Below are 57,671 nucleotides of genomic sequence, written 5' to 3'. Positions count from 1 at the left end.
TGTCATTATCCAATCTCCCCTCTTCTAATATTGAAGAATTTGGATACCAGTTCTGTTCTTGCTTCATAATTAATTTTCCCATTAATCACTTTAAACGAGTTTTCGAACCTATTTCTTCCTATGTTATCACGCTCGCATTTATCAGTAATGACTAACCATTGCTCCAACATTTGACGGTTATACTTATTCGGTTCCTTTAAAATTGATGTAACCGTTCTGGCGTCAATTTCTAAAGAGAAGATAACATTACGGATCACTCCTTCAAAACCCTTAACCTCAATGTTTTTTAAATAGGGATAAAAGAGCACAAACGGCTTAAATCGCGGATATAAAAATCCTGGAACATTCTCTACACCTTTAGGTAATTCGAGTTTTGCTTCAATCTTCACTTTTTCCTGTTCGAAGTTACCGTCGGGTAAAACCGTAACGGACGCATCAATGGCAGAAGATCGGAAGAATTTACACAGAGGTTCAAACCAACTGAATTCTGCAGCAAAAATGTTTTCTTCAAAATTTATATAATAATCCTCATCTTGAGCTATCCCAGAAACCCCTTCTCCATAAACAAGGGCATAGGGATGATTCTTTTTTGGACTATACTTAAATTGTAGTGATTCTATATTTAAACTTTTGTCTTTCATTTCTGATATTAGTTCTTCAATTCCCGATTCATTTAAAAGCATATCGATCACCTCATTATCTAATAGTTGGAATTGTAGCACTTGTCGTAGTAAATTATCATCTTATGTAACTATTTAGGACAAAATTACTACAAATACATTATGTTAAGATAGTGTCTCCACTTATCGTACTATAAAAATGCCGTTTTTTTGTCGAAACATGTAGGTTATCGGCAAAAGATGAAAAATAATGTTAATTTTTGAAGGGGTTCAGTAGATTTAGTAGTAAAAAAGTTTAGCATTTTACAAAAGTGTATTATGCTAAATTTTTCTGTAAAGAACGAATGACACCACCCTAATAGAGTGATGTCATTCTTACATAGACTTAGTATCTTATTTAGTTGCCAATCCCGCCACCTGGGTCCATATACATGAAGCTTGGTCCTGAATCACGAGCTGCAAATTCTTTAGTTGTGTCTGTCTGGATACCAATGAAAGGTATAGCCAACACAGCAGCGATTACTAAACTAGCGGTTGCTTTTTTAATCTTTGACATACTGTCCCTCCTAATAGTCATTCTTAAAAAGTGTATCATAATGAAGTCATAAATTCGGTATCTTGGCCCCTTCTTTCTAACTCAAGGAGCGGAAGTTGAGAATAAAACTTATTTCCTTGTCTTCTAAATTCTCTAACCGAATCCTTTAAAATAGTCTCATCTCCCAGGGATAAACCTTTATAATAAATTTGGAAAGGAGTTAGCGACCCATTCTGTTCTTTCAGATTATCTAGTAGTTGGATAGACTCGTATAAACTTCCTGTTCTTGCTTTAAAATGGGCCAACTCACTAGGGTTATCTATCTCTTCTTCACTTTGTACTTTCTTCCAATAAACCTTGGCAAAGCTTAACGTTTTCGTTAATTCCTTCTTTCGGATTCTAATCCGTTCTGTGTCTAACTCATTGAGAACGGAAATCCCTTCAAGTAAGAATTGTTCTACCTTAGCGTAACTTTCAAACATGTATGATTGGGCTAGCACATGATAAGCAGCCGCTACACACATCGGAAACATATTAGGATTATAGTTATTAATTAATTCCCATGATATATCCCTGGATGCTTGAATATCATTTTGAAAAAGATATCCATTCGCATAGATTTCCAAGATCCTAACTGTAAAAGCTTCTTTTATGTAAGGATTCTTTATCGAATCTGTCTCCAATGGAAGCTCTTTTGTTAGCTTAAACATACTACTGTGTTCTTTCTCTTCAAAATACGCATACATTTTTATAATACTATTTAGTATTTGCATTTCTTTTGTCTTTAAGTTACGTTTCTCCGTCAGCTTTTCAGTAGCTTGTAAAAGCCTTCTCCCTTGAAAATACCCCTTACTTCTAGATACCATAACTTCATACACGTCAGCCCATTCATTGTTAGGTCTGTTTCCATTTTTCTCTTGTTTAACTAGAAATTCGAGAAAATCTGTCTCACCGATCATATGGGAATACTCCATCGCAAGCCTTAAGTTCTCTGGTCTTTCTGTAGTCTTACAAAATTCATAGAACTTTTCTTGCCTTTTCGATGGTGAGTCACTGTAAACTAGGGTGATTAGCTGCATGAAGTGTGGTAAGCCAATCCTATAGATACCCTTAAAATATTGAGAGACAGCTCCAGGGGATATCCCTAGATACTCAGCAACCTGTTTATTGGTAATCTTTCTTTCTCTTTTATCCTCGAAAATTTGGTTCAAAAGATGTATACTCAAAAACAAATCACCACCTCATGTAAGATAAAAGGCTCTATGTTGTATATCAGATTTTTACGTACTTAATTAACCGCTAATTAGTTAATATACTAATTTTACCAAAAAACGACTGATTTCGGTATTGGGAAAGTCGTAGGTAAAAATACCCGATTATCACACTTCTAGGGTGCCAACTTTCCTAATATGAGGAAAGTTAGTTCTAACAGCCTTATCAATGGATACTAGATTTCCTACCATCCATTGATAAGGAGGCGACAATTTCATGTCGCTCCCTAAATTTTTTAAATAGCAATTCTTCTATCGCTTCTTTCGCTATCTAAATATATTTCTTCATCTGGTATTACATAATCGTCTGACACACTTGTTTCTAACGTGATAAAACGATCAACTTGAATACCATTTTCTTCTCTCCTAATATCAAGAAGTAAGACATCACCTTTTGATACCTTCCTTGCTTCATCTATTCCTATGTTAATCCATGCTCTTTCACCATCAGATACGTGTAGGTAAGATACTTCTTTCCCAATAACAGAAACAATCCATTGCTGACTCCCATATAATTTTTCTTTAATTTTAGCTGTTTTATAATCATATTTAGTTTCTGGAATTGTTACATGTTCCTCAACATTTATATCATTTATGGATAAACAGTCGTCATCCTCAACTATCAATCCATCTATTTCATGTTCTATCCATAACGGAGGACAATCAGCATCTGAATGTTCCATATATTCACCATGATAACCTACTTCATTCGTAGACTTATCCATAGAAAACTCAGATTCCAAAGTGGTCAGAAGGTCCATAGCACCATCATCTAATTCTGATACTTGAGCAACTTTCACATCCTCTTCCTCACTGTTGATAGGAACAAGAGGATGAACCTCTTGTTCACTTTTACAATCTTCTACATCCAACTGTTCAACCATCTCAAAAAATGAATGTTTAGATTCGCTGTTAGTTTGATAAGATTGGATACTTTCAAATACATATTGTTCAATTAGTAAATAAAACACTATGAAAAACTCAACTAATGAGATATACACTTAAATTCCTCCCGCTGTTTTATTAATCAAAAAGGTTAAACGCAAGCTGACCATTTACTGGGGCTTTCTTCGTCCGTTTAGCTTTCTTTTCCTCAGACTTAACCTCAAATATTGCTGCATTATACGAAGTTGGTTCAGCTGGCTTTCTCTCTGTACTTACCAAATGGGAAAGCACAGCTCCGTCTGCTACCATATCGAAACCAAAGGCTTCTACCAAATCTATTTCTAGTACGCCATTGTCTCCTTTAAAACCAACAATTTCACCCTTCTCAATATTGGCAGTAATGCTATCAGCTTTTCTGATAAGAACATTTTTGGTTGATTCTGATTGGATTTGTTGACGTACCCAAGCAATAAATTGGTCTTTAATGGATTTAGGCTTCTTCTTTCCAACTCCAGCCAACAATTCTCTTGCACGATCTGAAGTTTCAGCAACCCATTCCTCAGTTGAACCTTTAAGGTTTTCTCCCTTTTTAATCGATTTGATTAACATGCTTTGAAGATCACCTTCATCGCCAAGCATAGCACTCAAACCATCTGTTGACACGTCACCGTTAATCGCACTTGCTGCTTTATTCTTCATTGCAATGAGTTGGGCCATTTGCTCCTGGTAACAATCTCTATACGCAATATAATAAAGTCGGCATTCTTCCGTCTGGCCAATTCTCCATGCACGACGGGAAGCTTGGTTTATTGTGAAAAGACTCCAGCTAAATTGATAAAAAATCAATGTTGGAGTAGAAATGAGATCTAATCCCACTTTCACAAGTTCTTGCGAAACGATAACCACATCGTATCCTTCTCTTTCAATTTTCTTTTTTAACCATTCGCTACGTCTATTTGTCTGTGTAGAAGAAGTATCGAGTATAGCTACTTTTGCACCTATATCTTCAAGTACCTTTTGAATTCTCGGTCTTACATCTCTACCTTCTACAGAAGAACCAGTGTCGCGAACATAAATGATTGACTTACGCCCTTCTTCCATTTCTCCCCGAACAAGTTCTTGCAATTTCTTCTCCTTATTCAGCAACCTATCTGCTGAAAAGTGATTAGGACTCCAAATAAGTTCTCTCTCTCCTTCGTCATTCTTATAAAGAACGTCTGGGAAAGTAAACGGATAGGGTAAGCGCCCAGCGCCTTGCCATATTTCTATGTTAGGTTTCCAAACGCTCCCCTCCGAACCGGACTTACACGTCTCCGCGTATCCGGCTCTCCACTTTTCTTTGGCTATTAATCTAGTCTTCCGGCATGTAAATCAACGTGGCATTGCTCACAAAGAACAAGAGTCTTTCTTTTTCTTGCAATCATGAGTTTTTCCCAACGTTTTTTGCCTTTTAGATTTTTTAGTTTCCTAACGTGGTGAACTTCAACCTTGCCCTTCTTACCGCAATGTTCACATTCTTCTGCATTAAGGCGCTCAATGAGACTGTTCCGGGTTCCGTAGGTATTGTTTGGAATTTCATCCATTGCAATAGCTTTCGAGTCCAATTCACGTACTCTTTTGAAACCTTTATTGTAGAAGAAAGAAGTTCTTTCACCTTTTTTTGTTTGGTACTTAACCGCGATATCTTTTCCAATGGCAAATTTCTCTATTACCCTCACTACAGAGATTTGGTACTTGGAAGCCAACGTTTTGAGAAGGCTGTACTTCATCATGTGGTGGAAAGTATCCATTTGCATTGGCACATTGAAGGCTAGCTTGTAATAGTTGTATAAACCTCTGATTTCGGCATTGTAAATATTGAAAATTTCAAGGTCATCTAGATTTGTTAACTCCTTGCGATGAATGAATTCCCATTTGTTTCCTTTCATCTTAATGGCGTTTAGCTTGAGGAGCTTATCTCTTACAACATTAGCTGGCACTGATAGTTTGACGGTATAACTCCATACTCTTTTAGTCATCCCATTTGCAACTTTCTTAAATGATTCATCTCTTCTTACCGAGACTTCATATCCAAGAAATTTTGCCGGCTTTTCGCTGTGGGTGATGAGAGTCTTCTCATCGGACAGTTCGATTTGTAGAGTGCTTTGTAGCCATTCCTTTATCTCATGTTTGACTTTTTGGGCATCTTCTTTGCTTCCGTTAATACCAATAAGAAAATCGTCTGCATATCTCACATAGCTTAATCGCTTAAAATTTGGGTCCATTTCATTGTATGGACTATGTTTTCTCATTTCTGCTGAGAGTTTCTTATAGTCTTTTATGAGTTGTTCCCTTTCTGGTGATTCTTTGTCGAGGGTTTCAATTTTCTTTTTTAGGGTCTGTTTTTTCCATTCGACTGCACGATACTCTTTGTTACGAGTCCTGCCTTTGCCATGGTTAAAACGGGTTTGTAATTCATTCATGAATTTGTCCAGTTCATTGAGGTATATATTAGAAAGAACAGGGCTGATTATCCCGCCTTGTGGTGTTCCACTATAGGTTTTATGGAATTGCCAGTCTTTCATATATCCAGCTTTAAGAAATTTCCAGATAAGGTCTATGAATCTTTCATCTTGGATTTTTTTCCTAAGCAACGAAACTAGTACATGGTGGTCGATATTATCAAAGAAACCTTTGATATCACCTTCAACAAACCATCTAACTCCATGAAATTTTTTCTCGACTTGTTTTAATGCTGTGTGAGTGCTTCTTCTTGGTCTAAAGCTGTGTGAGTTGTCGGAAAAGTGATTTTCGAAAATAGCTTCAAGAATCATCCTTATAACTTCCTGTAACAACTTATCCTGAAAAGAAGGTATGCCCAATGGTCTTTTAGAGCCATTTTTCTTCGGGATTTCTACTCTCCGAGCTGGGTTGGGTTGATAACTGAAGTCTTTTAGCTTTTCAATAAGTTTTTGTACTTTATCTAAGCTGAATCCATCAATTGTTTCCCCGTCGGTTCCTTCCGTCATATTTCCTTCTTTGTGATAGATATTGCTATACGCAAGAAGGTAAAACTCTTCGTTAAACAGTTGTCGGTAAATTCTAGTATGTTTATAGTTCTCGTTAGTTTTATTAGCCAAATTGCTTAAAACTACTTTTGGATTTTGCATAGTGCTGTCAGCACCTCCCCAATTTTGTTTGATAAGCTGAAAAGCTGCATTCCTTCGCCATGTACTAGGCTTTCCCTAGCTCGGACTACTACGAATGCTCTGTTACCGTATAGGATTTTCAGTCTCTTTAGCATGACATAGCCAAATTTTTGGCTCTCCTACTTAGGTAATCCCTGCTTAGCTTATATTAGACACGCTTGTCGCGATGTCGGATTCCACTTTCATCATTTTATGCGTACGCATATGGACACTCATTTTCAAACCTATCAGACATTCGATAATCCAAAACCTCCGACAAATGAGTGCTTACCGTTTCAGTGACTTTCGGTAAGGTCTTCCCACTGACTTCCTCTGATTATGGTTCAAGCAGTATAGCTTTAATCCTCGTTCGCATCTTTTCACCTTGCCCTTACCCACTAGACCATATATCACTAAATCCTGGTTAGGGCTTTACCGCCATGCTATGTTCAGCCTTGTTGGTTTCCCTCATGCCTTTGGAGACTATAAATTGCTACTTTATAGCCTAACTTCGGTTGGTGATAGGAGTTGAAGCTTTTAGTTTTTGGTTTGATTTCTCCTAGTGGTTGCGTTACTTTCCACTATCTTAATAAAGCCGTTACAGGCGCACATTATCCGGATATGCAATACCTGTTTGCGTCAACGGAAGGTATAATTTATGTCCATCTTCTCGTGAGTCAATTTGACGTTCAAACTCAAACACCATTTCGTCGTATGACCTTTTTAAATCAGTATCCATATCGACAAGGATAGTCGGAACATTGACTAATTCAACTGGATCTGGCCATACATCCACCAAACGAACCAACAATGTGTTTTGTACCAAGAATTTACCAAACACAAATGGTGAGATACCAGGTAGTACTTTTTCTGTTCGTTTTGTTCCGCCTCTACTTTGTTTATTGGAGTATTCTCCTTTGTCATCAAAGTTAACGGTAGTGGTTTCAATATTGCCATATTCTTCATTCCATTTACGCACCTCTGAATATTTAAAGCCATTCTGTACCATAACATGTGGGAACAGTCTCCATAGCAGATAATAGACATCCTCTGCTTTTCCGCCGAATAAAGTACCAGTACCACCAACTACTTTCTTACTAGAAGCAACAAGGCTACCTAAAGAATTTCCTTGAGCTGACATACCAGACTTCAGTTCATGGATTTCATCAACCAAGGCTATATCGAAGAAATTTTTCATCTTTCTCCGGATATATTCAATAGTTGCGATCCTTCTCGGCTTTCCTTTCGCTTTAGGAATTTCCTGTTGAGTGTTTTGGATATTCTTTGCAAGACGTGTATTTCCATCTTTTAAGGCATGTACCAGTTTGTTCTCGTATTCAGCCCATTCTTTGAAAGAACCATATCGAGTTGGTACACGTTTTGTCCAAAGGCTAGATCCACACTCAGAACAAAAAGCATTCGCTGGATTTTGGCTGTTATGGAGTCTTCTTGAAGAACCAAATTCTTCAGGACCCATGGCACGTTTATTTTTGGTTGTTTCTTCCTCACCGTTCTCATTCATTTGCACATCTGTAGACTCAACAACTTGGTGAGCTTCTCCGCAATCTGGACAGTAATATCCATAACGGTACGGCAGCAAATTATTTTGAATTTGAACATCAGTTTTCTTTCTAGTAAATTCCACTACCGGTTCAATAGCACAATCCCCTCTCATAGTTGTAAAACTAATGACAAAGTAGGTTGGTCTATTCGGTTTCTTCCGGCCTGCTTTTGTCCATTCAGCATGGTAATTAATTAATTGTTCCGTCTTGCTGATAACATGAACATTCGCTTCAGGAATTATCTCTTTTATTTCCTCTGGCCATTTCTTAGTTAAAGATGGCGGTACCATCACACAAGCAAAATAGCCTTTTTTACCCTGCTCTTTATGATAAGCATCGGTTAACCCTACAAGCATTGTGGTTTTACCGGTAGACATTTCCCCTTGGATAATTAGACTCTTTTGTTCCCTTAGCCGTTTAGACACCGCGGTTGAAACATGAGCTTGTACAGGGAACAGCGGACGCTTATATGAATCAAAGTGCGAAAAGCTGTTGTCTGTCATTGGATTATGGGTTGGTTGGACTTGCTCAGATACTTTTCCAACCATATCGTTGACATAGTCACCCATATAGCTAGTTAGGTCATTTACTTCCTCGAGCGCCTTTCCATTTCCCTCATTTGGAAACTTCAGCTCACCCTGTTTTATCAATTCTGATATCAGATCATCCGCTTGTTCTTCCTCAATATTCAATTTCAACAAAGAGAAGCCATTTGGAAATAATCCTTTATCATAATAGAAGTCTATGTCTTCCAAGTATCCTCGGTTCGACAATTCGTTAAATACGGTTTCTTTCCATTCTGGTAAGATGTGTAACCCGTATTTACCTCCACCTAAAACTTGACGTATATCTTCAGCAGGATCTCCTTCAAAGGAAAGGATATATTCGTCATTACCTAGCAGTTTGTCATGGACAATTGCTAAGGCTTTGCGGTTTTGGCTAATAGTAATTGGGAATTTTTCATAAGAACCTTTTTCTGATACGATTTGGAATTCACTTTTAAACTCATAATCAGTAAGTTGCTTTTCCCCATAGCCAAAGTGAAGACCGTTACTTCCAATATCAATCGCTGCTTTCATTGCGTGTTGAGTCATTTCCGGAAATTATAGCGACTAAAAGCTTAGGATTCATCCAGTCTTTTTCCGGCTCTTCTACAGCCAGGGCATAACAGAAAGCATCTTGCCAAGCCTGTTCTAGGTAAACCTCTAACATTTTAGGATTCTCTGGTGTTTCTTTAACTTTGTTCCATTGAATTACGCTCATTTATGCTCCCTACCTAAAAGTATAGATAGGGGCTATGTGCACCCCTATCTATACTCAAAAGATAGGGATACACCTCCCTTATTCATGTTTATTATACGAACAAATGTTCCTATTTACAATGTAATTTTGTAAATATTTTTTCACCTCTTAAAGATTTAAGCTGTTTTTAGATCTTCATCCTGTTCTTCTTCTTTTAATGCTTCAAATTGTTGAATGATCTTTGCAGCTGTATCACATATTTTAGTACCGAATTTCATAACAGCTTCATCATCTTCCTTACTCCAGGATTTAACATATTGAAACGAATAATCCGAAGTATCGAGTCCGAAATAGGAGCATACAACAAATGCTGTTCCTTCCGCTACAACCTCTTGCTCTTTTTTAGAGCTTTTGAGATTAAAGCGATCAACAATACTGTGAACTAACTCATGAACCAATGTTTTACAACGATGGTTTATGGAAAGTTCGGATGAAACAGTGATTGAATGTTCCATTGGACTGTAGAAACCATTTGCAACTCCGGTATCACCATATGTGATGGGACAATTATCTGCTTCAGCTACCTTTTCCGCTAAAGAGATGATTTCTCGTGCTTCAGGACAATCTCCCTCAAGTGCAATCTTTACTTTATCAATGGGAAGTGGGTCTCCTTCTGTTTGTGTATAATCAAAAACAGGAACAGTTATAAACCCAATTAATTTGTAATCTTCACCATTGCTTTTTTCCTCATCCTTCGCTTTCACAAATCGAGGAGCAAAGATTCTTAGTGCTTTTTGTCCTTTTTTAACCTTACGTCCCAGTTCATTCCACCGTTTAAAACTTGCTATGAAACTAGCATGTGGCAGTTGGGCCTTAGCAACTATTAGGTTACGAAAGGAATATGATGGCATAAGAGCCTTCATTTCCAAAATAGCCTTTAATTGCTCTGGAGATCGCATAAAGTTTAGGACGCCTTCTTCCAGTGTTTCTAACAGTTCCTCAACCCGCTCCTTTTGTGTAGGTCGATTCCCCTTGTTCTTCCACCCTTTTTTACTCAATAAAAACACCCTTTCTGAAGAAAATTTTATATATAAAAACGAGAACAAGCTGGGAATAAGGAAATATCCCATTTGTTCTCGTTAATATCCACTCTCATTTTGCTTATAAAACACAAAAAAGCCTTTGAGTTTAATAGATGGCACAAAAATTGCGCTTATCCATCAACCTCAAAGGCTGCTTAGTTGTTTAATCATTACCCGCTAATCTCATAATGAGATTGCAAAAGAAAAAAATAGAAAATCAATATATATGTATTATATCGTTTATTAGGAGATTCGACAACAGATAGAAATAATTTAATAAACTAATTCATTTTTGTTTGCTTGTTATCAATTCGTAATAAATATAGTTGTGTTGCATATTATTGATAGTTCATATGATAAGTAATTCATTAGGTCAAATTATTTTACCACCCCTGCTCAAATCATTTTAGGAGTTGTACTCAAATGATTTGACTACCCCTACTCAAATCATTTGAGTGGCAAACATATATTCCCCTACTCAAATGATTTGACCACCTTTTTTACCAAAAATTAGGGTAAATACCCTGGTCAAATTATTTGAGTACCCCTAGTTAAACTATTTGAGGGGTGGGTGATTTATTTTACTACTATTTAAAGTGGATAAAATGTGGGTAAATTGGGGGATAAAAAAAGAACCCTGTCTTAAACAGGATTCTCCTTTTACCCACTTTTTATTCTGCGAAAATATCAAAAGTTAATTTTTCACATAATATACCTAGCTCTTCCATAACTTCTTTAATTAACGGTTCATAACGGTTCTCCACCCATTCATAAGCGAATTGATTAGGGAGACATATTAACCAATGATTCTCTTTATCTTTATACGCTACTGTTTTTTTGAACCAGGTATCAAAAGAAGGTTTACTGATCTTTGTCTCTATTCTCTCTAATATCGAATTCCATTGCTCTTCTTCTTTATGAGACATCTTCATTTTAGCATTTTCATATTCTTCCTGGTATTCATCCATTCGTTCAATTTCTTCTTTTAGGACCCCTGTTGGTTTTTTAACATCAATAACCTCAGCTCTTAGTTGCTCATAAACATCAGCATAATTATGAGAAAGGTCAAATTCAAATTGACTCTCCTTCTTAATCCTTCTTAAGAAGCGATCATGTTCTTTTCTTAAGGATTTTGGTAGCTGGTTATATTGCTCCCTTGAAAGAAAAGGAAGTGTTTGACGAACCTTGATAAGGATAGTGCCTTGCAGTCGTTCATCATCTTCCTGTTCTCTCCAGAAACGGATGATAAACCCTGATTTCTCTAAGATGTCTAAATATTTGCGAACTGTCTGTTTAGAGCTTGTAATTTGTTTGGCGATTGTATCTAAGCTAATCCAAGTATAATCCTTATCCCAACAATAACTTAATAAGATTATGTATGTATAAGCTACGTTGCCTCCGCATTTGGGATCAAACGTGGGACCCCAAAACCGTAAGAGATAATTATTAATAATTGTTTTATTTCCATTCATGTCAGGAAGGAGTTTGGTATGACTTTCTAATTGAAAGTTAGCAATAGACTCCTCGCTATAATACTCTTTCTTATGTTGTTTAACCTTTACTGTTTCTTCTTTAACTCCATGCTTTCGTCTAGTCTTTCGTTCAACTTCACTTACAACATCAGTTGGAACAAAACGGAAATACCGATACTTAGTATGTTCTCCGGTTGCCAAACTTGGCTGCAAGCCCTCTTCAAAGCTCTCCATTATTCATTTCCCCTTCTTCCCCACCTATAAATATTATAGAGATAACAAGGAGATTCTTCTTGGACTTTTTCGTACTATATGATAAACTAAGCATAGAAAAAGTCTTAAAGAATCCTACCTTATAGCTTTATATAATCTATCCAGCGGCCAAACTGAGAAAAGATTATATAAAGTGACCGGGTGGGTTTTTTTTTATGTGTTTTTGCAAATGAAACCTGTGGCTTTAGAATAAAGTTTGATAAAAAACACCTCACAAACCTTATTATTTGCGCAAATTCAAAAAAACCCGTTTTGAAAAAAGATTGATCAAAACAGGTTTTCTTTTTATGAATTGGTATACAATTTTTATAAAAAAGTTTGACCATTTTATGACCGCATTGTTACACAATTGCGCCCGATTGAAGCTTAACTCTTATTCAATTACTGTTACCGTTTCTGGAATAGGGATAAAACCCATATATTGGCTTTTATTATGTTTGTGGTTTTAAAGAAATGAGAATAAAACATTGAATGTACCGTTCTCAAACATAATATAAATACCCAATCCTATAAAAACAATTGGTACAATCCAACGTTCATATTTCTCAATTTTTTCCGATACAAAATTCAAGTGGGCTAAACGATAGCCGACATAGAGTAAAACACCAATCATAATTAAAATGACAATAATAGAAACAAGAATTTCAGTCGCATTTAACGTTGTGAAATACGGTACATAAATGGAAAAGTCATCCGCACTGGAAGCCAATACGATAAAAATGACTGACATCCATAACTGATTAAACCTACCTGAAGAAAATATGGACAAAATTTCGCTTTCATCTTCATCCTCTTCTCCTTTAATCCATATTTTTATACCTAAGTAAAGTGGTAAAAGTCCAAGTAATCCTATAACCCATTGTTGGGGAACTAAGTTCGAAACTCCTAGAGAAACTAAAAGACTTGCTCCTATAACAATTACCGTTCCAACATACTTTCCTATCCAAATATGTTTTTCCTGTCCTTTTTTTATTTGTGAAAACAAAAGAATTAATATAACGAGATAATCAATTCCTGTCGCTACATAAACCGCTGCTGCTGTTAGTATTGTTTCAATCATACTTTCACCTCTAATAAATACTGAATAAGATTAAACATTGACCGTCTCCTCTTTTTTATGTGCCAATGCAATCGTCATTATCTGCTTGATATGTTCATCATCTAACGAATAAAATGTAAGTTTCCATTCTTTCCGATACTTTACAACCCCTTGTTTATCAAGCTTTCTCAAATGATGGGAAGCATTTGCAACCGTTGAACCGATAATATTTGCTATATCACATACACATAGTTCATCTTCTTGGCACAAAGCATAGATAATTTTTGCTCTATTTTCATCAGCAAAAGCTTTTAACATCTGGGCAACACCAGATGTATTAGTTGCCTGTAAATCCTCTTGTACTCGATTTACTTTTTCTTCGTCGTAACAGTAAATTTCGCAAGTATCTTTCCTATCCATATTATCACCCCGTCTTCATTCAAATATTTGCTTGAATAAAGTATAACAATTTTTTATTAATCATTCAAACAAATACTTGAATGAAATAAAAAGAAAAGAAGAATCGGGATTACATACCCTGATTCTTCTTCAAATTAATATTAGTGTAAAAATTAATTCAACAATATGGCCCGTTTGCGGCACAATACTTTTCGTAAAATACCCTTTGGAATCATCATATCCAAAGGGATAAACCTTCGCAACATTTTTCTAAACGTTGCGACTTTATTTTAAACGTCGCATCTTTTTTACAAATGTCGTAACTTTATTTTAAAACCACAAAACCGAAATAAATTCAAAGTATTCTTGTTTATATACTATCAGAAAATATGACAAAATACTATATCAACAAGACGGCCATTAAGGAGAAAAAAAACCTAAACGAATAGACCTCTTCCAAGGCTAGTCATTTAGGGTTTTTCCCTGTTTATAAAGTTATCTTTATTTTATCATGTTTGTTTAAAAAATCAATGATGTGTATTTTCGCTGTTTGAAAACAGTTTATTAATCATTATCAGGTTCATTCTCTTCCCTGTAGGTACTGGTGTTGTAAAAGTGAGATTCTCTCATTTTAAAATCAACTCTTCTTTGCACCCAATCTTTTACTAATCCTTTCATGTTATTAATCTCTTTAACTGTTTCTAACATCTTCATAATAGTTTCGCTAAATATCTGATCATTAATATAAAAGTCATCGTCATAAGGAGCGTCAGGTTTGACGAAATCTTGTTGTATTTGATAAAGATACGCATCTTGCAAATCTAGTAAATTTTGAATTGATAAATGATTTAGCTGTTGATTTGCAATCTTAACCTTAATCTTATGTTTTAAATCTTTAGGGATCTCTATGTTCCATAATACATCATAGATATCTAGTTCTTTATTTTTAAGATTAGGATTAAGATTTTTATTTTGATAATCTTTGTATGTATTCTTTGTTATATTCTCTGTTGTATTCTTTGTTAAAGATTCGTTTGATTTAACCGAATTCATTTGGTTGATTTCACCATTTCCATTCGGTTGATTCCGCCGAATTGATTTGGTTGATTCAACCGAATCCAATGATGCCAATGGTTCTGCAGTTATCTCTTGGTCAAGATAGTCACTAAAGTCCTTTAAGTCATCTTCCAGATTATTTTCTTTTTCAATCATCAAATCATTAATTGATCTTAAAAATTCTGGAACATTTAACCGAACATGAGTAGTAGGCGCTCCAGCAAATTTAAATCTTTCTCTTACAACCAAATTCTTTTTCTCTAATTTTTTAATAGCTGTTTTATAATTAGCTTCACTAAAACGAATCTCTTCATACCATTCATCCCGCTTTTTAGCTATCCAGTAGTGGCCATCTTTTTTAACTCTTAATTTACTTTTTCCGTCTTTACTTGGTAAATACCAATAAACAATTTGGGAAAGTAGAACACCAGCCATAAAATCCCCCGCTATATCTATGTAGGTCTTTTTTACATCAATGGTGTCTAATGTTGATTTTTCCCATGTAATAAATTCTTTCCAACTAGAAAACACAAAAATACCTCCCTTACCTATTTAAAGAAAGAGAGGTTCGAAACGGTCATATACATAATTCCATTATATTTTCATAGGTATACACATAATATCCCTTGCATAAAAAGGAATGAATAGGGTATACTACTCATATAAATTAATAGAAAATGCAAAAACACATAGGGATTCCCGTCCCGAACCAAAATCACTTTTGTTCCCGCAAAAGTGATTTTTTCTTTCCTTGCTAAAATTCTACCACTGATTCTATCATTCGACAATAAAAAGAGAGCTAAACTAATTTTATTTAGTCTAGCTCTTTTTTAAAATCCCATAATCAAAAAACGTGTGTATCAGATCATTAATTCTAGTTGACCGTTTGTTGCAATATTAACTGAAGCAACTGTTTTATCCTTAATTTCTTTCACATGCTCTTTAATCGTATGGAAGGAGTGTTTCATAAGAACCATAGCAATGTTATTGGCTATTGCTCTAATTACATTACCGTCCACCGATTGACCAAGCATTTCATACCTTCGGGTTACAGGAGTATGATCACAAAACTCAAACCAGTCAGGTACATGTAAAATTTTCCGTATCTCTTTTTCAGTTAAGAAACGGAAAGATTCTCTATTCTCGCTAAGAACATAAGAATTCGAAGCACATTGACTACGGTATCTTGCTGGTATCGCATTTATTTGCTTTACCTCACCTGTTACAAAGGTTTTGTCTAAGGAACGGTTTTTCCATGAACTATCCCTTGATTGAAATGAATTCATCCATTTAGCTAAAGATTTCCATTCAAATTTACTTTTAGGGGACTCAAGATAATCCTTAAGTTTTTTTCGTCTTAGTTTTGGTGCTCGCGGAAACTCAAAGGATTGGAAAAGCTCGTAATCAGAAAAACCAACTGCATAGGTCCTATTTCGTGTAGCTATACTTCCATAATCCCAGGACTCGATATTTTTCTCCTGCCAATAGGGATAAATGTCTCCTAATAAATCCTTCAGAATAAACCAACTATCACTTTTATAAAACTGTGGTACATTCTCAAAGAATAGAATTTTACTCTTAGAACTTTTAATTAATTTAGACGCAGCTAAAACTAAGTTATTCATCACATTACCTTCTTGATATCCTAAACTACTATGCTGATCACAAGGTAAGCTGATAAAAGCCACATCTGATTTAACTGCCTCATTACAATCACGCAAGTCTCCATTAAAGAGGTAGGAGTTGGGATAATTGTGTTTTATTACTTCGCTAGAATCATCTTCCCATTCTATTTCCATTACAGGTGTAAAATAATTTGTGTCAACCATACAGGATGTTCCTATCCCAGCACCAGCGCACATAGATAGTAATCTAATACGTTCATCTGCTGGACTTTGAATAGTTTTGCTAGCCATTAGTTTGTATTGGAGCGGTCTTATGATAACTCGACCATAATCCCCCTCTGTAAATACACATATTTCAACCTTTTGCTTAATTGAGAGAATGGACGCATAGCGACTACCAGAAGAATCAACTAAAGGCCGACGTTTTTGGCTCGTTGGACTCTTCCTTCCGGAAACGTGCACAACATGAGAATCAACAGCTGCATGTTCTGTTTTATTTTCGATAATGATTTCCTGTTTGTCCTCTAACACTTGAACATACAGTGTTTCGCCCTCTTTCCATCCAGCCGCTTCACAAACTAACGATTGTAACCAAACTCTGGGCTGCTCCGCCTTTTTAGATATGGTATATACTTTTTTCATGATAGGTCTCATCATATTCTCCTCCTAATATTTAATAAAAAAAGAGCTAGGCTAAAATTAACCTAACTCTCTTCACCTTATAGCAGACGAACCTTACGCAACTCTGCTAAAAGTTCCTCGAATTTAGTGTTTATTAAAGAACGTTCTTCTCCGATTGGAAAAGCAGCACTATCATTGGTACCGCAAACCAAATAGTCATTTTTTCTTCCCTCATCCCGCAACTTATCTTCAACATATGCTTCAAAAGCACGGGCTGCGAGTTCCCTCGAGCTGCTCCAATATTTTCCCGTCTTTCCTCGATCCAAGGATATACTTGTTTCGAGGTATTGGGAGTTATCGGATGGATACGGAATTGATTCCACTCTTTCCCCTGTTTTCTGCTCATGATACCAAGCTATAGCCTGAGCGTATCTCTTTAAATCTCTGAATAGCTTTTTCTCAGCTTTTTCTCTTTCTTTGTCCAGATCTCCCCTTATGTGGGAAGTGAGAGAAAGTCGACGTTCCAGAGATTGGTTTAGAATAGTTTTTTGAGCTGTCATTAGACTAAGAAGATTACCTCCATGCCTATCGTAGCTTGACTTAACGCTTAACCCTATACGCCATTTATCTCCGCTTTTATTGGTATTTTCAAAATGAGAAATACTATTTCCCTTTTTAATGGCAGACATTAAATCATTAAATGCCTGGATGATAGACGGTGAAATATTATGCCCTTCACTTTCTAAGTGGGACATATAACCAATCTTGCCATTATTAAATCTATGGGAGACATTAAATAACCAGTTATCAAGTGCATGGAACCATTCATGTGCTGTAACACCGAGGCAACCTCTATCCCTTGTTAAATTGATAACCTGGGACTTTGGTTCAAAATGTGCTAAGGCAGCACCTCTCCCCCTACTGCCAAATGCCATTGCAAGAGTTCCATTTAAAGAAACTGTATAATAATGGTCCATTTCCAATACATCAGACAGGTCGTAATAAGCCTCAGAACAACGGAAAACATGATCTCCAGCAACTTCATCATTTAGATAGTGACCAAACTCTACACCGCGAAAACCAAAAGAGTTCATTAGTTCTTCAGGAGTACGGATACTAGAAGAAACACCACCAATCCTATCTGGTCTTTCTGGCAAAGTTCTCTCCCAAACGGGCTTAACCGGTCCACGTTTTTTCTTAGGAGTAGTCGAATTATTTAATAAATCATCCCAGGATTTAACTTTCTTTTGTACGTTATTGAGCGTATTGTTCGCACTGGTATGATTGGTGAAAAAGTTGATGAATTTTTTACCAAGACACTTAATAGGTAGTTCTCTTGACTCCATAATTGAGTCAAGTAACTCTTGGTAGTATTCCAAGTCCTTCTTATGAGCTTTATGCTCTGGAGTGCCTTCCTCAACTACTTGTAACTGTTCCTTTGCTTCCTCTATCCTTTTTTGAGGATAATCAGAAGGAATACCCTCATGATTAATTCTTTTACGCAATTGGTACACCGTATTTATAAGCTGATCCCAAGTTAAAACTGTATCCATTACCTCTTGGTAATAGTCGGCAGCAAGCAAAAAGGCTTTTCTACCTTTAGCGGAATCAGTCTTAGGCGAAGTATCAATACGTTGAATAATTAATTGTTTGGTTCTAGCGACTTCTGGTTCAGCACCTTTCTCTTTCTCATTTTCTAATGAAAAAGATTTAAACAACTCATGCTTTGTTACCATTTCAGCTGCTAGAACATTGCTACAATCCTCAAGTGTTTGAAGGTTATCCACACTTTGCGAGTTTTCAAACGCTTTTCTTATTGCAAATTCATCCTTTCTTGCACCGCCAATTTTTTGGCCAACATCGTATGCGACTTCTCGATTGCTTTGTGACTCAGTACGGATATCTTGAATATCTTTGTTGACTTCTGGCTGATTTGCAAATAAAGATAGTTGTGCTTCCATTAAAATCCCTCTCCCTGTTTTTTATAAATTAAAAAAGAGGTTCAAGACTGTGCTTGATACCTCTTTTAATACTTCCTCCAGATTAATTATTGAAGTTGGTTTATCTCTTGAAGATAAATGTCTTCCATTGCGGCATCCCCTAAAATATTAGAGTTAAAGATGACCTGCAGAGCATTTTCTTCTTCCAAACCCTTCTTCATTAAATCGTTAAAGACGAAAGAAAAATATCTGTCTTTATCAACTAAACTTTTCATAGCAATCAAATTAAACTGCGGTATGTTCTCACACATAATTATTTTGCTCCCCTCTTCATTCATAGCTACTCAGTTACCAACTTTAATGTCGCTAGTTACCAACATTATTTGTCAGTTACCAACTTTAATGTCGCTAGTTACCAACATTATTTGTCAGTTACCAACTTTAATGTCGCTGGTTACCAACATTTTTGTCACTCTCTGTTTCTTAAACGAGTTTCCGTACAAGTCCTTTTGGAGTAATAACTTTTACAGAAACATCCCTTTTTGTACGTTCTTTAGTAATGGTTGTTTTACTACCATTATCATGCCTTCTCTCTTCCTCTTCCGTGACTTTGGAGACAATCTCCAATCCCTGAACGAGGTGGTAATGGTCGTCTGTTCCTATTTCTCCATTGACTGCTCCACTAGCAAGCAAAAGAGCCATTTGCCCCTGGTTAATAGGTAAACAAGGATTACCACCTATCACTAATTGCTTAGGCTTGGATCGTTCCATAAAAGCAGAAAAGCCTTTAGAGTTTTTAATTCCTTCATAAAAGTTAGATTTATTCTCCAACTTGGTATAGAAGGTTTTTAACTCAGTCGGCCCCGTGGGAACATCCCATTGATGTTTACCAACCATGACATTAACAGGAGTGACCTGATTTCTTACAAAGTCTTCGCTTTCCATATTTAATAAAAAATCATAAAGTTTCTGATTGAATTCTTTATGTTTTCCGCTCTTTTTATTTCCGATAAAGATACATTGTTTAAAATCATCGTATTCTTCATCAGAAAAGCGAACAACTCCAATATTACTAAAGTGAGTTGCTAAATATCTAGCGATTTTTTTATCAGCAAAACGATAACTAGGAATGATATATATCATCAATCCCCGCTCCTTTAAGTAACGGACATTCCTTACGAGTTCAGTCCATTCTTTACGGTCTGTGTTATCGTCATCCATTCCCTTCATTGTGTGGTCATAAGGAGGATTAAGAAACAATAATGAAACAGCTTCATTAGAGATCACCATACTTTCAATAGGAGCATTGATACAATGATCTAAATTCTCCTGAGCTGTTTTTGCTCTTGTTTTATCTAGTTCAACCCCATATGTGGTAATCGTACAATCCTCAGATTGAAAAGAAGATGAAAGTTGTTTTAAAATTTCACCTTCCCCACATGTTGGATCTAGAAAGGCTCCTTCTCCCTTCACGTTTAACAGTTTTGTAATATATTCCCCTTGTTTAACTGGCGTAGCAAAGAAACCAGCACGAATTTTATTTCCTATATGTGACATTCACTATTCCTCCAGACAAATTAATATCTTTTCTTTATATTGATTAACGAAAGGACTCTTGAGAAGCTAAGATCATTCTCTCCAGTTGCTCAATCGATAATTGGTCGAAGTCAATTGGATAACATTTGCTGTAGAACCCTTTAGCCCGTTTAATAAGTTCTTTTCGTTTTACATCGGGATTTATCTCACGTATTGAGACATTAAGGAATTTACACAGCTCTTCAATGCAGTTATCCTCCGACAATCCAAGTTTCTCTAACCGTGCAAGTTGTACCTCATCAAGGTCTTCCTGGTTATCAGAATGCAAGAAAATCTCCAATTCATCATCATCACATTCCTGCAGCATAACGAAAAATTCAAGATTATCTTCTAATTCTTCTTCTAAACAGATACGAACCTCTTCAGCAGTATCAAAAGTAGCAACAGCACAGTTTTTAGTTAATACGTAATTTATTTCAGATTTTTCCACCGGAAACATAAATATTCCTCCCATTGTTTAGTAAAGAAAAAAGAGTGCTCAATCCATTTGGACTGAAAACACTCTTTTCCTCATCTTTAAAATTCAATTTTTCAAAATGGTAATCCGTCGTCACTAATATCAACAGGTACCCCATGACCATAGTACGGGTCATAATCTTGGGGATTTTGGTTATTAGGTCGTTGATTTCCATTTTGATTGTACCCTTGATTACCGGATTGATTAGAACCTTGGTTATCATTACCAGAACCTTTGGATTCTAAAAATTGAACGCTGTCGCAAACAACTTCGGTAACGAAAACTTTCTTACCATCCTGACCATCAAATGAACGGGTCTGTAATCTTCCATCAACACCAATTAAGTTACCTTTTTTCATGTAGTTTGCTAGATTTTCAGCTGGTCTTCTCCAAACAACACAATTAAGAAAGTCGGCTTCCCGCTTCCCTTCTTGGTTTGAGAACGGACGATTTACCGCAATGGTGAATTTTGCAACCGCAACACCATTCGGAGTAAAGCGAAGTTCCGGATCACGTGTAAGTCTGCCTACTAATACAACTCTATTTAACATATAATTTATCTCCCTCTCTAGGTATTAGCAATGCCCTTTTTCTTTTAGACTGGTAAATTTCCCACAATCGCCGATGATAACATGGTCAAGTAACTCAATGCCTATCATCTTTCCTGACTCCACTAATCTCTTTGTTACTTGTATATCCTCACTCGATGGAGAAGGATCTCCACTAGGATGATTATGTGCCACAATTAAGGAAGCAGCGCTCACTTTTAATCCTTCGCGAAATACTTCCCTTGGATGCACGAGTGAGGCGTTTAAAGAACCCTTAAAGATATTCTTTCTTGCGACTACCTGATTTTTAGTATTGAGATAAATAGCTTCAAAATGTTCCTGATTATGATGAGCTAAATCAACAAAATAATTAGCTGCATCTTCAGGAGAACGTACTACATAGCGTTCTTCTTTTGAAAACTTGTTCAAAATACCTGCCAAACCAAAAGCGGAGAGAATACGGGTTGCAGCCAATTCTCCAACCCCTTCGTATTTCTTGAAGTCTTCAGCGGTCATGGAAGATAAAGTTTTCGCCCCTAGTCCAGCCAATTCTCCTGTAACTGAAGGTTCAGCCTTAGGGCCAATCAACATCGCCAATACGTTTTGAAGGCTGGTATTCTCATTACCGTAAAACACAAGTTCCTCTTTCGCAACAGAATAATGTTTTTTCATAAACAATACACCCACACTTTCTTAAAGTTTTTTTCTGAAGAAAAAAGCGAATGCAATATAAATCGCATTCGCTCACCCACCCAAATAAACATTTGTTTCTTAGTCGAGATCAAAGAATTCAGCAAGAAGTTTACGAAAGCCAATTTTGAAATTCCAGCTCTTTGAAAATTCAACCGGCATTTCACTTCCGAAGCGATACGTTTTCTCACCCTTAAATCTCCAAATGACACGTTCTCCTGTAGCACCCTCAACCGCTTCAACAAAAGTCAATACTTCATGTAAAGCTTTCTGACGGTCATTAGAACGACAACGGAAGATACGACGTGTGCCATCTTTCAAAATTAACTCTGCGGTAATACGACTACGAAGACTTGAAGTAAACTCTCCGTTATGAACCGCCTTTCTACAATCCTCAATTACATCTGTTTTTCCAAACAATTCGGCCATAGTGTTAGCCATAAAACATCTCACCCTTCTGAAGAATTTTTTATATAAAACGCAAAAAAGCGCCCTTCAGAATGGACTCATAAACACACAAATGTTGTGTGTAGAACCATCCCAAAGGACGCATTACGTTTCATAAAATAACCCGCTAACCTATTCATAGGCTGCTAAAAAAGTAAAAATAAAAATTGATATGATTCAATAATACTATTATTCTTTGAAAATGACAATAGTAGAACCATATAAAAAAAAGCCAGGCTGATAGAATATTATCAGTAGGCTTAAATGTTATATCGCTAAGCTTAATTGACCATTCACCTGTTCAATAAGCTCCGGTGGATTGTTAGTAATAGGCTCATAACATAAGTTGTTTGTGCGTTGGATGATTTCAAGCAATTTAAGCTTTTCCACATAGCCCTTGATACTATTTAACCCATCTGCTGTCTGCCAAAGAGAGGATAATTCATCGCTATCCTTAATCTTCTGGATAATCTTATCAGCAACCAAATGGTCGGATAAAGCTGAACGGTCACTTGGTTGTTTAGGTAGATATAACCCTTCATCCTCTGGCTCCCATCCCTCATATGGCGGATCATACTTTTCATAGTCGAAAGAGTCTTTCCAGTCCAACCATGAAAAAACATGATGATCAGCTTCACGTTGAGAGGTGGCGAAAGGACTACAGACAATGAAGATGAATTCATTAAAAACTATTTCCTCTTTTTCATAATCAAGAACCTGTGATAAATAAGGAATAGATTTATTTGTTTCTCTAACCTTATTTTGAACATAGGTCACAAATTCCGATTCACTCATTTTAGTCTGGATTTTTACATAGAAGAGTGGAAGAGTATTAACGGTAGTCTCTTTTTCATTAACTGTACCATCTTTACTAAGTATTAAGCGTTCCTTATGTGTATATCGCGTTGGTTTAACATCAAAAGGATTAATACAATATCCATCATCTTTCCATGTATCATAAATAGCCTCTAATTCGTCTTTTTCTATTAGGGTAACCCCTACCCTTTCCTGTACCCATAACAGGTACTCTAGAAGCCTTTTCCTCGCTTCTATAGTCAAGGCACCAGGAGCATATCTAAAAGACGCTCTACCAAACGTATCATATAGATGTCGACGTTTCTCATGTATATCATCGCTTATAGCTGAAGAAAAAAGAGAAAATGACGACTCTTTCTCGATAAGGGCTTTCTTTTCGTGCGAATTAAACTTCTGTCGCTGTGTAGGTAATCGGAATCTAACATCATTTCGAATGGCTTTCATGTAATCTTTCCATTCTTGTAAATGGTGATACTCTTCATACCCTTCCTCGATTAAGCCGGATAGCATTTTGTCCTCTCCAGACATAAGAGGACAAGTCCAACAACCTGATCTACTACCTGCTTGTCCACACGATTTTCCTTCCCCTTCACTTCCGTCCTTGATACCACATTCAAAACCAGTTTTGCCATACTGTTTCATCATTTCATGGACAGTACCCCCATAAGGGAATACACCGTTAGGAAGGTTCTCTAAATAGCTCCAAAGAGAGTCCAAGTCAATCTTTTTAATAGGGTGCATGACTTTAATCCGCTTATCGGAAGCATGAGTAGCATACAGTTCATCTACTTCAAATTTACGGATACTGCCAGCCCTTGATTGGCTTTCTTTTAATCGCACTCCCAAAATGGAAACAATAGCATGCTCATCCGAAGTTAAACAATCCTGTTCTTGTACCGCTTCTCTGATGATCTCTTCCATTTTCTTTTGAATGGGAGTTATCTTCATATGAAACGTACAATAACGGCTCCTCGCATTTGGACTTGGAGAAGGTGTGCCACGGCCAATGATTTTATAAAAGAACCTCGATTTAATAGGAGGTCTAACCATGTGTATCTTGACAACCGGAGAGAGCCCTTGCTCTTGAGCTGATTGTCTAATCTTCTCCAGTTGTGTATGTTGATAGTTTTGCATAACGGGAGTTTCTACTGCTGTATCACTCATTACTATATGGACTTTCCTTTTTCGTTTAGAAACGGGAATCTTCATAATAGTTTTCCATATTAAAGTTAATACCAGGGAAGAATCTTTACCCCCACTGAATGAAATTACCCAAGGAATCTGAGAGTTCTCATTTAAATATTCCTGAGTAAGTATTTCTATAATGTTGTCAAACTCCTGGAATACATTAATCTCAGCAACGCGTTTTTTCCATTTTTCTATTGTATTCATTTATTTGTTCCAACTACAAGAGAAGGAAAGAGGGAGTTCCCCTCCGCTCATTCTTCTCAAGCAGAAGGGACTATCCTCCAATCATTTAATCATTCATTTACTTTCTTCAAATTCACACGAATTTCGATACACAAAAACCAAATTAGATTTCATCATCTAAATCATCTTCTTTTATGAAATATGTGCGATATTTTTTACTATTTTTAATAAACTCACTTAAGTACTCCATCACTTCCACAGTATGTTCTACATATGTGTCGCTCGGATTCTGTTCTGCTAGTACTTCATATATTTCAGTCAACTCTTCTGCTATTTCAACACCTTCATTGCGTGCTGTGTAATAAAGAGCCTTAAAGATAATATCAGCTTGGATATCAGCAATAGGTTTCTTCATTTTTGGCTCCCCCTCTATGTCGAAGTTTTTTAGTCATTCATTCTAAGCGCGCATATAGTTTTGCGCCGCTATGTTGTGACGTTCATTTAGCATTTCCAACATTCTCTTTTCTGCCTCTAAGGACATTACTGTAAAATCAAGGCGTATATCCACCATTGTCTTAAATTGATCGATATCAGCCTTTGTTAGTGTCCCTTTTAAGATGAAGTTTTGGACCTTTTCTTCATTTGGTTTACCATATTTGATTAAAATATCTTCGCCCATTTCCTCGTTAATAGCAACAACGTCATACAACGGGTCATTATCAACCAAAGATACTGATCCATATTCGTGTACTAACTTTCTTTGTTGCTGAAGTTCAGGACATTGGAGCATCTGACTCTTTGCTTTATCATATAATTCATTATGGTATTCTAGCTCTGGTTTTAACCGATTTAACGTGAGTGCCAAATCACTCATCTTCCAGTCATCTACTTCAAATGGAGCGGGAGAATTGAGACTTTTCCCTTTCTTATTAAAGTTGGGTTTGACATAAGAAGTTGGCTGGAATTGATAGGCTTTCAATTGATCATAAATGAAGAGGTTTTTCTTAACCTTTTTATGGTCAATTTTCACAATCGGAACGAGCAAACCAAGATTGTATAAATACTCATTTAATCCTTCGTAATCGATTTCGCTAATCTTCTTGGAAACAAATTTCGCAACAAGTCCATGTTTCTTGAACTCATGACGTTTAGAATCTGAATCCTTTAATTTGTTTTCCATTGTTTTTTTAATAGTTTGATCCCTATGCTTCAGATTTTTAATTGTTGGATAAGTACCATTTTCAATTAGTCCTTCCATGATATCTGCAGCTGTTTGATTTGAATGATTAATCATTTTAATATCCTCCAATTAGCTCCCCACCTAGTATAGGGAGCAAAATTTTCACTCCCCTACTAGGAAGGGGTCTAACAAAGAATATTTATTTACTGAGCTTTCGGTTGTTTGTTCATAATGTAGCGGATTAATACTCTTTTTGCTACTTCTGGTTTTAGGCTATCCACTAATTTGAAAGCTTGATATTCATCTTCAGCACAAACAAGTTTGCGATAGGCTTTAGAAGATTGCTTGTCTAACATACAGCATTCCCCCTATTTGAAGATTTTTCAGCTTTGCCAATCAACGTGGTAGATAGCACTTTTGGATTGTCATAAAGACCTCTAACCAGTTGTAAGGCATGAGCAAGATCAACTGCAAGAACAGTAAATGAATTTTTTTTATTTTCTTTCTCAAATACAATTTTAAAGGTTTGTTTTAGCGGTTGCTGTTGGCCATCAAAAAATTCGTAAATTGGCAAGACAGATTTAACTTGGCTTGTTCTTATAATTTTAGGTTTTTCCGATGGATTCTGAGAAACCATAAGTATAGCTGGAAACCCAAACAACAGCTGAAATAAAAAGATATTCCCTTCCGCAATTACCTCACCATTCCTGGCAACCGTATTTTCTCCAATCGTAAATTGAGAGTTTACCGTATAAAAGTCAAACGTCATCCCGCTTCACCTTCCTCGATAAAAGAAAAGAGATCGAATTCAACAGGAGTGATTTCTTCCCGTATTTTTTCGACCTCTTTAAGACACTCAATTAGCTTCAATTGTTTTCCTTTTGTGGAGCGGATTTGTAAGGTAACTGTATCATTAACAGCAATAACCCCTACTTTTCCCTTTCGAAATAAACCTCTGGTATCTATGGTTCTGAATGAGTTTCGACTGATTAAATCATTAATCCAGTCTTTGCTTGTTCGTGATGAAACGGATAAATCAAATTCAACACCGGTTATTTTAGGGTGTGTCCACCCAATAGCCATGTCGAATAAGTATATTCCTCCATCAATAGAACCATCAAAATATACCCTATAACCATTCATGTTGTGGCGCGGCTGATTCTTAAAAGGCTCTATACGAAAACTATAGCCATCAACCTTCCATTCAAATCCCTCTTTCGTTGTTAAAAAACGAAATCCTTTTAGGGCTTTTCCTAACTCGTTAGGAGTTATAGAAGTAAAACAAGTTATCTTGTACATGATAACTCACCCGCATCCATGCACATACAATTTTGTTCACCCAAAATAAACATCCTCTCTTAAAGTTTTTTAAATCCTTTCTGAATGACTAACCTCTAACACAATCCTATAAGCCTCACCCCCTAAAACGCAAAAAGGGCCTTTAGGATTGGTTTTCATACACACTTGTTCTAAGTGTGATAAACCAAGCCCAAAGGCCCCGTACGTCTGATAATTAACCCGCTAATCTCAATGAAGAGATTGCCATAAAAAACTAAGATGAAAATTGATATAGTTAAATTATAGCAAAGCTTACGGGTAATCTCAATCTAATTTAAAGTATCTATTACCTCTTTTGTCACAGAAAATAAGTTGTCTTTATATTTTTTATGCAGACGGGTATACTGCTGCTCATTATTAATTTTAAAAACTTCTTTTATTACCTCTTTTTCTGCTAAAGGAATTGCAAGGTCCCCAGGAAGTTCTGAGAAAGATATTTCTCTAGAATCAGTTGCCAAGACTTTGCAGCCTTTCACCTCTTCATTACCAACTATTTCATTTGACTCACTAGCAAGGGATACAAGCTCAACAAGCATTCCGTCCCCTATTACAAAATAAGTTCTTCTAAAAAAGTATTCTATATCAAGCGGATTTATTTGGTTAATTATAGTATCATGGTTAAAACTATTTTCCTCGTTTCCGATCATTATTTGCACACCCCGCAATTTGAATATCCATTATAAAATTCGAATAGAGACGCTTTTTTTTTGGCGTTATCTTTATTTTTATTTATCTTAATACAAAAATAATGCAAAAACTGTAGAATTCCATGATGAAAACATAACTTTTTAAATTTATTTTGGAAGCGGAGTATATCCCCGATGTTTCTATTAGTTAAACGTTCCCTTTATTTAAATATAAAAAAACGCCCTCATATATTTTAACCATTCAGTCAAAAAAGAGGCCGGTTGCACTACAAACTCCAGTTTATCAAAGTGCCCACATAACGATAAACTTTCTTCGTATTCTCTCACAATTAGAAATCTAACAATTCGGACATCTTAACATTCAAAGCTTTTGAAATAGCGTAGATGTTCTCTAAAGACACATTTCTTCGTCCTCTTTCCACTTCACTTATATATGTTCGGTGAAGACCTGTTAGATCACCTAATTTTTCTTGTGATATATTCTGTTTTAATCTAGTGTTCTTGACATTATTCCCAAAGGTAATTTTAACATCGAATTTTTCATTCATATGTCAATGATATAATAATTTATCTGGTTATTCTACAGACTATAAGTGACGTTCCTGTTTATTCATTCATAAGTATTAATAAAAATGTTGTGTAGGATGTGAGTTCTTTACTTCTTTAGTATATCACGAAATATGTGTTTATTAAAGTGCGTCTTTCCTATTTGACTGCTCTTACTTCCTTATCTAATAAAAAAGAAAAAAACATATAATCCAACAATCTTGTAGCGAATCCAACGTACGATTAATTGTTAAATGATAATAAAGTTGTTTACTTTAAACAATATGAAGCCACATTCCTCCGTTGAAATATGCGGCTAATTAAAAAAATAGTTGTTTACTTTTAATTTCAACATGACAATTGTACACAAAGTTTGTTATAAAAAAGTTGTTTACTCCAGTAAGCTATACACATATTTGAGGGTCGTTCATATAAATATTAGGGGAATTCAATACGGGAGTGAAGAAAATTGTATTATCAATACCCATATTACACAGGAAGAACGGAAACAAGTATGTCAATGATGGAAATGGAAGAAATGAAACAAATGATGATGGAACATATGAAGATGACCCAACAAATTAATCAAAAAATCGATATGATTGATGAAAGACTAATGAAAATGGAAAAAATGATGAAGATGCGGTAGTTAACAACTACCCGCATCTTCATCTTTCGCTATGATTGCAACTAATTACCGAGATTATTTTTCTTCTCATTAGATTTGCTTATAAAATCATCTTGTTTAGGCAATGAGACTTCAAACTGCGTCCCTTCTCCTTTCTTACTTCTCACTTTAATTTCACCACCATGTACTTCAACAAAACCTTTTGCAATGGAAAGACCAAGTCCTGCCCCGCCTTCGTCACGTTTACGTGACGCATCTACACGGTAAAAGCGTTCAAAAATAAAGGGGAGTTTTTGCTCAGCAATACCAGGTCCTGTATCTTGAAAACTGAGAACCACTGATTCCCCTTCCACCCTCACGTTAACCGTAACTTTTCCATTCTTCGGTGTATAACGAAGTGCATTACCGAATAGATTAACAACGACCTGTGTCATACGATCACGATCAATTTCGATGAATATATCAGTAGAACTTTTGTTAAAATGAAGCCTAATATCTTTTTCGTCTGCGAACCATTGAAACTGAGAAAGTATCGATTCCATAAAATTATTTATTTCCGTTCGTTTCTTGTTAAGTGTTAATGCATGAGACTCTGCGAGACTAAGCTGTTGCAAGTCATTGACCAGTCTTGAAAGACGGTATACTTCATCACTTACGTTTAAGATCACTTCTTCTGTAGCTTCAAGTGCACCAGCTTGGATTGACTCTAATTTTGCACCAATAATAGCAAGGGGTGTTCTTAGCTCATGTGCAACATCAGCCACGAGAGATTTACGAATATGCTCCGTCCGTTCTAATGTCTGTGTCATCTTGTTAAAAGCATCACCAAGCTGTCTGAATTCATCTTTTGAATCAATCGAAACCCGGAAATTTATCTTTCCCTTTGAAACCTGTTCAATCCCTGAAACAAGCTGAGTAAGAGGTTTAGTAATTTTTTTAGATAGAAAAAGTCCAATAATTAAAGAAAGTAGTACAGCGACAAGAAATCCCAAAAGAATGGCTACATTGACCGATTGGACAAATTGTTGTTCAAGGCGAGAAACAGAGTCGCTTTTAACCGGGTACGCAATAAAGGTCCCAACGGTTTCTCCTTTGATGACAAGAGGTTCTGTGACTGAGGAATTATTATCCTCCATGTTTTTAGTTGTTGTGTCTACTACTATTTCTCCAGAAGCATCTAAAATGGTAATTTCAATAGTACCTCCTATATGCCCCATCATATTTCCCATATTCATATTCATTCGATTTGAATTTTCAAGAATTTGATCCACACCTTCTAGTGAGCCTGTCGAGGAATAGTAAGAGGTCACTGCCTGCTTAAGCATTTCAACCTTCATTTCATCACTCTCTGAGAGATAATTTTCAAATATCTTTTCGATACGTGTTTGAAAAAATAGAGATTGAAATAGCCCCATGATGATAATTACCGTAGTCAATGAGAGGATCAACTTGCTTCTCAGCTTCATGTTTCCACCCCAAAACGGTAACCTATTCCGTAAACAGTTTGGATCGATGCAGAAGACCCAAGTTCTGATAACTTTCTTCTTAAATTACTGACATGGGTATCAATCGAACGTTCATAATTAACAAATGCTTCTCCCATAGCAATGTTCATAAGTTGTAGTCTACTGTAAACTCGGCCAGGTTTTTCTGCAAGTGTCATTAAAATTTTAAACTCTGTAGGGGTTAAATTGACCCTCGTCCCATGGACATAGACCTCATATGTGGAAAGGTTAATTTTGATATCGGCTTGATGAATCCACTCATCGTCTTCTTGTTCTTCAGACGTCCTCCTTAGTACAGCCTTCATTCTAGCGACAACTTCACGTAAACTAAACGGTTTTGTAATATAGTCATCTGCCCCCATTTCAAGTCCTAGTAGTTTATCTATCTCATCTGTTCTAGCTGTTAGCATAATGACTGGGGTTCTATTTTTGGTCATTCGCAGTTCGCGTAACGTCTCATATCCATCCTTTTCAGGCATCATGACATCAAGTAAAATGATATCAACGTTTTGACTCTCTTCAAGGAGATGTAACGCCTCATTGCCATTACGAGCATTCAATGTTTGATAACCCTCATTTTGTAAGAATGTTGAAACTGATTCTCTTAATTCGTCTTGATCATCTACAATCATCACTGTTTTTTTCATCGGAAGAGTCCTCTCGTATCCATTGTATGCTTCGTTTTTTAATACTAACAAACATAAACCTTGATAAAAGTTTATCAAGGTTTATTATCTGTAATCAAATTTTATTCGAATCCATCAGTTCATTTAGCCGCTGTCTGTACTCCTCTGTCTCGATTTCTCCTCCGGAGTAGCGCTGTCTTAATACATCAACAGCGTTGTCTGTTTGGTTTGATTTACTGCCTGTTGAAAACTTTTGAACGGCTAATACAATTAACCAAATAACCAGACCAAAAAACACTAACATAAAAATTCCACCAAACATCATCATTGGAAAACCACCTCCTAAAAATCCCGTACCATTGTTCCACATCATACCAGGAACCTCCTTTAATCTATTTACATGGATTCATCTAAAGACTCATTACAAGCAAACATCCCTGTAGTATTTAGCACCATCTCCGTGTTGTCACTCATGGAAACTAGCATCTCCTTTTGTTGCTCCGTTATCACATTTCCTTCTTTCTCAAATTGTTTAAGATCTTTTTGAATGACCTTCTCCAACTCCTTCGCCAATTTATCCGCCTTTACCCCTTGCTCATCTGCAATCATTTCAAGAGATTTTCCACTTTGAATTTCATTTTGTAGCTGATCTGTTGTCACGCCTAAAGTCTTGGCAGCTTCATTAAAAATATCAGCCATCAAATTGTCCATAATAGACATTGTATTCATCATCCCACTCATACTTCCCATCATACCCATTCCGCTCGAATCACCCATCATATTCATCATTCCTAAGCTTTGATTCGAATCCATCATCCCATTTTCGTCCATCACATTTGTAGATGTATCATTTGTCCCAGTGTTAGAACTGGCATATGAAAAGACTGTTCCCCCAGTCATTGACCCGGCTCCAAATGCTACGACAAATCCTGCTACTATTAATAATTTCTTCATCTGTTCTCACTCCTGTTTTTATTTATAAGTGGAAAGCGTAATACCTTTCCCTTATATACAATATAAACGACCAGTTTTCAGAACTTATTAGGAGAATGTCAAGAACTTGTCAAGATTAATGATAAACGGCAAACAGTTGGGGAAATTAATAAAAACTGGTTTCTAAAGGGAGGAAGTCCAAATGAAAGTAAAAAGAAAGCTAACTGTTGTTGCTATTTTAGCCTTACTCCTTCTTGCAGGGTGTGGGGGTATGAATGGAGGGAATGCCAATGATATGATGAACTCTGGTGGCATAAGCCCTAACATGTTAGCTGACATGATGGCAACACCGGAAATGCGAGATGCAATGGTCCGTGTGATGAGTTCTCCTGAAATGCAGGATCAAATGATTGAATTGATGCAGCAACCCCAAATGCAGGATACAATGGTTAACGTAATGAAGCAACCTGAAATGCAAGATAGTATGGTTAGCGTAATGCAAGAGCCGGAAATGCAAAATGTTATGATCGAGATCATGCAAACATCAGAAATGAAGGAACTTTTAAAAAGTATAATAAATAAAGAATAAAAAGAAACGATAATGATGTTAAGTAATTCTGTTAAGGTGGAACTTATAGCGATCGGGCTGATACCCCCCTATAACCCACCCTAATAGTTTTATACAGCGAATTCGTAGGAGTTTATCCATACTTGAAAGACCCTTAATGACCGCTAGGGGTGACGGCAAAAACTATATTTCATGCAAATTCAATCCGAATCACGCTCAATATGGTTTGTCCATTTTAAGGAATTTCTGTGTGCCATTTAAAACTTCAAAATGGTAACACGTCAACTCCTGCACAACGATAAGGACTTACAGACAAAGTGTTTAACTTGAAAGATATAATTTATCTAAAATAGTATTCTTATTTAGCGAACTTATTTTTTAGTAAGATAAAAAGCCACTTTATTATTTTTTAAGTACAAGTCAGAAATGGTAAGGAGGTAGTTTGACTTGTTTATGTTCAGGCCTATCTCCTTTGCCCATGAAATAACTTTTGACTTTCTCTCGAAATAAAAATGAACCCGATAAATATAAGTACCGGGTCCATTTTTTATTCCCTATATCTTGTTAAAAGATGGCAAGGTCTCATTTAATCGCATTGCTGCTATTAGCCCTGCACTTAATGGTAATAATGCTACTAAACCTATTGCCCAATTAACGTTTAGTATATCAGTTAATAGTCCCGCAAATAATGCTCCAAATGCATATCCACTATCTCTCCAAAAACGATAAACCCCCATTGATGAAGCTCTCCATTCTGGTTGTGCTACATCACTAATTGAAGCTTGTAAGGTTGGATATACCATTGCGGTGCCTAGTCCTAGAAGAATAGCTGCGGATGTAACTGATTTAGATGTCATACAAAAAATCAGAAACATAATGACTGGAGCAGACTATATAAGCTTGTTTAATATCCTTCACTGTGAAGAGCCTGTTGAATTGATGAAGAACGCAACTGATTTATTAAAGATTAGGGGAAGGATTGGGGTTATACAATGGACACAAGAAACCGAAAGAGGCCCTTCTCTGGAAATTAGACCGAACCAAGAGGCTATAATACGTTGGGCGAATGAAGTGGGTTTAATCTTAACAAAAGAAGTGGAACTTCCTCCACATCACTTCGGTCTCCTTTTTGAAAAGAGGTGAGTGATAATAAAAACCTTTAGTTGGACAAGACATTATGACAAAAATGCTTGGATTAAATTGAACTGCACCCCAATTGTTAGACACAATCTTCTAGCCAGCATACTCACTTGTCTCAGACATGTTAGGAAGTTTCTTGAAAGATTAATCAGTTAATGATGATCCATGGCACTACCAAATGAAACAATATTCGATGATTTAAAACTTTAAAGTGCTCTACACTCAAGAACTAGCTCATTATATTGATATATAACGATAAAAGAATTAAGACAAAATTAAAAAGACTGAGTCCAGTACAATACCGGACTCAGTTCTTTTCTCCTTTGTAGTTGATTTAAATGAATAACTACAAAGCTTTATCAATACATCCAATTAATCGTTCCTCAATGTCCTTTGCAAGATCCTTAATTGATTGATCATTCACCATTTCAATAAGTGCTGTCGGCCTTGGCATTCCGATTTTTGTGTGACCAGCATCCTCATAAACAACAATTTTACAAGGTAAGAAATAACCAACCATTTGATTTTGTGATAAAACACGTTGGGCTTCATGTGGATTACATACTTCTAGAACACGATAGGATTGGTCAAAATCAAGGCCTTTTTCTTGTAATTTATCCTTTATATCAAATTGCCAAAGCACTCCGAATTTTTCTTCCTTTAAGCTCTCCTCAAGTGATGCAATGGCTTCTTCAATCGTTTTAGTCGTTTCAACCGTGTAGTGAAACATTTAATCATCTCCTTTTTTTATTCCTTTTTATTATTTTCAATCTTTTTTTAATTAACCAGTCGTAGCCTTAATCGCATAAATTGATGGATTTAAGTGAGTGACCTCAACATCAAACCCATTTTCCCTCAAAAGTTCACCCATCTTTTCAGAAGTAATTCTTTCATGAAGAGGTGGACCCATCTCAGTCTCAACAGCTTCCCATTCTAATAGTAATATCTGTCCACCAGGCTTTAAAATTCGCTTTATTTCACTTAGTGCTTTATCCATATTGGGTACCTCGTGGATAACAAAAGCAATCAAAGCTTTGTTTACTAAACCTTTATCGAGTTGTATGTTTTCTAAGTCACTAACCACATAATTGATATTATCAATTTGTTCTTCTACAGCGTCTTCTTTGAGCATCCTAAGCATTTTCGGCTCAATATCAACAGCATAAACAGTTTTCTCCATACCTTTAGCAATTGGTAATGTGAAATAACCATTTCCAGCTCCCAAATCCGCAACAGTGTCATTCAAACTTAAGTCTAACATTTCGACAACTTTATTTGAAGGTATTAATTCTTTTCGTTCAGTACTAGTTAATTTGTCAGCATCTTTTGGATTAAATCGAATACCTGCCATTACTTTCCCCTCTCCCCTTATTATTCCGTTTTAATCTCTTTTCCATTATGTTATAATCCCTAGTAAACATATTGGTTTTAGGAGTTTAGATCTTAGGAGGTTTTCCTTAATGATCTTAAAAAATCTTTTTATAGAGAAATGTCCAAAATGTAAAGATATGTTAGTAAATAAATCCAACACCTTAACGGCTCAAGTTATTAAATCTTGTCCAAAAGGCCATTACGAAAAAGAGTTTCATCCAGCACTTGAATCATATGTTGAAATATATTTAACTTAAAATATCAAGCCATATCTTAATGGATGTACCTAATATCAACAAAGCTAAAATCCATTGTAATAATTTCGTATTGACTTTCTTCCCAAAATTCGCTCCTAATGGGGAAGCAACTAGACTTGCAATAACCATTATAAGTGCAGGTATTAGCAAAACTTGACCAGTAGTAATTTTCCCAATAGTTGAACCGATAGAAGAAATGAAGGTAATAGCCAAGGAAGTAGCTATGGTCATTCTAGTTGGAATTTTGAGAACCACAAGCATGATAGGTACTAAAATAAAAGCACCTGCCGCACCAACAATACCAGCACCTACGCCGACAACAAAAGCTAATAAGGCAGAAAACCCTTTATTAAATGTTACTTGATCATGCGGTATATCGTCTAACCCTTTCTTTGGGACAAACATCATAATAACAGCAATAGTGGCTAATACTGCATAAAGAACGTTAATTCCGCCTTCAGATAAAAAGATAGAACCATACATAGGCACCAATAAAACTTCCTGCTAAAATGCTTACACCCATATATAGAATTAGTTTCTTATTTAAAAATCCACCCTTTGATGAATGGACTCGCAAGAGCTATTTTCTTTGGGATACAAGGGGAACTTCGGGAACGAACTATACAGCATCAATTACAAAGAGCTAGTGCATTAAACATAATTATCAATGCTATTAGCGTATGGAATACTCTACATCTTACAAAAGCAATTGAATACCAAAAAGGTTTATAGGGGGTTTTAATGAGGACTTGTTACACCATATGTCTCCTTTAGGATGGGAGCATATAAACTTACTTGGAGAATACCACTTTAATTCAGAGAAGGTTGTTTCGGTAGATTCCTTGAGACCATTAAAACTTACTTAGCGTTGTAAACTTCAGGGTAATGTTATCGTACGGATGGCACGTCATTTAGAAACCAAAATGACTATATATGGAGATAATATCGCTCCAGAAAAAGTTATCGTTTGACAACATTTATTTATTACGACGAAAAGGCAAAGTAAACCAGAAGGTATGATAATAACCGGTTGAGTTTATTCCGATCCTGCCATTGTGGTGTTTGACAATTTCCCTTGAAATGGCAAGACCAAGTCCAGATCCCCCAGTTTTACGGTTACGAGAGGTGTCTGTACGATAAAATCGCTCAAAAATATTCTCTTGTTCTGTTTCTGGGATTGCCTGTCCCTGACCAATGACTGATACTTTGTACACCGTGTCTTTACATTCCCCTTTTATCGAAATTGGCCCACTCCCTTGATAATAACGAATTGCATTTTCAATCAAGTTACTGACAACCTGTGTAATTCCCCCGTTGTTAACATTTGCTATACCGCGCTCAACTTGCATTTCCACTGTAATACCTGTTTTATTCAACGACCAACGAAACATCTCTACTGATTGCTCAATAAGCAAGGCCATGTCTACGTATTCTTTTTCAGCGAAAGATTGTTTCGACACATAATCCCATTCTTTTAGTTGTTCTAGCTGTTGAACCATGGTTGTAAGTCGATTAGACTCCTCATAGAGCGAATGAAACAGCTTTGGATCACCCGCAATCACACCATTTTTCAATGCACTTAAATAACCATTTAAATTTGATAAGGGAGTACGAAATTCATGGGATAAATCTGACACAAGCTTCTGCTTGTACTGTTGATTGATTTTCAATTGCTGAACTAATTCATTAAAGTGTCCAATTAGTTGTCCTGTCTCATCCCTAGATGTTACTTTGATTGGTTTGGGATAGTGACCTTGCCTCATTCTTTTCGTAGATTTTATTAATTCCCGTAATGGACGTACTAGTTTTCTAGTTAAATAAAAGTTTATGATACTTCCCGTGATAATTGCGGTAAGACTGAAAATCCATAAGTATTCAAAGAGAGTAGCATTAAACTGGTCTTGCTTCTGAGCATCCATTGTTACCATCCCCTCGACCAAAAAACAAGCTGTGTTATAAATCGCCCAACTAGTAAAAATGACAAAAGAGGTGATAACTACTATATTTGATATAGTAAGACGCCATAGTAAATTTTTGGGTAGCAATGATTTCCGCAGTTTACTGAACAAATTTGTACCCCATTCCTCGTACTGTCTGAATCCGGTCTGGTGAAGAAGGATTGTCTTCAATTTTTTCCCTCAGTTTTTTGATATGGGCATCTATGGTACGATCCAAGACAGTCTTATTAGCATATGGATATAGTTGATTAATGAGATGGTCTCTCGATAGAACGATGTTTGGGTTTTCCATAAAATGATAAAGGAGATTAAACTCATGTTTCGTCAAACGAAGTTGTTTATCGTACAGCAGAACCTCCCCTTTCCTTGGCTTGATACATAGTCCTCCGTGTATAATTTTTTGGCAAAACTGTCCTGTTCTCCGTAGGACTGCTTCTACATTAGCTACAAGTTCGTCTGGATCAAACGGTTTCGTCAAATACCCATCGGCACCTATTTTCAAACCATTAATTTTGTCATCTATACGCACCTTTGCTGACAACATGATAACTGATACCTCATTGCGTTCTTGTTCCTTAACCCACTCACAAAATTCCTCTCCACTTAGTCTGGGTAGCATCAAATCAAGCACAATTAAGCACGGATGATAAGTTAAGAAGGCATCCTTTGCCATTTCACCATCAACTGCTTCAACCACTTCATGTCCTGCTTTTTTCAAATAAATACATAAAAGTTCACGAATCATTTTATCGTCTTCCACAACTAAAATAGTTTGTTTCACTAAATCACCCCGCCCCTATTGTACTCAAGAATCGGGACTATTTCATCTTCTCAAATTCTTCAACCATCATTTCATAATTTAATGCACCTAATGCTTTGTACTGAATAATTCCATTCGAATCAATCATATAGGAAGTTGGAATCGGACGTATCTCATACTTGGTTGCTACTTCTATTTCTTTATCTAACAAGACAGGAAAAGCCAATTCAAACTCTTTTACAAATTCTTTTACCTCTTGCATTCCTGGCTCTGTTTGTGTCAAATTGACAGCCAAAATAACAACATCCTTATCCTGATGGAATTTAACCATATCTGGCATTTCAGCACGACACGGTGGACACCAAGTAGCCCAAAAGTTGACCATCACACGTTCACCTCGATAGTCTGATAACTTTTCGGTCTCACCCTCTAACGTTTGAAGCTGAAAGTCTGGTGCAATGTTTCCTACGTTTAGTCCAACTGTAGCATCTTCTATTGTTGCACTCTTATGATCAGTTGAATGATCTTCCTCATCGCCAACTGAACTAGCTTCTTCTTGTTTTAACTTTTCACTAGTACTTTGATTGGACGTATCACTGTTCTGATAAACCAAATCATAGATTGCCCACCCAAACATCCCAATAAGAACCAAAATAATTATTACTTTTTTCATTTTAAACGCCCCCTATCATCCTAAGTTTGATAACCAGCTATCTTGAACAAATCTTAGTAAAAAATTTGATATTCGAGCCATTTGCCCTGTAAACAACAGAACACCCATAACTATCATGATCGTACCGCCGATTTTCATAATCTTTTGGCTATAACGTAAAAGCCACTTCATTGAACCTAGGAAAAAGGTAAGCACAAGAAATGGTATCGCAAAGCCAATAACATACATAATTGTATATAAAGCTCCTTGTGTTGGGTTACTCCCTGCCACAACAAGAATGGATGCGAAAATGGGGCCGATGCACGGTGTCCATCCTGCCGCAAAACCCATTCCAACAAAAATAGATCCTAAATAGCCTACCGGTTTTTTATTAAAACGAAAACGTTTTTCTTTCATTAAACTTGTCAGTTGAAGCCATCCCGCGACAAATAATCCCATAATAATAATGAAAATACCGGCAATCCGTTGAAGGAAAAGACCTGATTGTCCTGACAATAACCCTTGAATCCATTGTCCTAGAAAGGAAACTCCTACCCCTAAACTTATAAAAATCATCGATACACCAAGCAAGAAGAAGACGGAATGTAGCAATAACTTGCTCCGTACCTTTATCTCACTTTTATTCTGTATTTCTTTTATACTCATTCCAGTGATGTATGACAAATACGCGGGAAAAATAGGCAAAGTGCACGGTGAAAGGAAAGAAAGGATCCCTGCACCTAATGCAAGCCATATTGTAATGTCTGTAGCTGCAGTCATGATTTCACCTTCCTTTTATAAATAATCAGGAATATACTACCGATGCAAATGATCCCATAAAACCACGGATGTAGGTTGAATTGAAATACCGTTGTATTAGAGAATATGGACAACAGCCATTGTCCTGCACTCCACCCCAACACTGCTATAAACACAAGCATTTCTATTGGGAGCTGTCCCTGTAACGAAATAATAATAATTAGAAAAACAAACAGTAATCCTAAGTACCCCCATGTATGTACACTACTTCCCCAAATAATTTGGACAAATTCGTACACAAAAGATGCAGCAAAGAAGACATTGATCCAAGAGAAAAGTAGAGCAAAGAAATGCTGGGAACCCTTGACAATCTTAATTTTTGCATAGAGTCCAGTGAATAGAAATGCAATATAGAATGCCTTTGAATCACTTGGATATGCGAGGATTGCAAGTGGATCATTAATGAATGTTGAGAAATTAATAATGATTTTTCCAATGAATAGCGAAATCACAAATGCTATCAGCAAGTTCCCCACTTCATCTAAACGCTTTTTAGTTTCTGTTTTTGAAAATGGACTCGTAAACCCAAACCAGACAAGTCCCATTCCAAGACTTACGATTTGTATTACAAGAGAGCTTTTAATGACAAGAGGACCGATTAACCAAGCTGATGGCATACGAATAGCTCCTTCTTTAAATTTATAGTTAAAGTATAAAAGCGGAATATGAAAGTTTAATGAAAATGAACATATTTACACTTCATTTTTACGAGAACATATCGTTCAAAGCCTTAATATAATTTCTTGGTTATAAATTGTATATTTATGTATTTTGTTATAATTTTCAAGAATGATTAATTGATAATCATGTTTAAGGCTTTAAAAGCTTTGTCTTTACTTGTTTCTAGAGAAAATCCGTAATATAAACAACATACTACAAAATTAATAAACCCACCTTAGCGATTGCTTAAAGTGGGTTATTCTCCCTAAAATAAACACTCCTAGACATTAGAAAAAAAGCAAAGGGGAGGGCAAATAACGTTGCAGATTATTATAATACTTAAAGTGAACAAATAAATCGGCGGAGCTCGCTTCATCTAATAGCCACTTTATAGAGATTTGTTCAGCAGGATAAACAAAATTTGTGGTATCTTTACATCTAAATCAATCAAATAACCGCACTCCACTTTCAACAGCTATTTCAATAATTCGTGTATTTAGGAGCATTAAAATCATGCATAGCATTCGAAAGATATTCAATATCTTTCTGAAGGCGTTAGGAAATAATTCTCATCAATAATATTTATACCTTTTTAAATAAATTAATCGTTTTCCCATCACCATACCACTTCTTTCTTGGTATCAACACTTTCTTCTATTGATAGATAAGGTCAAATACTTTTATCCATACACTTCATGAGTCTTTCCTCTATATCTGCTGCAAACTCCTTAATCGATTCATCATTTACCATTTGTATTAGTGCCGTAGGTCTTGGCATACCAATCTTCGTCTGCCCTGCATCTTCATAAACCACTATTTTACATGGTAAAAAATATCCAACCATTTGATTTTGCGATAACACACGTTGTGCTTCATGAGGATTACAAACTTCTAACACAAGGTAAGGTTGGTTAAAATCCAATCCTTTTTCCTGTAATTTTTCCTTAATATCAAATTGCCAGAGGACCCCAAATTTTTCTTCCTTTAAGTTTTCCTCAAGTAATTGGATTGCTTCTTCCATCGTTTTATTTGTTTCGACCGTATAATGAAACATACTTCATCCTCCTTGTTTTATATGAACTCATAACAGATGTTATAAGATCCTAGTTACTATAGAAACAATTACAAATCCTATTCCTACCAGGAACAGTAATTTTTGTGAAGGTCACAACATATTCCACATGTGTTTCATTTGCTCTTCCCCTTTAGCTTAAAACTGCATTCACTGCATAGTGTACGGAATTTAAGTGAGTAACCTCCACCTCAAAACCATACTTCATCAAAATATCAAGCATAGCTTTAGAAGGAATTCTTTCATGAAGTGGTGGCCCTGATTCTGTTTGAATAGCTTCCCATTCAATCAATAGTAACTGTCCACCTGGTTTTAGAATTCTTTTAATTTCACTAAGTGCAATATCTAAACTCGTAACCTCATGAATTACCAGTGAAGCGATAGCTTTGTTTACTGAATCGTCATTAAGTTGAATACTTTCCAGATCACTTACTACATAATTAATGTTACGAATTCCTTCTTTCGTTGCATTTTCCTTTAGCATGTCAAGCATCTTCGGCTCTATATCAACAGCGTACAAAGTATTGTTTGTATATTTTGCAATAGGAATTGCAAAATATCCATTCCCCGCTCCAAGATCTGCAACAACGTCAGCTGAACGTAGATTCAAATGTTTAATAATGTCATCCGGTGGCAATAACGCTTTGCGATCATCACTCATAAGCATATGTGCTTTATCAGGATTGAATTTCTTTTCTGTCATCTTTTTCCCCTCATTCATCTAACTTAAAATATCTAACCAAATTTTTATTGCTGTTCCAAATATTAATAGCGCTAATATCCATTGCAATATCTTCGTATTTACTTTTTTCCCGAAATTGGCTCCTAACGGTGAGGCGATCAAACTTGCAATAATCATGACTGCAGCAGGAACAAATAGAACTTGACCAGTTAACAGCTTGCCAGTTGTTGCACCGATCGAGGAAATGAATGTAATGGCTAATGATGTCGCAATTGTCATTCTAGTTGGGATTTTTAATACTAATAACATAATTGGAACTAAAATAAACGCACCAGCTGCACCTACTATCCCTGCACCAATACCAACTAAGAACGCCAAAAAGGCAGCTAGCCATTTATTGAAAGTAACTTGTTCCATCGGGGTATCATCAATACCTTTTTTCGGCACAAACATCATAACGGCAGCTATAGTTGCTAATAAACCATAAACAAGATTAACCCCACCATTTGTCATGAATTGCGATCCGTAACCACCAATAAAGCTCCCAATTAAAATACTTGTTCCCATATAGATGATTAACGTTTTATTTAAATATCCGCCTTTCCGATATGCCCATACTCCACCTATTGTTGCGAATAAAACCTGAACAGCACTAATTCCAGAAACTTCATGGGCCGTAAAAGCAGATAGCCCAACCAAGGATGGGATGTATAATAACATTGGATATTTAATGATGGATCCACCGATTCCTACCATTCCGGAAATAAACGAACCGATAAAACCAATAAGAAAAATTGTTACAATAAAAATGATACCGTATTCCATGTTCTTTCCCTCCTAATAAGAGGGGACCCAACTAGTGGGTCTCCTTTATCCTTTTTTTATCCAAAATTTGAGTATACCATCATCTTCTGTATCTTGTAATAATTCATGACCACCAGATTTCGCCCATGCGGTAAGGTCACTTTTTGCCCCTTTATCAGTGGCATGTATTTCCAATACTTCTCCTGCATTTAATTCGTTTATCGCCTTTTTCGTTTTCACAATAGGCATTGGACATGCAAGCCCTTTTGCATCTAATACTTTATCTGCATTCATTTTTTCATTCCTCCTAATGTTTTAAAAGTTATCCGTGTATAGCACAACGGTTTGGTCCAATTTCCATTTCACGTTGATCTTCCTCATTTGGGTTGATTTTACCCATATTGGTTTGACGAATTTCTTGATAAGCGTTCGGCTGTGGTGGAAGGTTTTCTGATACAGCACGACGAAATTCCTTTTCATCCATATTTAAACCTGCATTTTTCTCATATAGATCGCCAAGCTTTGCCTGTACTCCACCTTGATCATCTAATTCACTTACATTTCCAAAGTGTGCTGGAAGAACAATGAGCTCGTGTGATAATTCCTTATATTTGTCATATAACGTATTGCGTAAATCATCTGCCCAGTCCCCTGCCTTCCCAGCAAGGTCAGGACGGCCAATGGATTCTACAAAAAGGATATCGCCGGTTAACAAGTATTGATCGTCAACAACCAATGATGTACTTCCGATGGTATGACCTGGTGAATACAGTGGCTCAACTTTCACTTTTGTATTTCCCACTGAAAGGTCTCTTCCCTCTACAAGAGGCTCATAATCGAATTGTACTTCTTCTGCATCTTTCGGTGGCAAATAGTACGTCGCACCTGTACGCTCTTGTAATAAACGCCCACCTGAAATATGATCAGCATGTAAGTGCGTATCAAGAACATGCTTAATGGTGACATTTTTTTCTTTGGCAAAGTCGAGATACGCATCAACTGTCCGGGTAGAGTCAACAACAATCGCTTCTCCGTTTGATTCAATGAAATAAGAGAGACAGCCTTTACCAATACGAACAAATTGATAAATAGAGCCACCGTCTTTCAAATCACCAAGTTTTACCGGATTTAAATATTCACTCCATGTCTTCATACCGCCTTCAAGAACAAATACATCCTCAAAGCCAGCGTCAACTAAATGCTCCCCAACCATTTCAGATGATCCTTGTTTTGCACAAACGACAAGAATTTCCCTATCTTTCGGGAGTTTATCAACAATCTCATCAACCCCGTCAATCAAATCGAAATAAGGGACATTTAGGTGATCAATTTGTTTCCCTTCGATTTTCCAATCACTAAACGCATCTTCATTTCTAACGTCCAAAATAAATAAGTCTTTATTACTTAAAACCTTTTCGGTCACTTCTTTTGCTGAAATTAATTTCATACCCAATCAAAAAACCTCCTCTAGAATGTTAATGTAATATTGGCATCTGATGCATATTGAATAAAGGTTGCTGCACCACCAACTTCAATGCCATCAACAAATGCATCTTTATCAAGGCTCATGACATCCATTGTCATTTGGCAGGCAATAATCTTAACACCCATTTCTTTGGCCATTTCTAATAATTCCGGAATGGACGGAATATTTTCCTTTTTAAATCCCTCTTGAAAATGCTCACGGCCTTCGGGGATCGGAAGTTGCTTATGTCCTTCCTTGTGAATCAAATTTAACCCTTCAAAAGTGAAGAAGATCCCCACTTCGGCATCACTTGCTGCCGCAGCTGTTGCTACATTAAACACTTTGTAAGCATCAAACAAACTGCCATTACTTGCGATAATCGCTACTTTAGTTGCCATTTTACATTCCTCCAGTTTATTTTTTATTGATCTTTTTCAATAGGTCCAGACCATTCAGCCATGCCCTGAACGACATTCTTTACATTTTCAAAGCCTTTATCAGCAAGCTGCTTAGAAGCTAAGTCACTACGGTTGCCGGTACGACACACAACGTAAACTTCACTTTCTTTATCCAACTCATCTGCTCGATTCTCTAGTTCACCCAACGGAATGGATTTTGCACCAGGAATGTGCCCAAAACTATATTCTGCAGGCTCACGGACATCAAGTACAGTAACCTTTTCTCCAGCATCTAACTTTTCTTGTAATTCATCATTTTTTATGATGTGAGGATAGTCCTTATCTTCTTTTACTTCGGATTCGCTTGCTTTGCGAAGGTAATGTTTCAGCACATCACCCTCTTCTGTTGACCCTAGGTACTGGTGTCCACTGCTCTTTGCCCATGCCTGAATATCAGCAAGTGACCCTTTATCCGTCGCTTGCACCTCAATCACCTGCCCAGATTCTAAATCTTTCATTGCCTTTTTCGTTTTTACAATTGGCATCGGGCAAGCAAGTCCCTTTGCATCTAACACATGATCCGTTTGAATAGTCATATCTTATCCCTCCATTTTTTATTCTAAATCACTGTCCCATTCGGACATCCCACCAGCCATATTTTTGACCTTAAATCCTTTGTCCGTTAACCAATCAGATGCTAAGCCACTACGGTTGCCGGAACGACAGACCATAATGTATTCTTTATCTTTATCCAATTCATCTGTTCGAGTTAAGATTTCTCCTAAAGGAATGTGTTTTGCCCCTGGGATTTTCCCTGTTTCCACTTCATTGTCCTCTCTAACATCAATGATGTTGAGATTTTCATCATTTTTTAATCGTCTTGCTATATCAAAAGGTTTTACTTCCTCTATTTTCAGTTTTGTTCCCACTTTTTTGCCTCCTTTCGTTCCCGTTTAGTTTCACCAAAGTTACATGCTAAATACGTTCACAGGTACTTTTATATGAATAAATTCACTTTGGCTTCATTGGCATCACCGAGATAGGCAGCCACACCTGCATAGTCAAGTCCATCGATTAGTTCATCTTTCTGTAAACCAAGTAAATCCATCGTCATCGTGCAGGCGACTAGCTTAACCCCTTGTTCTTGTGCCATCTCAATCAGTTGTGGAAGAGATAACACATTGTGTTTTTTCATAACATGTTTGATCATTTTAGGACCCATTCCACCAAAATTCATTTTTGACAATGCAAATTTCTCTGGACCACGAGGCATCATAAACCCAAACGCTTTTTCAAGTAATCCTTTTTTAACAGGTACTTGTTCATCTTTTCTTAAAGTATTAAGACCCCAAAAAGTATGAAAAATGGTTACCTCATGATCATAAGCTGCTGCACCATTGGCAATAATAAATGCCGCAATGGCTTTATCTAAGTCCCCACTAAATAAGACAATCGTTGTTTTCTCTTTCTGTTCTCCCATTTACTATCTCTCCCTTTGAAAAAGTAATATACATATACCGATATGGGTATAATATTATTCAAAAAAATATAACTGAATTTGTTAGAAGTAACGATACCCATATGGGTATATTAGCAAACAAAAAAATAGTTGTCAACACGTAAATTTTCATTTAACTGTTTTCTTAATAGAATGATGGAGGCTGTTTTATTAACAAAACAGCCAAAGCTTACTTATCTACTCTTAACCAATAAATTAACAGCTTCTTGAATAAGTTCGTCTGTATCTTCGCCTCTTTCCATCTGTAGACGGACACATTCCTCTAAATTAGAACTTACCACAACACCGATGGCACGATCTAGGGCTGATCGAACTGCTGACATTTGACCAACAAGATCTTTACACTCTTGTCCTTCTTCCATCATTCTTAATATACCTCTAACTTGACCTTCAATTCGCTTCATTCTATTTTTAATTTGGTCATTATATTCCATATGATTACCTCCACTTAATAAATTTTTTTATCCATTACCTCTAATTTTCTTTCCTGACCAGGAGGCAATACCACCTGACAAATGAGAAATATCTTTGTATTTTTGCTTCTGCAAAATTTTTGCTGCCTGTTTACTGCGTATGCCACTTTGGCAATATAAGATCAATTCTTTATCTGTAGGAATTTCTGTTAAGCTTTGCTTCAACTTAGATAATGGTATATTAATAGCACCATGAATGTGGCCAGAACTATATTCATGAGTTTCTCGCACATCAATTAATGTACTGTTTTCGGGTGCTTTTAATTTTCCACGAAGTTGTTCGTCTGTTAAATTTCTTAAACTTTTTACTGGAGCTACTCTTTTATAAACAAACCACCCTACAAAAACAAATAAAAGTATATTAACTAGATAATTTATGTCCAAATCAATTCCCCTTTCGTTAAAATAGATATACCCCTATATGTATTATAACATTTTTTTATTTCAAAACCAGAGTTTAAATTTACCACAAATAAAAATACTATTAGGACTATTATTCTCATTTTTGATTCTCAATTTTTTTAGGTCCCAATAGGTTTTACTTAACTTTGTTCAAGATAAGATACTTTTGCTATCACTCGCTCGGCCCATTGTTCTGGACTTTTACTGGTATGCTTTAACTTAACATGACTTAGTTTATTAAGCTGATACTTTCTCCAATTTCCACTATTAAATACAAGTCCAGCAAGTAATTGCTGAATTTGTTCTTCTTCTTCTTTTTTTCGGTTTCCTTTTTTATTTAATATAACGATTAAGGTTGAAAGAGAACGTTGATCTGGACGGGCAATTTCTAGAATATGTATTGGTTTTTCACCTTTTCTCCTGATGCTTACCACAGCACAAATTCTTCTTCGTCCATCAGGTAGCCAAGAAAATGTTCTACCTATCGGTAAGTTCACGATGCTCATTGTTATATGTAATTCAGGATACATCTCTTCAAAGCATTTTATCATTTCAAAAAATTGGTCCAGACCGTAACCGTCTTTTTCATTGGTCACTTCTAGTGTCTTGAAATCAACTGGTTGAGCCTGACCACCTGAAATTGATTCATTTACACTTGAAGAAGTTGTTATGGCTCCACCACGTCCTTCTTTAGTAATATAAGTATCTCCTTGATGAATCTCCTGTTCATATTTAGCAATTCGCTCTATTTTAGGACGATTTACAAATTTCATCTGTGTAGCTTCTTGATCAACAACTGGTTGATGGGTATCTTCTTTTGCATGTTTGTCCTGATTCGTTTCTATTTCAAAATTTTGCTCTTTTCCCATACTCGAAATCTGCTTTTTATTTGGCAAGTCTGTATAATTACGTTTTTTTATAGAAACATGACTATATTCAATGCGATCCAAAGGAAGTTCTGCTCCTGTAAAACTAAGCAATTCATAAATCATTATATCATTACCAATTCGTTTACCTCGAAACGTCCAATTTGAATTGGGAAGATTGGGAATGATCAGTTCTAATGGTTGCCCATAAGATAAGCCATATTCAGTCGATTTTGCATATACATTTGTTTGAATGGATTCAAACGAATTTTTGATATCTTGAACTAAATATAACCAAGCAAAGTGCTGTACAAATTCTTCATTAATAAGAGATGCTGGTATCTCTCTAGAAAAATGAAAGGAGGCACTTTTTTCTGAAATATCGCTATCATTAAGTAAATATTCCATACCATTTGGACGGAGTAATACGTTAGCTAATAATTTATTTTTGACATATAAGGCCCTTATTAATTCAACTTGAGGAATATGGTACCTCACACCGTTTGAATAAAATGACCACATTTTTTGAGTAATAAGCTCTGCTTTACCATAAAGAAAATACCCAAATTGCCGGCAAATATCGAGAGACTGTTCTGTTTTCCCTTTGCTGAGATTATCTATATTAACCGTGTAGATCATACCATCTTTCTGTGTCGCAAGAGGTCGACCGTTTTGATAGTATTGACCGATACGGAGGATTGGTAATAGACCGATAGGATAATCTACGAGGGCAACCTTTTGCTGATCTTCAAAAGCTACAGTAATTCTCCATGCGTTCGAAGAGGTCAAACGTATATGACCAAACCAATGTAATTTAACGGTTCTCTCATCAAATGACCATGGTTTTAGCTTTATTGATGCCACATTATTTCTCTCCTTTCATCAAACTTTGGACCGGTATTGCTTAACTTGTTTAATAATTTCTTTGCTTACAGAATCTGAAATAGTATCCTTTAATCCTGCCAGTCTTCTAATTCTCCAGTCCACAACTTCTTGATGTTGATGTAATAGCTCTTTCACCGCCCATTTCACCCGACGAATTTGGAATTGTTCTGTTGTTTCGGTAACATCTTGCAAATACCGCCGTGTTAAAGACAGTTTGTCGAGATGTTGTTCTAGGAGAGGGAGAAGTCTAACTTCCTTGCCAATTCTACCGATTGTCAGGCGGATGGGTTTCGATGCGCCAAGAAGTTTTCGGACGATTACTTCGATGTCTCTTAATAGTTCCCGATCACGTTCTCGCCAATCTACACGAGTATTCGTTGTTTGATTTCTCCTTGTTTTTGGTGAATACTTGTGCAACCATTGCTTATCGTGACGGTATAACCAAGCATATAGAGCTGGTTCTTGTTTACGAAGCTTGGACGTAGTTAAATTGGGGCTATCTTTGCAAAGCTGTAACCATTGATCTTGTTTTCTTTCTAGCAGATCCGTAGGCTCCGAATAATTGGATAGGGTTTTCGCTTTTAAACCTGCATACTTCTTGACCGTACCAATATCAACCTTTAAATGCTTAGCTGCCGCATAATAACTTAGCTTTTCTACATGTAACAAATAGGAAAGCTTGTCCTGCCAAACGGGACCAAATTGTTTAATACGTCCTATTCTATATGGGTCTTCTTCCGTTTGGTCAGGTCCCCTTCTTGAATAGCTAAAGCCGCAAGAGCATGTAAATGTCCCTACCGGTCTGCGTGTATCTGTACAAATTGTGACCTTTACGGTTGGAATGACTGGATTGAAATAGTGTTCAGCTGCTGCATTTAAGCAAAGATAAGGGCCTTTACCGAACGGTTGATACGATTCTGAAGCAAACTGATAGAACGAATCCACCTTTTCACCTAGAAAGGAAATAAAAAGAAGATGGCGAATTGGTGTAGCTTTTGAATTAAGTTTGATAAAAAGTGTGTGATAAACGTTGATTTCACGCCATATCATAAATTCGCTTTTTGAAAAAAGATTGATTAAAACAATCGCTTCATAATAAATTGATGTCTGGTTTTTATAAAAAAGTTTAATCAAAGTATCGTCAAAACACTGTTATATCAGTATTTACAAAAAGTCTACCAACGTATTTCATCGCGTCTTTTTTATAAACATCGTGACTTTATTTCAACTCCACATTACACTCAAAATAGTGACTATTCTAATATTAGGGGATGGATATTTATGAAACGAAATTGGAATGAAGATGAGCTGCTAGAACATTTTGTAGTATTACCAATTGAAAGAAAACTGATTGGTAATAAAACAGGGGCAAGTCGTTTAGGATTTGCAGTATTATTAAAGTACTTTCAACAAGAGGCTAGATTTCCTTCTAAAAGGGGTAGTAACAGCATAGTTGACACCAACTGCAATTTGATGTTAAAAAATTTCAAAACGTTGATACAACAGTATTTTTAAAAGGAGTAGAAGCTCCTATTTTTCTAAGAAACGGAACTTAATGGGTCAAGAGTAAAAATTATGGATATAAATGCTGTTTTTGATACAAAAAGTTCAGACTCACGTGTTTATAGGAACTTTTTAAACCGTATTGCTGTCTATGACAGCTACGATGTTATTAGGCCTAATACTATCCTGTTCCATTCAGTCCCTGCGTCCACTGTTGACATAAAAACAACCCTGATTTGTCTGCTAAGCGTAGAAAAATTAGGGTTACAGGTTACCACTTCAAAATAATGTATTAGCAAATAATATCAGTGTTTGTCATTGTGACCCCTTAATTAAATACACATTTAAGATTAAGAATGCAAAACTAATATTTGGTAATGCTTCGATACAACTCTCCAATATCGCGAATTGATATTTCTGCGTCCACTTGGACTTCGATGTTCGGGAATAGTTCTTGTTCCCATATGTTTGAGATTTTTTTCCATAATTGAGGTGATGTCATCCGGACATGCTCGTTCAACTGCAGTACATCTGCGTGAAGTGTTTGTGTTTGTATTACAGTTTGTTCCACTATTTTTTTCACTTCTTTATTAAGAGCCTCTTGTAATTCCTTTTCCGTTTCGATCGGGTTTTTGCTCATATCAAGCGAAATGTCTTTCACTTCATTTATAATCACCGTACTCTTCACTTTTACCGTTATTTGCTTTACATCTTTCTCATTTACGTCCACATTTATAGAAGTATGGTTGGGCAGTGCTTCCAGGCTAATGGTTCCTGATTTAAAAGGAACATTGAATCCATGATGACTTATTTGTTCCATTATCCACATATACCCCATTGCCTCTTCGCCATCAAGCCAACCTTTTAGCTTCCAATCAGATACCACTGCTATACCAGTCAAGTTAAAAATATCCCCATTTTTGGATGACTTTATTTCCGGACTTTTTGTCTTTACACCCGGAATAACTACTGTACCGGGATTAGAAGAAATCGTCTGCAGGAATTGATTTAACCTTGTCCTTCTGATTGCAGTGTGCATACTCGAGTACTTCGCAATTTTTCGAAGTGCTTCTGCCGGGAAAGGAGATGCTTTGGTTGTTGTAGATAATAATTCTTTCGCCGTAGTATCCCTGGTGATATATAATTCAGCTGTCTCCATCATTTCATTGCTGCGCCCCAACGCATCTATTATGGGCGCCATTCCTTCCCGAGCCATTTCTTCGCCTATCAAAATTCCACTCAAATGTCCCCAAAAGTGATGGCCCGGGTTGTATCGATTTGCTTCATGGATCGCCTCTGTAATCGTCTTTCCACGAGCCGCTAATACTCGGACAGGTTCCTCTCCGGAAGCGTCTCCTCCCGCAGAACCAGTTGAAATACCATTCGGATTTAGAATGTGCATAGTAATGATATACTCATCACCGTCTCTATCAAATCCTGCCAGAGAAATCGTAGTCAATTCTTCGGGCTGGATAATATGCCCGCATCCAGTCATAATCAAAACCATTATAAAAACCAACAAAACAGTAAGAAATTTATTGCTTGTTTGGATCATGCTATGCACTCCCATTCCTAGCTCTATGAAAAAGGGTGACAAAACTATAAGGAAGGATCGTTAACGTCACAAAAGCTGGAAACAATACATAAGTACCATATTTTGTAAGGTAGTGGAATAGATCGGCTGTATTATCAAACAACATTAATGCAGCTGCAATACTGATTATTGCAAAAAAAAGTGCAGCCATCCGATGACTCTGCAATTTGAGTAAGTCCTGGAATCCCAAAGAAATCGCATGTAATACGATAGCCATCTTAATGGATATGGACGAAACGAGAAACGGAACTAATAATACTTGCATGTGACTTATAAATGTACCATAACGAATACTTTTACTAAGATGTAAAAGGGGCATTGTCAAATCTCCACCAAGTTTTCCCCCGAAAAAAGCGACCAGCCCTATCAAAGTAATTAGACAGATACCCCCTGTCCAAACCATGCCACTCACCATAGCTCGAGACAGTTCGGTTATTTTGGCTTGAACGTGGGGGAAAAACATTCCAATTAATAAACCCTCTGAAAAAAAACCGGCGGGATGTACAGCCATCAAGAAAAGATCTTGATTGATTTCCGGAATAGGAGGGGATAAAAAACTCCAATTCATCCACGGAACAGCTGCAATTAAAATGACTAAAATGACTAGAATGGAGACAGGTAGAAACAGCTGACACATGCGAGCCATAACTTCAATCCCAGAAACACTCATCACAAAAGCAAGTATTCCTCCCATTATCAATAAAATTGATACAGGAATATCACTATATGAAAATGCCCAACTTGCTAATTCAGCGAATTCTCTGAAAATCAAAACAAGTAGTGACAGGGTGACTAATAAATAAATGAAACAAAAAACGCTGCCGACCCAGCGGCCAAACGCAATAAAAAAAGTTTGAGTTTGCCTTTGGGCAGGGAATTTCCGATAAATGACTACCGAGATACGGGCGAAAAGGAATCCTGAAAATATCGCCAGCAACAAAACCCATGGAGCATCTTTACCGTTCACCCGAAGAAGAATACTGGGATTCAAAAGAATGACCGTCGGAAAAATGGTCATGATTATTAATGCAGTTACTTGTTTAGAATCTATCTGATCATAGGCGTGAGAATTCATTGCAATCATCTTCCTCCTTCCTAGCATGATTAGGATTGTTTCTTAGGACGAGCATAAGAAGCAGACGATCTGCTTAAGAACCATCGGGGAACACGCAAAATTGTATCTTTAGTGTCCTTCGTTGACCATGGTGCTATTGGCTTCATATATGGAACACCAAAGGAACGAATACTTACCAAATGAATGATAATTAGCATCAGGTACCATGTGATGCCCACTAATCCTAACACTGCGGCAACTCCCATCATCGGGAAACGCAATAAGCGAATAGCCAGCGCTGTATGGTAACCAGGGATTGCAAAAGATGCCAGTGTGGTAAGTGCGATAATGACTACAACTGGAGCAGATACGATACCTGCAGATACCGCTGCATCTCCAATAACGAGGGTTCCCACAATCGTCACGGACTGACCAACAGGTCCTGGCATTCGTAAACCGGCTTCACGAACAAGCTCTATCAATATTTCTATGAGCAGTACTTCTACTGCGATAGGAAAGGGCATGCCTATCCTTGCCTTTGCTATTGTTACTGCAAGAAACTGAGGCACCATTCCGTGATGTATCGTCGTTAACGCAATAAAAAGTGACGGCAAGGTAAATGCAATTAATAAAGCAAATATTCTCAGAAATCGGATTGCTGTAGCAGCATAAGACATAATATATTGGTCTTCAGAAGCCATAATGAAATGTGCAAATATGGTGGGAGCAAGTAAACACGAAGGTGATCCCTCAACCATAATAGCTACTCTTCCCTCTAATAAACTTGCGACTGTTTTATCCGGTCGTTCCGTATACTCAATTGTCGGAAAAGGAGACCATTTATGATCCTTAATTGACTCTTCAATGAAGGCAGCATCCATGACCGCGTCTAACTTAACTTCCTCTAGACGATTTTGAACCTCCTGGAGAACATTTTTGTTTACAAATTTTTCAACATAAAATACTGCAACATTAGTCTGTGATTTTTCGCCTATGGGTTGTTGTATAATGCGAAAATCAGGATGCCGAAGATGTTGGCGCATAAGGGCAATATTGGTTGAAAGATCTTCAATAAAACCATCTTTTGGTCCCCGAATTGCCTTTTCGTTTGCTGGTTCATCAATTGATCGGTATGAACCTTTTTTTAGATCGATTTTTAGCCCCTGGCTGTTTTGTATCAGGAGTGCATATCCTTCAACTAAAGATAAAACCATCTTATCAACATTTTCAACAGGCTCCACTTGTGCTGTGGAAATTAATTCCTTTATTTTGAGTAAATAACTCTGTCTTGTTTCATTCGTAGTCTTAAATTGGTGCACTAATACCGTTAGAGGGCGGATTACTTCCTCTGCTATTCGCTGCTGGTCGGTAAGACTAGATAAGAATATAATCCATCCATTTTGTTTCCCATTAGATTGAAAAGGCAGTGATATTTTACGGACAACTAGGTCAGGTGGATTTCCGAGATTATGTTTTATCATTTCGATTTCTTTACTTAAACGGTTGTTGCTATTAGCTCCTGATTCTTTTTCCTCATTATTCTTCATAATCATTCACCACGATACTTGTGTTTTTATTTTATTCGTACATTTCTTTCTAATTTAGGATGTTACAAATTTATAAAAATATACTAAAACAAACTCCTGGTAAAATTACATTTAGGAAGAATAAGCCTGTCATTAGCTTAACAAATATCGAATTCCATGCATTTGATTTTAGTGCTTTAGTGGCACAATGGAGAAAATACCCCCCTAAACTCAAAAAACAGCCGAGGGATTGCCACTAGGTTCTTATGAAAATAAAAGAGATTAATTCCTAAGGAGACACCGACTTGTTAAAACGAAAGAAACTGAGACACAATGAATATTACGATTTGCAACATTGTTTTGATAATCTGTATATGCTCAAAGTTTTAATGGTCAGAATTTCTATGATTTAAATAAACAAAATTAGTTTTAATAAAAATATTCGTCTTGCTCCGGTAGCATACTATTTTGAGCCTGCTCTCAAATATTTCAATGGTTGGGAGGTTTCTAAGGTGCGAAAGTTGAATATGTTATTTTTTCGTAAAAACAAAAAAATGAAGTTAATCCACAAAACACATTCTTCTATATTCACTCATAGAAATCTTACAAGAGACGACCTTTATCCCTTTAATTTTGTAATTTTTGTAAATGTAACTTTATACCGGGTTTATTAAAATTTGAATAGGCGAAAATAGGACTATGAGGGAGAATAAAACATGGAAAAGAAAAATACATACAAATCGCCTGTTGCTGCACTTCTCTGGTCTACCGCCTTGCCCGGATTCGGCCAATTATATAATGAAGACCATCTCCTTGGCTTTATCCTGATGGGATGGGAAATCGCCGTGAATTTTAATTCAAACTTAAATTTGGCTATTATGTATGTTCTTCAAGGGGATTTTGAAAACGCACATGAAGTAATTGATTATCAATGGGGAATGTTTTATCCATCTGTTTACGGATTTGCTTTATGGCAGCCTATAATAAAGCGTTAACCATTAACCTTCAATTATATAACTCGGGCATAAATCCTCCTAAAAGGAAAACTTATTTGACTGGATTTTTATTTGGAATGGTAGCCGGGATGAATATTGGTCTTTACTGGCATTTCCATATTTTCAAAAAGACTTGTTGTCTGCAATTTATGGATGTCCCGGTCCTTAATGGAATTATTTTTAGGGCTAATTGGTGGATGTCTCGGCACACCATTGAAAAGGTACACTTAAGAAATTTAAAGAGATTATAAAACAAGTTAGTGATTGTAATTCATCTAATTCCTATCCTGTTTTCATTTTTCTTTCTTCTTTGAAAAGGAGATCGCCACCTATTAAATAGATGGGTGACTATTTGACGCTTACTTTTAACCTAAAAAAGTCAAATTCCTGCACGCTCAGGTATTTGGCTATATTTATGTCGAAATTTGCTTAGCCGTACAAAATTTCCCTGACGCTACCCCCTTTAGGCGTTTTGGTGCCTTCAAGACTAGAACGGTTGTAGAATTCGATGATGCGAGGATCGTTGCCAAGACGAATACGTTTTTTACATGTCTTCAATGTAAAACCCTTATCAAATCAAAACTTTTCACTCCTAAGTATAGATAAATGCGGAATGTTGGGGGTACCCCTTCTATAGGTTATATTGTGGTTCAGCAAATGGGCCAACTGAGCTATTTCGACTATATTACCAGCAAAACAATCGGATTCTATGAAAAAGGGACTGAAATCCAGTCCCTTTTGTGCATTATGCCATTGCCGGTTTTTGTAATTCCTGCAGAGAAAATTGGCATTCAACAAGGCATAGATCCAGATGGTGTGCTGCTTCAGTTAATAACATTTTAGCCTTGTTATTAGCTTCCTGATTAGCCATAGAACGGATTTGTTGTGCTGTCTGCTGACACTGCTGGATACATTGTTGGATATCGTTTGCCGGGGTACCCGTCATAAAAATTCACCTCAATTCTATACGTAAAATTCGTTTATTGTTGTTACTGAACATGCTCTGTAGCATGCTCGCATTGGCGAATGCATGCTTCAATATGAACAGCGCCCTGAGTCAGCATGTCTCTTATGCCCGCTTTCGGAACACCGTTGGTGGCTGTACGTATCATATTTGCCGTATTCGTGCAATCTGTAATGCATTGTTGAATTTGCTGTTTAGTTGCCATTTCATCACCCCCCATTCCTTGGATATTATGTTCAAAACGCGGATATTTATTTGTGAATTTTCTGTTGTAAAATTAGTTGTTAGAATTTTACCCTTCCAAATACATACTTTCACCACTTAAGGAAAGTCTAAAACGTCGGTAATTATTTTAGTAAGTATGGACGGTTATCAAAAAAGTAGTCATGCCGTATTTGACATAAAATATCACGTTATATGGGTTACACAATATAGGTATGGGGTACGACCGCATGCCCATCAAGCTAATGATGGATAAAAATCCCACATTCCAGGTTAGTAGCTTTTGTATAGCTGTTTTTACTCTATAGCGATTTTGGGCAGACTCAAATAAGCCCTCAATCGTCTATTTTTTTTGGTGCTGATTGAGTGCTTATGCAGCAATACCTACCTTTCTTTGTTCGTATGCAACACCCAGGATGTCAAAGACTGTTTTCTTCTCATACCGATGACATTTCTGGCCGTTTTTCTCGATCATCCTGAAGATTTGAAGCAGAACTTGCTTTATATCTTCCGTCTCCTTCATCAACGCATCATGAAGGAGACCCATATATTCTTTGAGGATACTCATCGCTTTCAGTTCACTGACTTCCTGTTTCTTTTTTCGAAGGAGAATCTCTCGCATTTGAAACATGAGCGACGAGTTGAGTAACAGAGCCAAGAGTTGTCCATATAAATGACATTCAAACCGTCGTTCAATTTTCGATTGTTTCACCTCGTCAATATGAAACAGGGATTTCCACTCTTTAAAACAAAGACCTGACGAAACGGTTGAGTTCCATCAACGTGTGCATCACAAATATCCCTCCATCCTATGTTTCAAAAGAGCATATGTATCCCCCTTTTATTCCTTGCGTTGGCAAATCGAAATTCTCTAGATAATCCCCTTTTTCTTTTCATTTTGGGCACGAACTCGAAGTCGTTCTTTAGTTTGATCTTCCATTAATT

Annotated in this window: 65 protein-coding genes, 6 pseudogenes and 1 riboswitch (1 of these 72 cut by a window edge); of the genes and pseudogenes, 9 read left to right on the top strand and 62 right to left on the bottom strand. The window is 36.5% G+C overall.

What is annotated here, in order from left to right; all coding sequences use genetic code 11:
- From NC797_RS07695 to NC797_RS07550, 30 genes are all read right to left on the bottom strand, one after another.
- A protein-coding gene (locus NC797_RS07695) for a hypothetical protein (protein WP_272436192.1) crosses the window boundary here: on the bottom strand, positions 1-6 show its 5' portion. It extends 591 nt beyond the left edge of the window; only the first 6 of its 597 coding nucleotides appear in the window; it begins with the start codon at positions 4-6; its stop codon lies off the left edge, out of view.
- Complete coding sequence (locus tag NC797_RS07690) at positions 6-683, bottom strand: hypothetical protein (RefSeq protein WP_272436191.1); 678 nt, start codon at positions 681-683, stop codon at positions 6-8. The genes NC797_RS07695 and NC797_RS07690 overlap by 1 nt, the downstream gene beginning before the upstream one ends.
- 334 nt (positions 684-1,017) lie before the next feature.
- Positions 1,018-1,176, bottom strand: a complete 159-nt coding sequence (locus NC797_RS07685) for a hypothetical protein (protein WP_272436190.1) — start codon at positions 1,174-1,176, stop codon at positions 1,018-1,020.
- A gap of 35 nt (positions 1,177-1,211) precedes the next feature.
- Positions 1,212-2,381, bottom strand: coding sequence for an AimR family lysis-lysogeny pheromone receptor (locus NC797_RS07680; protein WP_272436189.1), 1,170 nt, complete (start codon positions 2,379-2,381; stop codon positions 1,212-1,214).
- 281 nt (positions 2,382-2,662) lie between these two features.
- A complete protein-coding gene (locus tag NC797_RS07675) occupies positions 2,663-3,427 on the bottom strand; it encodes a hypothetical protein (protein ID WP_272436188.1) in 765 nt (254 codons plus the stop codon).
- Between the two features lie 22 nt (positions 3,428-3,449).
- Complete coding sequence (locus NC797_RS07670; RefSeq protein WP_272436187.1) at positions 3,450-4,436, bottom strand: helicase-related protein; 987 nt, start codon at positions 4,434-4,436, stop codon at positions 3,450-3,452.
- A 221-nt stretch (positions 4,437-4,657) separates the two neighbouring features.
- Entirely contained in the window at positions 4,658-6,460 is a 1,803-nt protein-coding gene (locus NC797_RS07665; RefSeq protein WP_272436186.1) for a reverse transcriptase domain-containing protein, read from the bottom strand.
- A gap of 616 nt (positions 6,461-7,076) precedes the next feature.
- The gene (locus NC797_RS07660) at positions 7,077-9,119 is read right to left on the bottom strand and encodes a DEAD/DEAH box helicase family protein (protein WP_272436185.1); all 2,043 of its coding nucleotides are present in this window, start codon (positions 9,117-9,119) and stop codon (positions 7,077-7,079) included.
- On the bottom strand, positions 9,103-9,303 hold the full coding sequence (locus NC797_RS07655; RefSeq protein WP_272436184.1) for a hypothetical protein: 201 nt from the start codon (positions 9,301-9,303) through the stop codon (positions 9,103-9,105). Before NC797_RS07655 ends, NC797_RS07660 begins: the two co-directional genes overlap by 17 nt.
- Positions 9,304-9,458: 155 nt before the next feature.
- Positions 9,459-10,340: an ArdC-like ssDNA-binding domain-containing protein gene (locus tag NC797_RS07650; protein ID WP_272436183.1), complete on the bottom strand. Its 882-nt coding sequence runs from the start codon at positions 10,338-10,340 to the stop codon at positions 9,459-9,461.
- Positions 10,341-11,035: 695 nt separating this feature from the next.
- Entirely contained in the window at positions 11,036-12,070 is a 1,035-nt protein-coding gene (locus NC797_RS07645) for a DnaA N-terminal domain-containing protein (RefSeq protein ID WP_272436182.1), read from the bottom strand.
- A gap of 484 nt (positions 12,071-12,554) precedes the next feature.
- Entirely contained in the window at positions 12,555-13,169 is a 615-nt protein-coding gene (locus NC797_RS07640) for a CadD family cadmium resistance transporter (RefSeq protein WP_272436181.1), read from the bottom strand.
- A gap of 30 nt (positions 13,170-13,199) precedes the next feature.
- The gene (locus NC797_RS07635) at positions 13,200-13,568 is read right to left on the bottom strand and encodes an ArsR/SmtB family transcription factor (RefSeq protein WP_272436180.1); all 369 of its coding nucleotides are present in this window, start codon (positions 13,566-13,568) and stop codon (positions 13,200-13,202) included.
- Between the two features lie 543 nt (positions 13,569-14,111).
- Positions 14,112-15,134: a hypothetical protein gene (locus NC797_RS07630; protein ID WP_272436179.1), complete on the bottom strand. Its 1,023-nt coding sequence runs from the start codon at positions 15,132-15,134 to the stop codon at positions 14,112-14,114.
- Positions 15,135-15,463: 329 nt separating this feature from the next.
- Positions 15,464-16,882, bottom strand: coding sequence for a DNA cytosine methyltransferase (locus tag NC797_RS07625; RefSeq protein ID WP_272436178.1), 1,419 nt, complete (start codon positions 16,880-16,882; stop codon positions 15,464-15,466).
- A 65-nt stretch (positions 16,883-16,947) separates the two neighbouring features.
- Positions 16,948-18,810: an LPD1 domain-containing protein gene (locus tag NC797_RS07620; protein WP_272436177.1), complete on the bottom strand. Its 1,863-nt coding sequence runs from the start codon at positions 18,808-18,810 to the stop codon at positions 16,948-16,950.
- 86 nt (positions 18,811-18,896) lie between these two features.
- On the bottom strand, positions 18,897-19,100 hold the full coding sequence (locus NC797_RS07615; RefSeq protein WP_272436176.1) for a hypothetical protein: 204 nt from the start codon (positions 19,098-19,100) through the stop codon (positions 18,897-18,899).
- Positions 19,101-19,272: 172 nt separating this feature from the next.
- Positions 19,273-20,346 carry a DUF6094 domain-containing protein gene (locus NC797_RS07610; protein ID WP_272436175.1) on the bottom strand — a complete coding sequence of 358 codons (1,074 nt, stop codon included), beginning with the start codon at positions 20,344-20,346 and terminating at the stop codon, positions 19,273-19,275.
- A 43-nt stretch (positions 20,347-20,389) separates the two neighbouring features.
- On the bottom strand, positions 20,390-20,824 hold the full coding sequence (locus NC797_RS07605; RefSeq protein ID WP_272436174.1) for a hypothetical protein: 435 nt from the start codon (positions 20,822-20,824) through the stop codon (positions 20,390-20,392).
- Positions 20,825-20,916: 92 nt separating this feature from the next.
- Entirely contained in the window at positions 20,917-21,393 is a 477-nt protein-coding gene (gene ssb / locus NC797_RS07600; RefSeq protein WP_272436173.1) for a single-stranded DNA-binding protein, read from the bottom strand.
- Between the two features lie 24 nt (positions 21,394-21,417).
- On the bottom strand, positions 21,418-22,062 hold the full coding sequence (radC, locus tag NC797_RS07595; protein WP_272436172.1) for a RadC family protein: 645 nt from the start codon (positions 22,060-22,062) through the stop codon (positions 21,418-21,420).
- Between the two features lie 99 nt (positions 22,063-22,161).
- A complete protein-coding gene (locus NC797_RS07590; RefSeq protein ID WP_272436171.1) occupies positions 22,162-22,521 on the bottom strand; it encodes a DUF6018 family natural product bioysynthesis protein in 360 nt (119 codons plus the stop codon).
- A 273-nt stretch (positions 22,522-22,794) separates the two neighbouring features.
- Positions 22,795-24,735 carry a phosphoadenosine phosphosulfate reductase domain-containing protein gene (locus tag NC797_RS07585; protein WP_272436170.1) on the bottom strand — a complete coding sequence of 647 codons (1,941 nt, stop codon included), beginning with the start codon at positions 24,733-24,735 and terminating at the stop codon, positions 22,795-22,797.
- A 142-nt stretch (positions 24,736-24,877) separates the two neighbouring features.
- A complete protein-coding gene (locus NC797_RS07580; protein WP_272436169.1) occupies positions 24,878-25,129 on the bottom strand; it encodes a hypothetical protein in 252 nt (83 codons plus the stop codon).
- 42 nt (positions 25,130-25,171) lie between these two features.
- Positions 25,172-26,008, bottom strand: a complete 837-nt coding sequence (locus NC797_RS07575) for a hypothetical protein (RefSeq protein ID WP_272436168.1) — start codon at positions 26,006-26,008, stop codon at positions 25,172-25,174.
- An 89-nt stretch (positions 26,009-26,097) separates the two neighbouring features.
- Positions 26,098-26,250: a hypothetical protein gene (locus tag NC797_RS07570; RefSeq protein ID WP_272436167.1), complete on the bottom strand. Its 153-nt coding sequence runs from the start codon at positions 26,248-26,250 to the stop codon at positions 26,098-26,100.
- A complete protein-coding gene (locus NC797_RS07565) occupies positions 26,244-26,663 on the bottom strand; it encodes a hypothetical protein (RefSeq protein ID WP_272436166.1) in 420 nt (139 codons plus the stop codon). Before NC797_RS07565 ends, NC797_RS07570 begins: the two co-directional genes overlap by 7 nt.
- Positions 26,660-27,193: a hypothetical protein gene (locus NC797_RS07560; RefSeq protein WP_272436165.1), complete on the bottom strand. Its 534-nt coding sequence runs from the start codon at positions 27,191-27,193 to the stop codon at positions 26,660-26,662. Before NC797_RS07560 ends, NC797_RS07565 begins: the two co-directional genes overlap by 4 nt.
- A 308-nt stretch (positions 27,194-27,501) precedes the next feature.
- The gene (locus NC797_RS07555; protein WP_272436164.1) at positions 27,502-27,879 is read right to left on the bottom strand and encodes a hypothetical protein; all 378 of its coding nucleotides are present in this window, start codon (positions 27,877-27,879) and stop codon (positions 27,502-27,504) included.
- A gap of 246 nt (positions 27,880-28,125) precedes the next feature.
- A riboswitch (cyclic di-GMP riboswitch) is annotated at positions 28,126-28,209 on the bottom strand.
- Positions 28,209-28,427: a helix-turn-helix domain-containing protein gene (locus NC797_RS07550; protein WP_272436163.1), complete on the bottom strand. Its 219-nt coding sequence runs from the start codon at positions 28,425-28,427 to the stop codon at positions 28,209-28,211. It overlaps the preceding riboswitch by 1 nt.
- Positions 28,428-28,894: 467 nt before the next feature.
- Between NC797_RS07550 and NC797_RS07545 the strand changes: the two genes are divergently transcribed.
- On the top strand, positions 28,895-29,074 hold the full coding sequence (locus NC797_RS07545) for a hypothetical protein (protein WP_272436162.1): 180 nt from the start codon (positions 28,895-28,897) through the stop codon (positions 29,072-29,074).
- A gap of 41 nt (positions 29,075-29,115) precedes the next feature.
- Here NC797_RS07545 and NC797_RS07540 read toward each other — a convergent pair whose 3' ends face one another.
- From NC797_RS07540 to NC797_RS07525, 4 genes are all read right to left on the bottom strand, one after another.
- Complete coding sequence (locus NC797_RS07540; RefSeq protein WP_272436161.1) at positions 29,116-30,519, bottom strand: sensor histidine kinase; 1,404 nt, start codon at positions 30,517-30,519, stop codon at positions 29,116-29,118.
- Positions 30,516-31,205 (bottom strand): response regulator transcription factor, encoded by a 690-nt coding sequence (locus tag NC797_RS07535; RefSeq protein WP_272436160.1) that lies wholly within the window; start codon positions 31,203-31,205, stop codon positions 30,516-30,518. The genes NC797_RS07540 and NC797_RS07535 overlap by 4 nt, the downstream gene beginning before the upstream one ends.
- A 94-nt stretch (positions 31,206-31,299) precedes the next feature.
- Positions 31,300-31,557, bottom strand: a complete 258-nt coding sequence (locus tag NC797_RS07530; protein WP_272436159.1) for an SHOCT domain-containing protein — start codon at positions 31,555-31,557, stop codon at positions 31,300-31,302.
- A 23-nt stretch (positions 31,558-31,580) separates the two neighbouring features.
- Positions 31,581-32,138 (bottom strand): hypothetical protein, encoded by a 558-nt coding sequence (locus NC797_RS07525; RefSeq protein WP_272436158.1) that lies wholly within the window; start codon positions 32,136-32,138, stop codon positions 31,581-31,583.
- 181 nt (positions 32,139-32,319) lie between these two features.
- On the opposite strand from NC797_RS07525, the gene NC797_RS07520 reads away from it, so the two are divergent.
- Both NC797_RS07520 and NC797_RS18360 read left to right on the top strand, forming a co-directional pair.
- Positions 32,320-32,706, top strand: coding sequence for a GerD family protein (locus NC797_RS07520; RefSeq protein ID WP_272436157.1), 387 nt, complete (start codon positions 32,320-32,322; stop codon positions 32,704-32,706).
- An 82-nt stretch (positions 32,707-32,788) separates the two neighbouring features.
- Positions 32,789-32,987, top strand: a pseudogene (locus NC797_RS18360) (insertion element protein); the annotation flags it as partial.
- Between the two features lie 252 nt (positions 32,988-33,239).
- Here NC797_RS18360 and NC797_RS07515 read toward each other — a convergent pair.
- A pseudogene (locus NC797_RS07515) lies at positions 33,240-33,518 on the bottom strand (MFS transporter); the annotation flags it as partial.
- Here NC797_RS07515 and NC797_RS07510 point away from each other — a divergent pair.
- The gene (locus NC797_RS07510; protein ID WP_272436200.1) at positions 33,493-33,828 is read left to right on the top strand and encodes a hypothetical protein; all 336 of its coding nucleotides are present in this window, start codon (positions 33,493-33,495) and stop codon (positions 33,826-33,828) included. The pseudogene NC797_RS07515 and the gene NC797_RS07510 overlap by 26 nt on opposite strands.
- A 223-nt stretch (positions 33,829-34,051) precedes the next feature.
- Positions 34,052-34,154 (top strand): annotated as a pseudogene (locus NC797_RS18445) (IS3 family transposase); the annotation flags it as partial.
- 17 nt (positions 34,155-34,171) lie between these two features.
- On the opposite strand, the gene NC797_RS07505 reads toward NC797_RS18445, so the two are convergent.
- Entirely contained in the window at positions 34,172-34,555 is a 384-nt protein-coding gene (locus NC797_RS07505; RefSeq protein ID WP_272436156.1) for a DUF302 domain-containing protein, read from the bottom strand.
- A 51-nt stretch (positions 34,556-34,606) separates the two neighbouring features.
- Positions 34,607-35,176, bottom strand: coding sequence for a class I SAM-dependent methyltransferase (locus NC797_RS07500; RefSeq protein ID WP_272436155.1), 570 nt, complete (start codon positions 35,174-35,176; stop codon positions 34,607-34,609).
- Between the two features lie 109 nt (positions 35,177-35,285).
- On the opposite strand from NC797_RS07500, the gene NC797_RS07495 reads away from it, so the two are divergent.
- A complete protein-coding gene (locus NC797_RS07495) occupies positions 35,286-35,453 on the top strand; it encodes a hypothetical protein (protein ID WP_272436154.1) in 168 nt (55 codons plus the stop codon).
- Here NC797_RS07495 and NC797_RS07490 read toward each other — a convergent pair.
- Positions 35,445-36,012 (bottom strand): annotated as a pseudogene (locus NC797_RS07490) (sulfite exporter TauE/SafE family protein); the annotation flags it as partial. The gene NC797_RS07495 and the pseudogene NC797_RS07490 sit on opposite strands and share 9 nt — an antisense overlap.
- Before the next feature lie 2 nt (positions 36,013-36,014).
- Here NC797_RS07490 and NC797_RS07485 point away from each other — a divergent pair.
- Positions 36,015-36,319, top strand: a pseudogene (locus NC797_RS07485) (Tn3 family transposase); the annotation flags it as partial.
- A gap of 111 nt (positions 36,320-36,430) precedes the next feature.
- On the opposite strand, the gene NC797_RS07480 reads toward NC797_RS07485, so the two are convergent.
- From NC797_RS07480 to NC797_RS07395, 18 genes are all read right to left on the bottom strand, one after another.
- Positions 36,431-37,372, bottom strand: coding sequence for a sensor histidine kinase (locus NC797_RS07480; protein WP_272436153.1), 942 nt, complete (start codon positions 37,370-37,372; stop codon positions 36,431-36,433).
- Between the two features lie 139 nt (positions 37,373-37,511).
- The gene (locus NC797_RS07475; protein WP_272436152.1) at positions 37,512-38,192 is read right to left on the bottom strand and encodes a response regulator transcription factor; all 681 of its coding nucleotides are present in this window, start codon (positions 38,190-38,192) and stop codon (positions 37,512-37,514) included.
- A 37-nt stretch (positions 38,193-38,229) separates the two neighbouring features.
- Complete coding sequence (locus tag NC797_RS07470) at positions 38,230-38,844, bottom strand: peroxiredoxin family protein (RefSeq protein WP_272436151.1); 615 nt, start codon at positions 38,842-38,844, stop codon at positions 38,230-38,232.
- Between the two features lie 15 nt (positions 38,845-38,859).
- Positions 38,860-39,603, bottom strand: a complete 744-nt coding sequence (locus NC797_RS07465; protein WP_272436150.1) for a cytochrome c biogenesis CcdA family protein — start codon at positions 39,601-39,603, stop codon at positions 38,860-38,862.
- Positions 39,600-40,259 carry a hypothetical protein gene (locus tag NC797_RS07460; RefSeq protein WP_272436149.1) on the bottom strand — a complete coding sequence of 220 codons (660 nt, stop codon included), beginning with the start codon at positions 40,257-40,259 and terminating at the stop codon, positions 39,600-39,602. Before NC797_RS07460 ends, NC797_RS07465 begins: the two co-directional genes overlap by 4 nt.
- Before the next feature lie 713 nt (positions 40,260-40,972).
- A complete protein-coding gene (locus NC797_RS07455) occupies positions 40,973-41,356 on the bottom strand; it encodes a DUF302 domain-containing protein (protein WP_272436148.1) in 384 nt (127 codons plus the stop codon).
- A gap of 151 nt (positions 41,357-41,507) precedes the next feature.
- Entirely contained in the window at positions 41,508-42,077 is a 570-nt protein-coding gene (locus NC797_RS07450) for a class I SAM-dependent methyltransferase (protein WP_272436147.1), read from the bottom strand.
- 18 nt (positions 42,078-42,095) lie between these two features.
- A complete protein-coding gene (locus tag NC797_RS07445; RefSeq protein ID WP_272436146.1) occupies positions 42,096-42,881 on the bottom strand; it encodes a sulfite exporter TauE/SafE family protein in 786 nt (261 codons plus the stop codon).
- A gap of 45 nt (positions 42,882-42,926) precedes the next feature.
- Positions 42,927-43,154 carry a sulfurtransferase TusA family protein gene (locus tag NC797_RS07440; protein ID WP_272436145.1) on the bottom strand — a complete coding sequence of 76 codons (228 nt, stop codon included), beginning with the start codon at positions 43,152-43,154 and terminating at the stop codon, positions 42,927-42,929.
- A gap of 28 nt (positions 43,155-43,182) precedes the next feature.
- A complete protein-coding gene (locus tag NC797_RS07435) occupies positions 43,183-44,313 on the bottom strand; it encodes an MBL fold metallo-hydrolase (RefSeq protein ID WP_272436144.1) in 1,131 nt (376 codons plus the stop codon).
- Positions 44,314-44,327: 14 nt separating this feature from the next.
- Positions 44,328-44,723, bottom strand: coding sequence for a DsrE/DsrF/DrsH-like family protein (locus NC797_RS07430; protein WP_272436143.1), 396 nt, complete (start codon positions 44,721-44,723; stop codon positions 44,328-44,330).
- Between the two features lie 23 nt (positions 44,724-44,746).
- A complete protein-coding gene (locus NC797_RS07425; protein ID WP_272436142.1) occupies positions 44,747-45,319 on the bottom strand; it encodes a sulfurtransferase TusA family protein in 573 nt (190 codons plus the stop codon).
- Positions 45,320-45,337: 18 nt separating this feature from the next.
- Positions 45,338-45,652: a rhodanese-like domain-containing protein gene (locus NC797_RS07420; protein ID WP_272436141.1), complete on the bottom strand. Its 315-nt coding sequence runs from the start codon at positions 45,650-45,652 to the stop codon at positions 45,338-45,340.
- A 68-nt stretch (positions 45,653-45,720) separates the two neighbouring features.
- Entirely contained in the window at positions 45,721-46,203 is a 483-nt protein-coding gene (locus NC797_RS07415; protein ID WP_272436140.1) for a DsrE/DsrF/DrsH-like family protein, read from the bottom strand.
- 212 nt (positions 46,204-46,415) lie between these two features.
- On the bottom strand, positions 46,416-46,676 hold the full coding sequence (locus NC797_RS07410; RefSeq protein WP_272436139.1) for a metal-sensitive transcriptional regulator: 261 nt from the start codon (positions 46,674-46,676) through the stop codon (positions 46,416-46,418).
- A gap of 27 nt (positions 46,677-46,703) precedes the next feature.
- Positions 46,704-47,099, bottom strand: coding sequence for a rhodanese-like domain-containing protein (locus NC797_RS07405; protein ID WP_272436138.1), 396 nt, complete (start codon positions 47,097-47,099; stop codon positions 46,704-46,706).
- 158 nt (positions 47,100-47,257) lie between these two features.
- The gene (locus NC797_RS07400) at positions 47,258-48,847 is read right to left on the bottom strand and encodes a Tn7-like element transposition protein TnsE (RefSeq protein WP_272436137.1); all 1,590 of its coding nucleotides are present in this window, start codon (positions 48,845-48,847) and stop codon (positions 47,258-47,260) included.
- An 18-nt stretch (positions 48,848-48,865) separates the two neighbouring features.
- Positions 48,866-49,918 carry a TnsD family Tn7-like transposition protein gene (locus tag NC797_RS07395; RefSeq protein ID WP_272436136.1) on the bottom strand — a complete coding sequence of 351 codons (1,053 nt, stop codon included), beginning with the start codon at positions 49,916-49,918 and terminating at the stop codon, positions 48,866-48,868.
- 231 nt (positions 49,919-50,149) lie between these two features.
- Here NC797_RS07395 and NC797_RS07390 point away from each other — a divergent pair.
- Positions 50,150-50,305 (top strand): annotated as a pseudogene (locus NC797_RS07390) (DUF4158 domain-containing protein); the annotation flags it as partial.
- A 430-nt stretch (positions 50,306-50,735) separates the two neighbouring features.
- Here NC797_RS07390 and NC797_RS07385 read toward each other — a convergent pair.
- From NC797_RS07385 to NC797_RS07375, 3 genes are read right to left on the bottom strand one after another with little or no spacing between them, the layout of a single operon-like run.
- Positions 50,736-51,926 carry a Ger(x)C family spore germination protein gene (locus NC797_RS07385; protein WP_272436135.1) on the bottom strand — a complete coding sequence of 397 codons (1,191 nt, stop codon included), beginning with the start codon at positions 51,924-51,926 and terminating at the stop codon, positions 50,736-50,738.
- 1 nt (position 51,927) lies between these two features.
- Positions 51,928-53,049, bottom strand: coding sequence for a GerAB/ArcD/ProY family transporter (locus NC797_RS07380; protein WP_272436134.1), 1,122 nt, complete (start codon positions 53,047-53,049; stop codon positions 51,928-51,930).
- A gap of 20 nt (positions 53,050-53,069) precedes the next feature.
- On the bottom strand, positions 53,070-54,566 hold the full coding sequence (locus tag NC797_RS07375; protein ID WP_272436133.1) for a spore germination protein: 1,497 nt from the start codon (positions 54,564-54,566) through the stop codon (positions 53,070-53,072).
- A gap of 695 nt (positions 54,567-55,261) precedes the next feature.
- Between NC797_RS07375 and NC797_RS07370 the strand changes: the two genes are divergently transcribed.
- A complete protein-coding gene (locus tag NC797_RS07370; protein ID WP_272436132.1) occupies positions 55,262-55,540 on the top strand; it encodes a hypothetical protein in 279 nt (92 codons plus the stop codon).
- Between the two features lie 745 nt (positions 55,541-56,285).
- On the opposite strand, the gene NC797_RS07365 is transcribed toward NC797_RS07370, so the two are convergent.
- The 3 genes from NC797_RS07365 to NC797_RS07355 form a co-directional block, all read right to left on the bottom strand.
- Entirely contained in the window at positions 56,286-56,486 is a 201-nt protein-coding gene (locus tag NC797_RS07365) for a hypothetical protein (protein ID WP_272436131.1), read from the bottom strand.
- Positions 56,487-56,529: 43 nt separating this feature from the next.
- Positions 56,530-56,709 carry a hypothetical protein gene (locus tag NC797_RS07360; RefSeq protein WP_272436130.1) on the bottom strand — a complete coding sequence of 60 codons (180 nt, stop codon included), beginning with the start codon at positions 56,707-56,709 and terminating at the stop codon, positions 56,530-56,532.
- Between the two features lie 387 nt (positions 56,710-57,096).
- The gene (locus NC797_RS07355) at positions 57,097-57,294 is read right to left on the bottom strand and encodes a hypothetical protein (protein ID WP_272436129.1); all 198 of its coding nucleotides are present in this window, start codon (positions 57,292-57,294) and stop codon (positions 57,097-57,099) included.
- Positions 57,295-57,671: the final 377 nt, after the last annotated feature.

Source organism: Terrihalobacillus insolitus (genome assembly GCF_028416575.1).
GTDB classification, from domain to species: domain Bacteria; phylum Bacillota; class Bacilli; order Bacillales; family Amphibacillaceae; genus Terrihalobacillus; species Terrihalobacillus insolitus.
Note: the sequence above shows the minus strand (reverse complement) of the source record. Positions and strands in the feature narration are given on the sequence as shown.

Coding starts and splice junctions, on each gene's coding strand:
- NC797_RS07690 (WP_272436191.1), bottom strand. CDS start 683: ATGCTTTTAAATGAATCGGGAATTGAAGAACTAATATCAGAAATGAAA.
- NC797_RS07685 (WP_272436190.1), bottom strand. CDS start 1,176: ATGTCAAAGATTAAAAAAGCAACCGCTAGTTTAGTAATCGCTGCTGTG.
- NC797_RS07665 (WP_272436186.1), bottom strand. CDS start 6,460: ATGCAAAATCCAAAAGTAGTTTTAAGCAATTTGGCTAATAAAACTAAC.
- NC797_RS07660 (WP_272436185.1), bottom strand. CDS start 9,119: ATGAAAGCAGCGATTGATATTGGAAGTAACGGTCTTCACTTTGGCTAT.
- NC797_RS07655 (WP_272436184.1), bottom strand. CDS start 9,303: ATGAGCGTAATTCAATGGAACAAAGTTAAAGAAACACCAGAGAATCCT.
- NC797_RS07645 (WP_272436182.1), bottom strand. CDS start 12,070: ATGGAGAGCTTTGAAGAGGGCTTGCAGCCAAGTTTGGCAACCGGAGAA.
- NC797_RS07640 (WP_272436181.1), bottom strand. CDS start 13,169: ATGATTGAAACAATACTAACAGCAGCAGCGGTTTATGTAGCGACAGGA.
- NC797_RS07635 (WP_272436180.1), bottom strand. CDS start 13,568: ATGGATAGGAAAGATACTTGCGAAATTTACTGTTACGACGAAGAAAAA.
- NC797_RS07625 (WP_272436178.1), bottom strand. CDS start 16,882: ATGAGACCTATCATGAAAAAAGTATATACCATATCTAAAAAGGCGGAG.
- NC797_RS07620 (WP_272436177.1), bottom strand. CDS start 18,810: ATGGAAGCACAACTATCTTTATTTGCAAATCAGCCAGAAGTCAACAAA.
- NC797_RS07615 (WP_272436176.1), bottom strand. CDS start 19,100: ATGTGTGAGAACATACCGCAGTTTAATTTGATTGCTATGAAAAGTTTA.
- NC797_RS07610 (WP_272436175.1), bottom strand. CDS start 20,346: ATGTCACATATAGGAAATAAAATTCGTGCTGGTTTCTTTGCTACGCCA.
- NC797_RS07605 (WP_272436174.1), bottom strand. CDS start 20,824: ATGTTTCCGGTGGAAAAATCTGAAATAAATTACGTATTAACTAAAAAC.
- ssb (WP_272436173.1), bottom strand. CDS start 21,393: ATGTTAAATAGAGTTGTATTAGTAGGCAGACTTACACGTGATCCGGAA.
- radC (WP_272436172.1), bottom strand. CDS start 22,062: ATGAAAAAACATTATTCTGTTGCGAAAGAGGAACTTGTGTTTTACGGT.
- NC797_RS07590 (WP_272436171.1), bottom strand. CDS start 22,521: ATGGCTAACACTATGGCCGAATTGTTTGGAAAAACAGATGTAATTGAG.
- NC797_RS07585 (WP_272436170.1), bottom strand. CDS start 24,735: ATGAATACAATAGAAAAATGGAAAAAACGCGTTGCTGAGATTAATGTA.
- NC797_RS07580 (WP_272436169.1), bottom strand. CDS start 25,129: ATGAAGAAACCTATTGCTGATATCCAAGCTGATATTATCTTTAAGGCT.
- NC797_RS07575 (WP_272436168.1), bottom strand. CDS start 26,008: ATGATTAATCATTCAAATCAAACAGCTGCAGATATCATGGAAGGACTA.
- NC797_RS07570 (WP_272436167.1), bottom strand. CDS start 26,250: ATGTTAGACAAGCAATCTTCTAAAGCCTATCGCAAACTTGTTTGTGCT.
- NC797_RS07565 (WP_272436166.1), bottom strand. CDS start 26,663: ATGACGTTTGACTTTTATACGGTAAACTCTCAATTTACGATTGGAGAA.
- NC797_RS07560 (WP_272436165.1), bottom strand. CDS start 27,193: ATGTACAAGATAACTTGTTTTACTTCTATAACTCCTAACGAGTTAGGA.
- NC797_RS07555 (WP_272436164.1), bottom strand. CDS start 27,879: ATGATCGGAAACGAGGAAAATAGTTTTAACCATGATACTATAATTAAC.
- NC797_RS07550 (WP_272436163.1), bottom strand. CDS start 28,427: ATGAATGAAAAATTCGATGTTAAAATTACCTTTGGGAATAATGTCAAG.
- NC797_RS07540 (WP_272436161.1), bottom strand. CDS start 30,519: ATGAAGCTGAGAAGCAAGTTGATCCTCTCATTGACTACGGTAATTATC.
- NC797_RS07535 (WP_272436160.1), bottom strand. CDS start 31,205: ATGAAAAAAACAGTGATGATTGTAGATGATCAAGACGAATTAAGAGAA.
- NC797_RS07530 (WP_272436159.1), bottom strand. CDS start 31,557: ATGATGTGGAACAATGGTACGGGATTTTTAGGAGGTGGTTTTCCAATG.
- NC797_RS07525 (WP_272436158.1), bottom strand. CDS start 32,138: ATGAAGAAATTATTAATAGTAGCAGGATTTGTCGTAGCATTTGGAGCC.
- NC797_RS07520 (WP_272436157.1), top strand. CDS start 32,320: ATGAAAGTAAAAAGAAAGCTAACTGTTGTTGCTATTTTAGCCTTACTC.
- NC797_RS07505 (WP_272436156.1), bottom strand. CDS start 34,555: ATGTTTCACTACACGGTTGAAACGACTAAAACGATTGAAGAAGCCATT.
- NC797_RS07500 (WP_272436155.1), bottom strand. CDS start 35,176: ATGGCAGGTATTCGATTTAATCCAAAAGATGCTGACAAATTAACTAGT.
- NC797_RS07495 (WP_272436154.1), top strand. CDS start 35,286: ATGATCTTAAAAAATCTTTTTATAGAGAAATGTCCAAAATGTAAAGAT.
- NC797_RS07480 (WP_272436153.1), bottom strand. CDS start 37,372: ATGGATGCTCAGAAGCAAGACCAGTTTAATGCTACTCTCTTTGAATAC.
- NC797_RS07470 (WP_272436151.1), bottom strand. CDS start 38,844: ATGAAAAAAGTAATAATTATTTTGGTTCTTATTGGGATGTTTGGGTGG.
- NC797_RS07465 (WP_272436150.1), bottom strand. CDS start 39,603: ATGACTGCAGCTACAGACATTACAATATGGCTTGCATTAGGTGCAGGG.
- NC797_RS07460 (WP_272436149.1), bottom strand. CDS start 40,259: ATGCCATCAGCTTGGTTAATCGGTCCTCTTGTCATTAAAAGCTCTCTT.
- NC797_RS07455 (WP_272436148.1), bottom strand. CDS start 41,356: ATGTTTCATTATACGGTCGAAACAAATAAAACGATGGAAGAAGCAATC.
- NC797_RS07450 (WP_272436147.1), bottom strand. CDS start 42,077: ATGACAGAAAAGAAATTCAATCCTGATAAAGCACATATGCTTATGAGT.
- NC797_RS07445 (WP_272436146.1), bottom strand. CDS start 42,881: ATGGAATACGGTATCATTTTTATTGTAACAATTTTTCTTATTGGTTTT.
- NC797_RS07440 (WP_272436145.1), bottom strand. CDS start 43,154: ATGAATGCAGATAAAGTATTAGATGCAAAAGGGCTTGCATGTCCAATG.
- NC797_RS07430 (WP_272436143.1), bottom strand. CDS start 44,723: ATGGCAACTAAAGTAGCGATTATCGCAAGTAATGGCAGTTTGTTTGAT.
- NC797_RS07425 (WP_272436142.1), bottom strand. CDS start 45,319: ATGACTATTCAAACGGATCATGTGTTAGATGCAAAGGGACTTGCTTGC.
- NC797_RS07415 (WP_272436140.1), bottom strand. CDS start 46,203: ATGGGAGAACAGAAAGAGAAAACAACGATTGTCTTATTTAGTGGGGAC.
- NC797_RS07410 (WP_272436139.1), bottom strand. CDS start 46,676: ATGGAATATAATGACCAAATTAAAAATAGAATGAAGCGAATTGAAGGT.
- NC797_RS07395 (WP_272436136.1), bottom strand. CDS start 49,918: ATGATATGGCGTGAAATCAACGTTTATCACACACTTTTTATCAAACTT.
- NC797_RS07385 (WP_272436135.1), bottom strand. CDS start 51,926: ATGATCCAAACAAGCAATAAATTTCTTACTGTTTTGTTGGTTTTTATA.
- NC797_RS07380 (WP_272436134.1), bottom strand. CDS start 53,049: ATGATTGCAATGAATTCTCACGCCTATGATCAGATAGATTCTAAACAA.
- NC797_RS07375 (WP_272436133.1), bottom strand. CDS start 54,566: ATGAAGAATAATGAGGAAAAAGAATCAGGAGCTAATAGCAACAACCGT.
- NC797_RS07370 (WP_272436132.1), top strand. CDS start 55,262: ATGGAAAAGAAAAATACATACAAATCGCCTGTTGCTGCACTTCTCTGG.
- NC797_RS07365 (WP_272436131.1), bottom strand. CDS start 56,486: ATGACGGGTACCCCGGCAAACGATATCCAACAATGTATCCAGCAGTGT.
- NC797_RS07360 (WP_272436130.1), bottom strand. CDS start 56,709: ATGGCAACTAAACAGCAAATTCAACAATGCATTACAGATTGCACGAAT.
- NC797_RS07355 (WP_272436129.1), bottom strand. CDS start 57,294: ATGAGTATCCTCAAAGAATATATGGGTCTCCTTCATGATGCGTTGATG.